Annotated in this window: 59 protein-coding genes, 4 tRNA genes and 3 riboswitches (2 of these 66 only partly in view); of the genes, 48 read left to right on the forward strand and 15 right to left on the reverse strand. The window is 50.8% G+C overall.

What is annotated here, in order from left to right; genetic code table 11:
- From EDM58_RS08340 to EDM58_RS08410, 15 genes are all read left to right on the forward strand, one after another.
- Positions 1–911, forward strand: the 3' portion of a protein-coding gene (locus EDM58_RS08340) for an ABC transporter ATP-binding protein (RefSeq protein ID WP_122912921.1). 73 nt of this gene lie to the left of the window's left edge; only the last 911 of its 984 coding nucleotides appear in the window; its start codon lies beyond the left edge, outside the window; its stop codon occupies positions 909–911.
- An 86-nt stretch (positions 912–997) separates the two neighbouring features.
- Positions 998–2,659, forward strand: coding sequence for a peptide ABC transporter substrate-binding protein (locus tag EDM58_RS08345; protein ID WP_183187454.1), 1,662 nt, complete (start codon positions 998–1,000; stop codon positions 2,657–2,659).
- A gap of 225 nt (positions 2,660–2,884) precedes the next feature.
- Complete coding sequence (locus EDM58_RS08350) at positions 2,885–3,817, forward strand: manganese-dependent inorganic pyrophosphatase (RefSeq protein WP_122912923.1); 933 nt, start codon at positions 2,885–2,887, stop codon at positions 3,815–3,817.
- A gap of 88 nt (positions 3,818–3,905) precedes the next feature.
- Positions 3,906–4,853, forward strand: a complete 948-nt coding sequence (locus tag EDM58_RS08355; RefSeq protein ID WP_122912924.1) for an MBL fold metallo-hydrolase — start codon at positions 3,906–3,908, stop codon at positions 4,851–4,853.
- Between the two features lie 66 nt (positions 4,854–4,919).
- Positions 4,920–5,108: riboswitch (cobalamin riboswitch) on the forward strand.
- Between the two features lie 179 nt (positions 5,109–5,287).
- Positions 5,288–6,283 carry an ABC transporter substrate-binding protein gene (locus tag EDM58_RS08360; RefSeq protein WP_122913049.1) on the forward strand — a complete coding sequence of 332 codons (996 nt, stop codon included), beginning with the start codon at positions 5,288–5,290 and terminating at the stop codon, positions 6,281–6,283.
- A gap of 1 nt (position 6,284) precedes the next feature.
- Complete coding sequence (locus EDM58_RS08365; protein WP_122912925.1) at positions 6,285–7,322, forward strand: FecCD family ABC transporter permease; 1,038 nt, start codon at positions 6,285–6,287, stop codon at positions 7,320–7,322.
- A gap of 4 nt (positions 7,323–7,326) precedes the next feature.
- Positions 7,327–8,106: an ABC transporter ATP-binding protein gene (locus tag EDM58_RS08370; RefSeq protein WP_122912926.1), complete on the forward strand. Its 780-nt coding sequence runs from the start codon at positions 7,327–7,329 to the stop codon at positions 8,104–8,106.
- 26 nt (positions 8,107–8,132) lie between these two features.
- Positions 8,133–8,702: a bifunctional adenosylcobinamide kinase/adenosylcobinamide-phosphate guanylyltransferase gene (gene cobU / locus EDM58_RS08375; RefSeq protein ID WP_122912927.1), complete on the forward strand. Its 570-nt coding sequence runs from the start codon at positions 8,133–8,135 to the stop codon at positions 8,700–8,702.
- Positions 8,703–8,965: 263 nt separating this feature from the next.
- Complete coding sequence (locus EDM58_RS08380; RefSeq protein ID WP_122912928.1) at positions 8,966–9,625, forward strand: YitT family protein; 660 nt, start codon at positions 8,966–8,968, stop codon at positions 9,623–9,625.
- Positions 9,626–9,838: 213 nt separating this feature from the next.
- Positions 9,839–10,420 carry a hypothetical protein gene (locus EDM58_RS08385; protein WP_122912929.1) on the forward strand — a complete coding sequence of 194 codons (582 nt, stop codon included), beginning with the start codon at positions 9,839–9,841 and terminating at the stop codon, positions 10,418–10,420.
- Positions 10,421–10,438: 18 nt separating this feature from the next.
- Positions 10,439–11,242, forward strand: coding sequence for a hydroxyethylthiazole kinase (thiM, locus tag EDM58_RS08390; protein ID WP_122912930.1), 804 nt, complete (start codon positions 10,439–10,441; stop codon positions 11,240–11,242).
- Positions 11,243–11,339: 97 nt separating this feature from the next.
- A tRNA-Ser gene (locus EDM58_RS08395) sits at positions 11,340–11,432 on the forward strand.
- Between the two features lie 8 nt (positions 11,433–11,440).
- A tRNA-Arg gene (locus tag EDM58_RS08400) sits at positions 11,441–11,514 on the forward strand.
- A 39-nt stretch (positions 11,515–11,553) separates the two neighbouring features.
- Positions 11,554–11,629: transfer RNA gene (locus tag EDM58_RS08405), tRNA-His, on the forward strand.
- Positions 11,630–11,648: 19 nt separating this feature from the next.
- Positions 11,649–11,733: transfer RNA gene (locus EDM58_RS08410), tRNA-Leu, on the forward strand.
- Positions 11,734–11,810: 77 nt separating this feature from the next.
- On the opposite strand, the gene EDM58_RS08415 is transcribed toward EDM58_RS08410, so the two are convergent.
- Positions 11,811–12,725 (reverse strand): EamA family transporter, encoded by a 915-nt coding sequence (locus tag EDM58_RS08415; protein ID WP_122912931.1) that lies wholly within the window; start codon positions 12,723–12,725, stop codon positions 11,811–11,813.
- A 236-nt stretch (positions 12,726–12,961) separates the two neighbouring features.
- Between EDM58_RS08415 and rarD the strand changes: the two genes are divergently transcribed.
- The gene (rarD, locus tag EDM58_RS08420) at positions 12,962–13,855 is read left to right on the forward strand and encodes an EamA family transporter RarD (RefSeq protein WP_122912932.1); all 894 of its coding nucleotides are present in this window, start codon (positions 12,962–12,964) and stop codon (positions 13,853–13,855) included.
- Positions 13,856–13,925: 70 nt separating this feature from the next.
- On the opposite strand, the gene pdxK is transcribed toward rarD, so the two are convergent.
- Positions 13,926–14,741, reverse strand: a complete 816-nt coding sequence (pdxK, locus tag EDM58_RS08425; RefSeq protein WP_122912933.1) for a pyridoxine/pyridoxal/pyridoxamine kinase — start codon at positions 14,739–14,741, stop codon at positions 13,926–13,928.
- Positions 14,742–14,898: 157 nt separating this feature from the next.
- Positions 14,899–15,069, reverse strand: coding sequence for a hypothetical protein (locus tag EDM58_RS25650; RefSeq protein WP_171819389.1), 171 nt, complete (start codon positions 15,067–15,069; stop codon positions 14,899–14,901).
- A 229-nt stretch (positions 15,070–15,298) separates the two neighbouring features.
- On the opposite strand from EDM58_RS25650, the gene EDM58_RS08430 reads away from it, so the two are divergent.
- Genes EDM58_RS08430 through EDM58_RS08440 form a run of 3 tightly spaced genes read left to right on the forward strand, consistent with a single transcriptional unit; the run spans position 15,299 to position 19,023 of the window.
- The gene (locus tag EDM58_RS08430; RefSeq protein ID WP_122912934.1) at positions 15,299–16,000 is read left to right on the forward strand and encodes an ABC transporter ATP-binding protein; all 702 of its coding nucleotides are present in this window, start codon (positions 15,299–15,301) and stop codon (positions 15,998–16,000) included.
- 26 nt (positions 16,001–16,026) lie between these two features.
- On the forward strand, positions 16,027–17,484 hold the full coding sequence (locus EDM58_RS08435) for an ABC transporter permease (protein ID WP_023557494.1): 1,458 nt from the start codon (positions 16,027–16,029) through the stop codon (positions 17,482–17,484).
- A 21-nt stretch (positions 17,485–17,505) separates the two neighbouring features.
- The gene (locus tag EDM58_RS08440; protein ID WP_122912935.1) at positions 17,506–19,023 is read left to right on the forward strand and encodes an efflux RND transporter periplasmic adaptor subunit; all 1,518 of its coding nucleotides are present in this window, start codon (positions 17,506–17,508) and stop codon (positions 19,021–19,023) included.
- A gap of 75 nt (positions 19,024–19,098) precedes the next feature.
- On the opposite strand, the gene EDM58_RS08445 is transcribed toward EDM58_RS08440, so the two are convergent.
- The gene (locus tag EDM58_RS08445) at positions 19,099–19,875 is read right to left on the reverse strand and encodes a class I SAM-dependent methyltransferase (RefSeq protein ID WP_122912936.1); all 777 of its coding nucleotides are present in this window, start codon (positions 19,873–19,875) and stop codon (positions 19,099–19,101) included.
- A 199-nt stretch (positions 19,876–20,074) separates the two neighbouring features.
- On the opposite strand from EDM58_RS08445, the gene EDM58_RS08450 reads away from it, so the two are divergent.
- A complete protein-coding gene (locus EDM58_RS08450) occupies positions 20,075–22,099 on the forward strand; it encodes a hypothetical protein (protein WP_122912937.1) in 2,025 nt (674 codons plus the stop codon).
- A 68-nt stretch (positions 22,100–22,167) separates the two neighbouring features.
- On the opposite strand, the gene EDM58_RS08455 is transcribed toward EDM58_RS08450, so the two are convergent.
- Both EDM58_RS08455 and EDM58_RS08460 read right to left on the reverse strand, forming a co-directional pair.
- Positions 22,168–22,728, reverse strand: a complete 561-nt coding sequence (locus tag EDM58_RS08455) for a GNAT family N-acetyltransferase (RefSeq protein ID WP_122912938.1) — start codon at positions 22,726–22,728, stop codon at positions 22,168–22,170.
- 108 nt (positions 22,729–22,836) lie between these two features.
- Positions 22,837–23,715, reverse strand: coding sequence for a LysR family transcriptional regulator (locus EDM58_RS08460; protein WP_122912939.1), 879 nt, complete (start codon positions 23,713–23,715; stop codon positions 22,837–22,839).
- Positions 23,716–23,840: 125 nt separating this feature from the next.
- Between EDM58_RS08460 and EDM58_RS08465 the strand changes: the two genes are divergently transcribed.
- From EDM58_RS08465 to EDM58_RS08490, 6 genes are all read left to right on the forward strand, one after another.
- A complete protein-coding gene (locus EDM58_RS08465; RefSeq protein WP_122912940.1) occupies positions 23,841–24,623 on the forward strand; it encodes a SagB/ThcOx family dehydrogenase in 783 nt (260 codons plus the stop codon).
- A 92-nt stretch (positions 24,624–24,715) separates the two neighbouring features.
- A riboswitch (Lysine riboswitch) is annotated at positions 24,716–24,904 on the forward strand.
- 87 nt (positions 24,905–24,991) lie between these two features.
- Positions 24,992–25,702 carry a 2,3,4,5-tetrahydropyridine-2,6-dicarboxylate N-acetyltransferase gene (dapD, locus tag EDM58_RS08470; RefSeq protein ID WP_023557487.1) on the forward strand — a complete coding sequence of 237 codons (711 nt, stop codon included), beginning with the start codon at positions 24,992–24,994 and terminating at the stop codon, positions 25,700–25,702.
- A gap of 14 nt (positions 25,703–25,716) precedes the next feature.
- Positions 25,717–26,925 (forward strand): aspartate aminotransferase family protein, encoded by a 1,209-nt coding sequence (locus tag EDM58_RS08475; RefSeq protein ID WP_122912941.1) that lies wholly within the window; start codon positions 25,717–25,719, stop codon positions 26,923–26,925.
- Positions 26,926–26,927: 2 nt separating this feature from the next.
- Complete coding sequence (locus EDM58_RS08480) at positions 26,928–28,088, forward strand: N-acetyldiaminopimelate deacetylase (protein WP_122912942.1); 1,161 nt, start codon at positions 26,928–26,930, stop codon at positions 28,086–28,088.
- Positions 28,089–28,307: 219 nt separating this feature from the next.
- Positions 28,308–28,910 carry a hypothetical protein gene (locus tag EDM58_RS08485; protein WP_122912943.1) on the forward strand — a complete coding sequence of 201 codons (603 nt, stop codon included), beginning with the start codon at positions 28,308–28,310 and terminating at the stop codon, positions 28,908–28,910.
- Positions 28,911–29,024: 114 nt separating this feature from the next.
- Positions 29,025–29,387, forward strand: a complete 363-nt coding sequence (locus EDM58_RS08490; protein WP_122912944.1) for a DUF4912 domain-containing protein — start codon at positions 29,025–29,027, stop codon at positions 29,385–29,387.
- Between the two features lie 94 nt (positions 29,388–29,481).
- Here the strand turns inward: EDM58_RS08490 and EDM58_RS08495 are convergent, their stop codons facing one another.
- Both EDM58_RS08495 and EDM58_RS08500 read right to left on the reverse strand, forming a co-directional pair.
- On the reverse strand, positions 29,482–30,120 hold the full coding sequence (locus EDM58_RS08495; RefSeq protein WP_122912945.1) for a glycoside hydrolase family 73 protein: 639 nt from the start codon (positions 30,118–30,120) through the stop codon (positions 29,482–29,484).
- A 128-nt stretch (positions 30,121–30,248) separates the two neighbouring features.
- Complete coding sequence (locus tag EDM58_RS08500) at positions 30,249–30,677, reverse strand: DUF1885 family protein (protein ID WP_122913050.1); 429 nt, start codon at positions 30,675–30,677, stop codon at positions 30,249–30,251.
- Between the two features lie 179 nt (positions 30,678–30,856).
- Between EDM58_RS08500 and EDM58_RS08505 the strand changes: the two genes are divergently transcribed.
- From EDM58_RS08505 to EDM58_RS08525, 5 genes are all read left to right on the forward strand, one after another.
- Positions 30,857–31,381, forward strand: coding sequence for a MarR family winged helix-turn-helix transcriptional regulator (locus tag EDM58_RS08505; RefSeq protein ID WP_122912946.1), 525 nt, complete (start codon positions 30,857–30,859; stop codon positions 31,379–31,381).
- A gap of 115 nt (positions 31,382–31,496) precedes the next feature.
- Complete coding sequence (locus EDM58_RS08510; RefSeq protein ID WP_023557479.1) at positions 31,497–31,796, forward strand: DUF3055 domain-containing protein; 300 nt, start codon at positions 31,497–31,499, stop codon at positions 31,794–31,796.
- 68 nt (positions 31,797–31,864) lie between these two features.
- The gene (locus tag EDM58_RS08515) at positions 31,865–32,662 is read left to right on the forward strand and encodes an alpha/beta hydrolase (RefSeq protein WP_122912947.1); all 798 of its coding nucleotides are present in this window, start codon (positions 31,865–31,867) and stop codon (positions 32,660–32,662) included.
- 144 nt (positions 32,663–32,806) lie between these two features.
- Positions 32,807–32,935, forward strand: a complete 129-nt coding sequence (locus EDM58_RS08520) for a GapA-binding peptide SR1P (RefSeq protein WP_122912948.1) — start codon at positions 32,807–32,809, stop codon at positions 32,933–32,935.
- A 106-nt stretch (positions 32,936–33,041) separates the two neighbouring features.
- Complete coding sequence (locus tag EDM58_RS08525; protein WP_122912949.1) at positions 33,042–35,186, forward strand: DUF5050 domain-containing protein; 2,145 nt, start codon at positions 33,042–33,044, stop codon at positions 35,184–35,186.
- Positions 35,187–35,260: 74 nt separating this feature from the next.
- Here the strand turns inward: EDM58_RS08525 and EDM58_RS08530 are convergent, their stop codons facing one another.
- Positions 35,261–36,733, reverse strand: coding sequence for an aminotransferase class I/II-fold pyridoxal phosphate-dependent enzyme (locus EDM58_RS08530; protein WP_122912950.1), 1,473 nt, complete (start codon positions 36,731–36,733; stop codon positions 35,261–35,263).
- A 102-nt stretch (positions 36,734–36,835) separates the two neighbouring features.
- Between EDM58_RS08530 and EDM58_RS08535 the strand changes: the two genes are divergently transcribed.
- Positions 36,836–37,864, forward strand: coding sequence for an NAD(P)H-dependent flavin oxidoreductase (locus EDM58_RS08535; RefSeq protein ID WP_281275082.1), 1,029 nt, complete (start codon positions 36,836–36,838; stop codon positions 37,862–37,864).
- Between the two features lie 148 nt (positions 37,865–38,012).
- Here the strand turns inward: EDM58_RS08535 and EDM58_RS08540 are convergent, their stop codons facing one another.
- The gene (locus EDM58_RS08540; RefSeq protein ID WP_122912951.1) at positions 38,013–38,666 is read right to left on the reverse strand and encodes a YktB family protein; all 654 of its coding nucleotides are present in this window, start codon (positions 38,664–38,666) and stop codon (positions 38,013–38,015) included.
- 229 nt (positions 38,667–38,895) lie between these two features.
- On the opposite strand from EDM58_RS08540, the gene EDM58_RS08545 reads away from it, so the two are divergent.
- The 4 genes from EDM58_RS08545 to speD all read left to right on the forward strand — a co-directional run bounded on the left by EDM58_RS08545 (position 38,896) and on the right by speD (position 41,839).
- Complete coding sequence (locus EDM58_RS08545) at positions 38,896–39,498, forward strand: hypothetical protein (RefSeq protein ID WP_122912952.1); 603 nt, start codon at positions 38,896–38,898, stop codon at positions 39,496–39,498.
- A 238-nt stretch (positions 39,499–39,736) separates the two neighbouring features.
- Positions 39,737–40,240 carry a DUF4446 family protein gene (locus tag EDM58_RS08555; protein WP_122912954.1) on the forward strand — a complete coding sequence of 168 codons (504 nt, stop codon included), beginning with the start codon at positions 39,737–39,739 and terminating at the stop codon, positions 40,238–40,240.
- Between the two features lie 347 nt (positions 40,241–40,587).
- Complete coding sequence (locus tag EDM58_RS08560) at positions 40,588–41,184, forward strand: hypothetical protein (protein WP_122912955.1); 597 nt, start codon at positions 40,588–40,590, stop codon at positions 41,182–41,184.
- Between the two features lie 250 nt (positions 41,185–41,434).
- On the forward strand, positions 41,435–41,839 hold the full coding sequence (gene speD / locus EDM58_RS08565) for an adenosylmethionine decarboxylase (RefSeq protein WP_023557468.1): 405 nt from the start codon (positions 41,435–41,437) through the stop codon (positions 41,837–41,839).
- Between the two features lie 77 nt (positions 41,840–41,916).
- On the opposite strand, the gene EDM58_RS08570 is transcribed toward speD, so the two are convergent.
- On the reverse strand, positions 41,917–42,531 hold the full coding sequence (locus EDM58_RS08570; RefSeq protein WP_122912956.1) for a YhcN/YlaJ family sporulation lipoprotein: 615 nt from the start codon (positions 42,529–42,531) through the stop codon (positions 41,917–41,919).
- 132 nt (positions 42,532–42,663) lie between these two features.
- Here EDM58_RS08570 and typA point away from each other — a divergent pair, with 132 nt between their 5' ends.
- Positions 42,664–44,505 carry a translational GTPase TypA gene (typA, locus tag EDM58_RS08575; RefSeq protein WP_122912957.1) on the forward strand — a complete coding sequence of 614 codons (1,842 nt, stop codon included), beginning with the start codon at positions 42,664–42,666 and terminating at the stop codon, positions 44,503–44,505.
- Positions 44,506–44,567: 62 nt separating this feature from the next.
- Here the strand turns inward: typA and EDM58_RS08580 are convergent, their stop codons facing one another.
- Positions 44,568–45,038, reverse strand: coding sequence for a glutathione peroxidase (locus EDM58_RS08580; protein ID WP_122912958.1), 471 nt, complete (start codon positions 45,036–45,038; stop codon positions 44,568–44,570).
- A 163-nt stretch (positions 45,039–45,201) separates the two neighbouring features.
- On the opposite strand from EDM58_RS08580, the gene EDM58_RS08585 reads away from it, so the two are divergent.
- The 4 genes from EDM58_RS08585 (at position 45,202) to EDM58_RS08600 (ending at position 48,344) form a co-directional block, all read left to right on the forward strand.
- Entirely contained in the window at positions 45,202–46,062 is an 861-nt protein-coding gene (locus tag EDM58_RS08585) for a deoxyribonuclease IV (protein ID WP_122912959.1), read from the forward strand.
- 4 nt (positions 46,063–46,066) lie between these two features.
- Positions 46,067–46,393, forward strand: coding sequence for a YlaH-like family protein (locus EDM58_RS08590; protein ID WP_122912960.1), 327 nt, complete (start codon positions 46,067–46,069; stop codon positions 46,391–46,393).
- A gap of 11 nt (positions 46,394–46,404) precedes the next feature.
- Complete coding sequence (locus EDM58_RS08595; protein WP_122912961.1) at positions 46,405–46,677, forward strand: hypothetical protein; 273 nt, start codon at positions 46,405–46,407, stop codon at positions 46,675–46,677.
- Positions 46,678–46,883: 206 nt separating this feature from the next.
- Positions 46,884–48,344 (forward strand): hypothetical protein, encoded by a 1,461-nt coding sequence (locus EDM58_RS08600; RefSeq protein WP_246000596.1) that lies wholly within the window; start codon positions 46,884–46,886, stop codon positions 48,342–48,344.
- A gap of 11 nt (positions 48,345–48,355) precedes the next feature.
- On the opposite strand, the gene EDM58_RS08605 is transcribed toward EDM58_RS08600, so the two are convergent.
- Positions 48,356–48,682, reverse strand: a complete 327-nt coding sequence (locus EDM58_RS08605) for a DUF5665 domain-containing protein (protein WP_183187455.1) — start codon at positions 48,680–48,682, stop codon at positions 48,356–48,358.
- 117 nt (positions 48,683–48,799) lie between these two features.
- On the opposite strand from EDM58_RS08605, the gene EDM58_RS08610 reads away from it, so the two are divergent.
- From EDM58_RS08610 to EDM58_RS08620, 3 genes are all read left to right on the forward strand, one after another.
- Complete coding sequence (locus EDM58_RS08610; RefSeq protein ID WP_122912963.1) at positions 48,800–49,264, forward strand: pyridoxamine 5'-phosphate oxidase family protein; 465 nt, start codon at positions 48,800–48,802, stop codon at positions 49,262–49,264.
- Positions 49,265–49,340: 76 nt separating this feature from the next.
- A riboswitch (SAM riboswitch) is annotated at positions 49,341–49,463 on the forward strand.
- 94 nt (positions 49,464–49,557) lie between these two features.
- Complete coding sequence (locus tag EDM58_RS08615; protein WP_122913053.1) at positions 49,558–50,721, forward strand: aminotransferase class I/II-fold pyridoxal phosphate-dependent enzyme; 1,164 nt, start codon at positions 49,558–49,560, stop codon at positions 50,719–50,721.
- Entirely contained in the window at positions 50,718–51,902 is a 1,185-nt protein-coding gene (locus EDM58_RS08620) for a trans-sulfuration enzyme family protein (RefSeq protein WP_122912964.1), read from the forward strand. The genes EDM58_RS08615 and EDM58_RS08620 overlap by 4 nt, the downstream gene beginning before the upstream one ends.
- A 26-nt stretch (positions 51,903–51,928) precedes the next feature.
- Here EDM58_RS08620 and EDM58_RS08625 read toward each other — a convergent pair whose 3' ends face one another.
- Positions 51,929–52,552, reverse strand: coding sequence for a YhcN/YlaJ family sporulation lipoprotein (locus tag EDM58_RS08625; protein ID WP_122912965.1), 624 nt, complete (start codon positions 52,550–52,552; stop codon positions 51,929–51,931).
- A gap of 197 nt (positions 52,553–52,749) precedes the next feature.
- Here EDM58_RS08625 and EDM58_RS08630 point away from each other — a divergent pair, with 197 nt between their 5' ends.
- From EDM58_RS08630 to EDM58_RS08640, 3 genes are all read left to right on the forward strand, one after another.
- Entirely contained in the window at positions 52,750–54,084 is a 1,335-nt protein-coding gene (locus EDM58_RS08630) for a PhoH family protein (protein ID WP_122912966.1), read from the forward strand.
- A 330-nt stretch (positions 54,085–54,414) separates the two neighbouring features.
- Positions 54,415–54,867: a hypothetical protein gene (locus EDM58_RS08635; RefSeq protein WP_122912967.1), complete on the forward strand. Its 453-nt coding sequence runs from the start codon at positions 54,415–54,417 to the stop codon at positions 54,865–54,867.
- Between the two features lie 89 nt (positions 54,868–54,956).
- Positions 54,957–55,493 (forward strand): hypothetical protein, encoded by a 537-nt coding sequence (locus tag EDM58_RS08640; RefSeq protein ID WP_246000597.1) that lies wholly within the window; start codon positions 54,957–54,959, stop codon positions 55,491–55,493.
- Positions 55,494–55,544: 51 nt separating this feature from the next.
- Here the strand turns inward: EDM58_RS08640 and EDM58_RS08645 are convergent, their stop codons facing one another.
- The gene (locus tag EDM58_RS08645; protein ID WP_122913054.1) at positions 55,545–56,051 is read right to left on the reverse strand and encodes a hypothetical protein; all 507 of its coding nucleotides are present in this window, start codon (positions 56,049–56,051) and stop codon (positions 55,545–55,547) included.
- 63 nt (positions 56,052–56,114) lie between these two features.
- Between EDM58_RS08645 and EDM58_RS08650 the strand changes: the two genes are divergently transcribed.
- Positions 56,115–56,541, forward strand: the 5' portion of a protein-coding gene (locus EDM58_RS08650) for an MBL fold metallo-hydrolase (RefSeq protein ID WP_122912969.1). The gene runs 221 nt beyond the window's last position; the window shows 427 of its 648 coding nt (coding positions 1–427); the start codon lies at positions 56,115–56,117; its stop codon lies off the right edge, out of view.

The following is a 56,541-nucleotide window of genomic DNA, read 5'->3' on the forward strand; positions in this document are numbered from 1 at the left end:
TCAGCCGCAGTGACCGCCAGCTCAAGGCGGTGGACGACATCAGCTTTTCAATCAAAAAGGGAGAGACGCTGGGACTCGTCGGAGAATCAGGCTGCGGCAAGACGACAGCCGGACGAACGCTGCTACGGCTGTATGAGCCTACCTCCGGACAGATCCTTTTCCACGGCAAGCCGCTGGAAAAGCTAACGCACAAAGAACTCCTGCCTTACCGCAAGAAAATGCAGATGATTTTTCAAGATCCTTACGCTTCTCTTGATCCGCGCATGACAGTGGGAGAGATCATCGGGGATCCGCTGGATGTGCATCGAATCTGCAAGGGGAAGGATCGCTCCGACCGGATCCGTGAATTAGTCGAACTGGTGGGCTTGAAGCGAGATCACATCAATCGCTACCCGCATGAATTTTCCGGAGGACAACGCCAGCGGATCGGGATCGCCCGCGCCCTCGCTGTAGAGCCCGAATTCATCGTCTGCGACGAGCCGATTTCGGCACTGGACGTCTCGATTCAGGCGCAGGTCGTCAATATGCTGGAGGACCTGCAGGAGAGATTCGGACTTACCTATTTGTTCATCTCCCACGACCTGTCGATGGTGCGGCATATCTCCCACAAAGTAGGGGTGATGTACCTGGGCAGTCTGGTTGAGATCGCGGATGCGCATGAGCTGTATACCAACATGCAGCATCCCTACACCAAAGCGCTGCTCTCCGCCGTACCTATCCCTGACCCGGATCTGGCAGAGAAGAGTGAACGCATTCATCTGCAAGGGGATGTGCCAAGTCCGCTCGACCCGCCGCCGGGCTGCGCTTTTCAGACGCGTTGTGCCTATGCCGTTGCGGCTTGTCGGGAAGTGAAGCCTGAATTAAAAGACATGGGGAATGGACACCAGGTAGCTTGCCACATCGTTTCCTGATCACGTATGGACGCAGGGACATGCCACAGATGAAAGCTGTCTTCCAAGACGGATTTTCATACATTACAGAAAAGAGGGGGAAGAAAATGAAAAAGCTCGTTGGCCTTTTTTTCAAATTATCTTTGGTTGCCACCATTATCGCGGGCTGCAGCTCCAGCAATACGACTGCACCCGGCAACACCAGCACGCCCAACACGAGCAATACGACAGAGAACAAAACCGAATCGCCGCCGAAAGAAAAGAAAGTCGTCTATGCCTTGCCTGCAGAACCGGAGACCCTTGATCCTACCTTGAACGTCTATTCGCGCTCCTCCATCGTCATGCAGAACCTGTTCAGGGGTTTGTACAAGATCAATAAGGATGGTCAGCCTGTTCCTTCATTGGCAAGTGACACCCAAATTGATGAGACAGGAACCAAATACACGTTCAAGATCAATCCGAACGCCAAGTGGAGTGACGGCAAGCCTGTCACCGCCCATGATTTTGAATACTCCTGGAAACGCGTGCTGAACCCGGATGTTGCCTCGGAAGCCGCGTTTGACCTCTTCTATCTGAAAAACGGACAGAACTATAATGAAGGAAAAGCAACGGCCGATGAGGTAGGGGTAAAAGCGGTGGACGACCAAACCCTGGAGGTACAGCTGGAAAATCCAACGACGTACTTCCTGAATCTCCTGTGTGCGACGTCGTACTATCCCGTGCGAAAAGACGTAGTGGATGGCAATGACGGATGGACGAAGACACCAGAAACGTACCTGGTCACAGGTCCGTTCATGCTGACAGAGATTCACCCCAAACAAAAATACGTGCTGAAGAAAAACCCGAACTACCTGGAAGCTGACAAAGTGCAGCTAGACACGTTGGAGATTGTTTTCATTGAAGCTGCGGAGGCAGAATTGGCTGCGTACACCAATGGAGAGATCGACGTTTCGGACAACATGAACAATGAATCGATGCAAAAATACAAAGATTCGCCCGAGTATTTTGCAGCCGACCGTATCGGTACGTACTACTTCGACTATAATACCAGCGTCAAGCCATTCGATGACGCTCGTGTCAGAAAAGCGTTCGCCATCGCCATCAATCGCGAGCAAATCGTGAGAAACGTGCTGCAATCTACGGAAAAACTCGCTTATGGCTTTGTACCGTACGGCATGCCTGATCTCGTCGATCCTTCCAAGGAGTACCGCGATGTCGTAGGAGATCTGTTCAAGGAAGACGTGGCAGAAGCGAAGCGCTTGTTGGCCGAAGCAGGGTATCCGGACGGAAAAGGCTTGCCGGAGATCGAGTTCATGACGATGTCCGGACAGACGGACAGGGATATCGCGCAGGCGCTGCACAGCATGTGGAAAGAAAACCTGGGCGTCGAAGTGACGATTAATATTTTGGAGTCGAAAATTTATTGGGATGAAATGAGAATGGGCAACTTTATGATTGCTCGTGACGGCTGGACCGGAGACTATCTGGACCCGATGACCAACCTGACCCTGTTTGAGACTGTCAATGCTGCAGACGGACCTCGCTGGAGCAACAAGGAGTACGACGCCTTGCTGCAGGAAAACCGCGAAATTCAGGACCAGGCCAAACGTTCCGCAAACTATGCCAAGGCTGAGAAAATCCTGATGGACGAAATGCCGGTCTTCCCGCTCTATTTCTATCAGGATACCTATTTGGCGAAGCCGCATGTGAAAGGCGTCATGAAGAACTATATTGGACACACCTATTTTGAATACGCTTATATTGAGTAGAAATTTGTGAAGCTCGCTGATCTGATTCGGCAAGACCCCTGGCTAATAAGTCGGGGTCTTTTTCTTTCCCTTCCTGCTCTCTTGTACGCTGTTGGTTGAGGGGGAGTGCAGGTCATGCATACGAGGAGCGTCGGGAGTGACGTATGAACGAATATTGATACGTGCGAATACCCTCTAAACTATGGTATAATTTTCTCGCCAAAACAAGTGTAAGGAGCATGTGACGTGGATAAAAAACTGATCTTCGGCCATAAAAATCCGGATACTGATTCGATCTGTTCTGCATTGGTCTATGCAGACCTGAAAAGCAAGCTGGGAGAAAACGTCGAAGCTGTTCGTTTGGGCAGCGTAAATGGCGAGACCCAATTCGTCCTGGATGCTTTCCAGGTAAAGGCTCCCCGCCAGGTGGAAACGGTAGCCAATGAAGTGAAGGAAGTCATCCTGGTCGACCACAATGAGCGCCAGCAAAGCGCGAATGATATTGAGCAGGTGCAAGTCGCAGAAGTGATCGACCATCACCGCGTCGCCAACTTTGAGACCAGCAACCCGCTGTATATGCGCGTTGAACCCGTTGGTTGCACGACGACAATCCTGAAGAAGCTGTACCAGGAGAACGGCGTGGAGATTCCCAAAGAAATCGCTGGCCTGATGCTGTCGGCCATCATTTCGGATACGCTGCTGCTGAAATCGCCTACCTGCACGGAGCAGGACGTAAAAGCTGCCCATGAACTGGCACAGATCGCCGGTGTAGACCTGCAGACATACGGACTGGCGATGCTGAAAGCAGGTGCAGACCTCAGTGAAAAAACAATTGCCGAGTTGATCTCTCTGGATTCCAAGGAATTCCAGATGGGAAGCGCAAAGGTAGAGATCGCCCAGGTAAATGCCGTCGATGTGAACGATATTCTGGCTCGTCAGGAAGAGCTGGAAGCGGCATTGAACGCCATTATCGAGAAAAAAGGACTGGATCTGTTCGTCTTCGTGGTGACGGACATCCTCAACAACGATTCGGTTGCCCTGGCGCTGGGGAAATCCGCGCAGGTCGTAGAGAAGGCGTACAATGTAAAGCTGGACGCAAACAAGGCGGTACTAAAAGGTGTTGTATCCCGCAAAAAACAAATCGTTCCTGTATTGACAGATACGTTCCAAGCACTGTAAAAAGTGGGGCTGCCAAGATGTGGCAGCCTCTTTTTCTTTCATGTGGTACAGTTAAGATACGATCAAGCTTGTGAAGGAGGAATTTTTTGTGAAACCACAATCTATCCTCGATTTGGGAAAGCGTGTCCATCTGATAGACGGCTATGATTGGGGCCTTCCGGAACGCACCGGGACCTACGTCATCGCTGAGGAGCAGTTGACGCTGGTGGAGACTGGGCCAAGCCCATCTGTCCCCTATATACGTGAGGGCTTGTCAGCTCTCGGTTATTCGCCCGATCAAGTGAAATACATCATCCTGACGCATATTCATCTGGACCACGCTGGGGGTGCGGGTCTGCTCTTGCAGGAATGCCCGCAAGCCGCGATCGTGGTCCATCCCAAGGCAGCGCGTCACTTGATCGATCCAAGCCGCTTGATTGCAGGGGCGAAAGCGGTCTATGGGGAGAAGTTCGACGAGCTGTTTGATCCCATTATTCCTGTGCCGCAAGAGCGGGTGCTGATTCGCGCTGATGGGGAAAAGCTGGAGATTGGACCGTCCTGCACGCTGGAATTTCTCGATACACCGGGACATGCGAATCATCACTTCAGCATCTATGATCCCATCAGCAACGGAATGTTTACCGGAGATACAGCGGGCGTCTACTACCGCCCCTTGAAACGGGAGGGTATTGATTTCTTCCTGCCGTCCACCTCCCCCAACCAGTTTGATCCGGATGCGACTCTTCACTCCATAGCTCGTTATCGCGAACGCCAGCTCGACTGCCTGTACTTCGGACATTTCGGCATGACGCAGGAGGTAGAGGAAGCGTATCGGCAGGTGGCAGAGTGGCTGCCTGTCTTTGTTGCGGAAGGAGAGCGGACCTTGGCAGCTGGACTGGGGCATGAAGAGCTTTGCGAGCGGCTCCTCGCCCTCGTGTCTGATTCCCTGTTTTCGCGCGGCATAGAGAGAAACCATGACATTTTTTCGATCATCAGGATTGATTTGAGCGTCTGCGCGATGGGCATCGTAGATTACCTGCAGAAGCGCGGAATGTGATCCAGCTTCTTTTTTGCTGGCAGGAATGCTATGATGGTACATGATGAATGATTGGCCACAGCTACATATGCGTTGCAGCCAACAGGTGCCTCGTCCATTCGGGAGAGGTGAAAAGGGAAGCCGGTGCGATTCCGGCGCGGTCCCGCCACTGTAAATCGGGTTGCATTCTCCATGCCACTGTTTTCGTGTAAAACGGGAAGGGGAGGGTGTCTGATACCCGCAAGCCAGGAGACCTGCCTGTTGGAGATAGCCTAAGGTTCCTTCGCGGAAAGGATCGGCTGTTCAGAAAGCGACGGATGGCGGCGAGATATGTTTGCGCGTCTGTTCATTCCCGTCCGACTACATGAGCCAGCCCTTGTTCTCCTTCGCGGATGCAAGGGTTTTTTGCTGTAACTGCACAGGATGGGCCTGCATGAGAAAGGAAGAAAATCATGATGAAGCATTTTGTAAAGTGGGGAATCCCAGCACTGCTCGCGTTTTCTTTGGTCGGCTGTTCCGGGCAAGGAGAGCCTCAGACACAACAGCCTTCTGCACCAGCTGAACAGACAGAAGCTTCGCAACCAACTGGCAACGATCAGGCCGCGCAGCAGACGGTGTACCCGCTGACGATAACGGATGCCACGGGCAAGACGATTACGATTGAGAAAGCGCCGCAGCGCATTGTCTCCACATCTCCGGCAGAGACGGAAATCCTGTTTGCTCTCGGACTTGGCGAGCAGGTGGTCGGCGTGTCTGATTATGATGACTATCCGGCTGAAGCCAAGGAAAAACCGAAAGTAGGAGGGGTCGTCAAGCCTAATGAAGAAGCCATCCTATCCCAAAGTCCGGACTTGGTCGTCGGCGGCATTTCCATGGATAAACAGGTGGCGGAGAAAATGCAATCGCTTGGCCTCCCCATGTACATTACACATCCCAGCAGCGTCGAAGACATCATGAACAATATTTTGACGATGGGCCAAATCACCAATCGACAGGTGCAGGCGGAAGAGATCGTCGCGGGGATGAAAGCCGATATTGCGCGTGTGACCGAGGCAGTCCAAAACGTCAAGCCGGAAGAAATGAAAAAAGTATATCTGGAATTTGCTCCTGGCTGGACGGTCGGCAAAGGCGAGTTTATGGATGAGTTGATCACCATCGCCAAGGGAGTCAATATTGCTGCGGATACGCAAGGCTGGAATCAGATCAATGAAGAGAAAATTTTGCAGGAAAATCCGGATGTGATCCTGTATGCCAGCGGAATGACGGATGAGAAAACGGGGAAAAAGCTGGAGCAAATCATCCAGTCGCGCAGCGGGTGGAATACGATCACGGCCATTAAAGAAGAAAAACTGTATGGAATGGACGAAAATATGCTGTCTCGTCCCGGGCCCCGCATCACCAAAGGGCTGATTGAAGTAGCGAAGGCGATTTATCCCGATCTGGTGAAGTAGCATGAAGGGACGCCTCCTTTTTTGGAGCGGAGTCGGGGGGCTTCTCCTGCTTCTCTCCATGGTCCTCAGTATTTCGATGGGTGCCGCCAATCTGCCGCCTTCGCAGGTTTGGCTGATTCTGCTGCATCAGGTACCGGTAGTCGGGGACTTCATCACCGTCTCCTGGCCGGAATCCGCTGAGCAGATCGTCATGAAGGTCCGTTTTCCACGGGTAATCCTGGCGGTATTAGTAGGGGCCTGTCTTTCACTTGCCGGGGCTGGCTTTCAAGGAGTTTTGCGCAATCCGCTCGCTGACCCCTACACGATGGGCGTCGCATCCGGCGCGGCCGTGGGCGCAGCATTTCTCATACTATTCGGGCTGCATATCTCATTCCTGGGACAGTGGAGCATCCCCTTGGTCGCCTTTCTGACGGGCTTGCTCAGTCTGTGGATTGTGCTGCGCCTGGCAAATACCCAAGGTAAGCTGCAGACCGAGACATTGCTTTTATCCGGGGTCGTCGTGCAGGCTTTTCTCGGCTCATTGGTGTCGTTCATGGTCTCCCTGTCTGACAAGGTCGTGAACGAGATCGTCTTTTGGCTGCTGGGCAGCCTGTCGTTTCGCGGCTGGGCATACTCCTACGTGCTGGTTCCCTATCTGCTGATCGGACTTGTGGTGCTCGTCAGCTACGCGCGTTCCCTCAATCTGTTTGCATTGGGAGAGAGGCAAGCAGCCCACCTCGGCGTTCATGTCGACCGGACCAAGCTGCTCGTGCTGATCATCTCGACCATGCTGACAGCGGCTGCGGTCTCCATCTCCGGGATCATCGGCTTCGTCGGGCTGGTCGTGCCGCATCTTGTTCGATTGATGATGGGGCCGGACTATCGTTTGCTGCTGCCGATGTCCACGCTTTTCGGCGGTATTTACGTTCTGTGGGCGGATACCTTGGCGAGAATGCTGCTCAGCCCAACCGAGATACCGCTCGGCGTGATTACCGCTTTTCTAGGTGCGCCCTTTTTCGCCTATTTGCTGCGGATGAGAAAACAGCAGGGGAGGGGATAGAGAGATGATACAGGTAAAGGGACTGCGCAAGTCCTACCAGGCAACTCCCGTTCTTCGCGACCTTACGTTTGAAGTAGCGAAGGGGGAGTTTTTCGGAGTCATCGGACCCAATGGCAGCGGGAAATCCACTCTATGCAAGCTGCTTTCGGGAGTAGTCGGTCTGGATGCCGGAGAAATTATTCTGGACGGCAAAGAGGTAGGCGGCTATTCGCGAAAGGAATTGGCCCGCCTTTTGGCGGTGTTGGAGCAGGAGGCTTTGCCGCCAGTCGGGTTTCTTGTCCGCGAAGTCCTGGAGATGGGCCGCTTTCCGTATCAAAACTGGCTCGGAGAGGATACGGAAGATGCCCAACCCTTGATTGATGAGATCGTTCACTTGTTGCGTCTGGAAGATTTGGAGCAGCGGTCGCTGGAGCATTTGAGCGGGGGAGAGAAGCAGCGGGTGGCTCTGGGCAAAGCTCTCGTGCAAAAGCCGAGAATCCTGCTTCTGGATGAACCTACGACGTATCTCGACATCGGCTATCAGATTCAGTTGATGGATATCGTGCGTAGTTGGCAGAAGACCACACAGGTGACAGTTGTCGCCGTACTTCACGATCTCAATTTGGCTTCTCTGTACTGTGACCGCATTTTAATGCTGAACCAGGGAAGGCAGATTGGCGTGGGGACACCGGAGCAGATTTTGCGCAGCGGCTTGATCGAGGAGGTATACGGGGTTCGACCGATTATTCTGGAACACCCTGTCCACCATTTGCCGCAGATCATGCTGCAAAGCGTCAGACCATAAGCGGGAAAAGGCGGGAGGGATTCGACATGGTGGTGATGGTGACAGGCGGAGCCCGCAGCGGCAAAAGCACGTTCGCCGAACGCTATGCCGCTCATCTTGGCAAGCGCGGGGTCTACGTGGCGACTTCTCCTGTGTTTGACGAGGAGTTGTCTGAGCGTGTCGCGATGCATCAAGCGCGCCGGGAGATATCCTCTTTTCCATGGGAGACGATCGAGGAACCGTATGATCTGACAGGGAAGCTGGAGGAATTGGCGCAGCGTCCGGATGTGTTGGCGGGTGAGACGGTGCTGTTGGTAGATTGCCTGATCCTCTGGCTTTCCAATTGGCTGGTTCGCGATGAGCAGCAGCATGATCTAGCGTTTTTGCTGCAAAAGGTATCGGAACTCCGGCAGGTGATTTCCTCCTTTCCGGGCACGCTGCTGCTCGTTACCAACGAGGTAGGCTATGGAATTGTGCCGGAGTATGCGCTGGGACGGATTTTTCGCGACGCGGCAGGCATGATGAATCAACGGGTGGCAGAAGCAAGCGAGCAGGTTTTCTTGGTCACAGCGGGTATTCCGCAGGAGATCAAAAGCAAAGCTTTTCCCTTTGTGTAAAGGGCTGCTTCAATTTTGCCTTTTTTTGTGATATAATAGAAAAAAAAGCAATGGAAGGGATAAGGATACCATGCGTCCCTACAGGACGGTTTGGAAACAATTTGACCTCTCCTATATCTAGCTTCGTAGTAGTCGATCGTCACTTGGGCGGTTAACCTACTACGAAAGCGAGGCCATTTGTATGAGTAGCGACTTACACTTGCGAATATCCTCCGTAGTTGGTTGGCAGCCCTTGCCAAAACCGACAAAAATGCGAGGAATTCATGATGAGGAGAGCGCTGCAGTCGATTCAACACTACGGTATGATTTTGTTTGGAGCTTGTTTGCTTGCTTTTGCTTACTATCACATTAATTATCAGAACCACCTGTCAGAGGGCGGGTTTGTCGGTCTGGGACTTTTGGCGAAATACGCCTTTGATGTGTCTCCAGCACTGATGATGCTTGTATTGGATATTCCTTTGCTCTTGGTGGCTTGGCTTGTAAAAGGGCGCCAGTTTATCTGGAACACGGTCATTGCATCGTTGGTGTTTACAGGCTTTTACGAAGCGTTTGAAATGTTTTCACCCATCGTCATGGACATGAGCTCCATGATGCCGGTCGCTTCCCTTTTGTCTGGTGTGTTGACCGGACTTGGTACGGGGCTGGTCCTGCGATTTGGCGCAGCGACTGGCGGCGATGATATTTTGACCTTGTTGCTCAGCAAATACACAGGTCTTACAGTCGGGACAGTCTTTCTTTTGATGGACGTCATGGTTCTCAGTTTGTCCTTCTGGTACGTACCGATGAAGGAAATGATCTATACGATCCTGGCTGTATTTATCTCCAGCCGCGTGATCAACTGGAGTATGGGAAAGGGTGCTGCTTCTACGGAAGAGGTACAGCCAGCCCATGGACATGGGCGTGTTTCCCTGCATCATCGATAATGAACGTGAAGTGCATAAGTACGTGCATGGCATATAGCAAATCTATCAGCCTTGATAGGCAGCAACACCCTTTCATGAGACAGGCGCCGCCCGCGGAATGGCCAGTCATCATGAGGGGGTGTTTTTGTTTTTTGCGACTTCCGGCGCATATCAGACTCGGCCCTGACATCCGATACCAGAAAAGAGAAGAACAAGGGCAAAGGAGAAAGCACGATGACAACCTACTACTATTTTACCTGCACAAAATGCGGGACCAGAGGAGGTTCTTTGGAGAGTCAGGCATGGGGTTGGGGCAACTTCGACATGATCGAATCGTTTAAATACCTTGCCTACCATATTGAAAAATGCGGAGAAGATTCGATCCGGGTCATTTCCGAAGAAGTGGAGCAGTACGTGGATCTTTTGCACGATGAATACAATCAGTTTTTGGAGGAGACCAAGCATATTTTCCCCCATTCCAAGGACTGGGAATTTCTTGCTCACGCGAAGACTTTGACGGTAGATGAGCTAAAACAGAGATGGGTGGATGAACAGACCATTTCGGTCTCTGATGAGCGTGTGAAAATAATGGGTCAACTGCAGGGAATTGAGATCGTAAAGGAAGGACCTGGATACTTCCATTTTCTAGGGCGTGTCGCTTGCCAGAATGGCCAGTCGTGGAAAGTTCTGGCCCATACAAGGGAATTGCCTCAGATGAACCAATCCTATATGATCATGGGAGTGAGGCTGCAGCATCCAGAGTATGGTGAAGTGCTGGAAGTCCAAAAACTGCTGCAAACGTCCCAGAAAGCGTAAAGTGAGAGGAGAGTCCTCATGCAACTAGAGTTGGTAAAACAGTGTTTGGAAAAGGTACGCCAGGTCAATCCGTTGGTTCATCATATCACGAATGTGGTTGTCACCAATTTTACAGCGAATGGCTTGCTGGCTTTGGGAGCATCCCCTGTCATGGCCTACGCCAAGCAAGAGGTTGCCGAAATGGCGCGGATTGCCGGCGCGCTGGTTCTCAATATCGGAACCTTGAACGAAACGGAAGTGGAAGCCATGCTGATAGCCGGCCGATCTGCGAATGAGCATGGCGTGCCCGTCGTTTTGGATCCGGTAGGGGCAGGTGCGACGCAGTACCGGACACAAACGGCACGAATGATCATGGAGCAGGTCGACATTTCCCTGATCCGCGGCAATGCTGCGGAGATTGCCCACGTATTGGGCGAAAAGTGGGAGATTAAAGGTGTTGATGCCGGTCAAGGAGATCAGGACGTAAGCGTGCTTGCACAAAAAGCGGCGAGACAATGGGGGACGACGGTTGTAATCACAGGAAAAGAGGATGTTATTACTGATGGCGAGCGGATCTTACGGGTCGGCAACGGTCATGCGATGCTGACCAAGGTGACAGGTACAGGCTGCCTGCTCTCATCCGTGATCGGAACCTTTATGGCTGTGGAGTCGGACACCCTCGTGGCGGGAGCGGCCGCGCTGGTTTGTTACGGGGTAGCGGCTGAAAAGGCAGCAGAAAAGGCGGCAGACGAAGGGCCGGGTAGTTTTCAAATTCAGTTTCTCAATGAGCTGTACAAGATTGACGGGACTGACGTATTGCGGATGGGGAAGCTGAAGCGGTAGATACTGGATGACATACGCTCGTGGTCATGAGCTTGAAAAGACAGACGAGTTGTGTTAGATTATTGTCGTTGCCTGCACAAATCAGGTGCAGGTGCATGGATGGATGTCCGAGCGGCCGAAGGAGCACGATTGGAAATCGTGTAGGCGGGGTCAACTCGTCTCGTGGGTTCAAATCCCACTCCATCCGCCAGATTACATGTGCCCTTAGCTCAGCTGGATAGAGCGTTTGACTACGAATCAAAAGGTCGGGAGTTCGAATCTCTCAGGGCACGCTTGTCTTCCTTCGGAGGATAGTGGAAGAATGGAATATGGCGGTCGTGGCGAAGGGGTTAACGCACCGGATTGTGGCTCCGGCACTCGTGGGTTCAAGTCCCATCGATCGCCCCAATTTTGATTTCACACTTTTGCGGTCGTGGTGGAATTGGCAGACACACCATCTTGAGGGGGTGGCGGGGCGACCCGTGCGAGTTCGAGTCTCGCCGACCGCACCATACGGTTTTATAGATAAGATAAAGCCCAGCGTCTGGCCGTCAAGGCCTGATCGCTGGGCTTTTTTTATATCGAATATCTAGTAGGAGCCGCTTTTCTCCCGGAGGCGTCGCGCCGGGAAGATGAGCTTGCGCCACTTGATCTGTGGTACGGCTATGGCCGCCAGAATCATCAGGACACCGCTCCATTGCAAGAGATCGACCTGCTCATGCAGCACGAAGTTGGCCAAAAGGACCACCGCCGGCAGTTCCATGGCGCTTAGAATCGTCACGAGTCCATTGCCGAGACGCGGAACACTGACGGCCAGACAAAAAATCGGAATCACGGAGCCAAAAAGTGCTACCAGCAAGGCATACGGCAACAGCCCGTCCAACAGTCTGCCATTGATGAGGAAGGCTGGAGGATACACCACAGAGAGAAGCAGTGATGCGAGACAGATCGAGATGGCGCTGCGCAGATAAGGATTGAGCGTCGGCAGGATACGTCCGCTCATGAATATGACGACTGCGAAGGAAAAGCCAGAGAGCAGACCGCATACCAGCCCGAACAGATTCACGTTCCCCAGGCCATTGCCGCCAAGACCGCTGGCGAAAATGGTTCCAATCGCAATGATGAGAATAGAGATCCATTTTTCCAAACTGGGCCACTTGCGGTTGGCGATGGCTTCGAGCAAAATTCCAAACCAGGTAAACTGAAAAAATAAGACGATGGCGAGAGAAGCAGAGAGATGGCTAACGGCCTGGTTGTAAAGAAAACTGGCCAAGGCCATCATCAGGCTGACAGGAATCAGTGTCCACACATAGCGGAGGCGAAACCGTTCCTTGGAAAAAACTGCTGAGAGCAGTGCCATAATCAGACCGCCGAATAATAGTTGACCGCCGCTCAGCTCGATCGGTGTGTACCCGGCCGCAAATCCGAGCTTCATGACCATGGAAAGGACGCCGTAACTGCAGGCTCCAAGCAAAACAAGAAAAACAGAACGCCAGTATGTCATGGATGAACTTCCTTTCATATGACTAAACTAGTTCGAATAAAACTATTGTACTATGGAAGGATTATTGGTACAATTAAAAATTTGCATCCTTTATCCTGCTACTGTGCTAACAGGATGACGAGCCAGGAGCAACAGCCTTCCCTGCGAAGTGCAAGTTGCAATAGCGGGAAAACAATCAATCCGCTACACTAGAACATGATGCAGTTATTCGTGGCAAATATTGGGGGCTGAATAAGATGAGACGTGGGGTCCTGTATGCAGTCATCGCGTATTTGGCGTGGGGATTGCTCCCGTTGTACTGGAATGTGTTTGCGGCAATGGGCTCATTGGAGATTCTTGCCCACAGGATCGTCTGGTCGTTTGTTTTTGTAGGTTTGCTGTTGGGTGTCACCAGACGTTGGCGGCAGATGAGAGGGGCGATGGCAGGGACAAAAGGGAAAATCGCCATGATGTTATGTTCGCTTTTCATCTGTGCGAACTGGCTCATCTACATTTGGGCGGTCAATCACGGAAAAGTGATGGAAACGAGCTTGGGCTACTATATGAATCCTTTGCTCAGCGTGCTGTTTGGGGTTGTGTTCCTCAAGGAAAAGCTCAAACTCGGGCAGTGGGTCGCACTGGGGCTTGCCGCAGCAGGGGTACTCTACATCACGTTCCAATACGGGGAGTTTCCGTGGGTGGCGATCTCGCTTGCTCTCTCATTTGCCTTGTACGGTTTGACGAAAAAGCAGCTTCAGGCGGATGCGTTGAGCGGGGTTGCGTGGGAGACGCTGTTGGTCGTACCAATTTCGATTCTCTATCTGAGCATCCTCCAAGGCAACAATACGGCGACAGCATGGGCAATGGAGGGCTGGCAGATTGCTCTGTTGATGCTCGCAGGGGTCGTCACAGCCTTGCCGCTTCTGTGGTTCGCAGAGGCGACGAAATATTTGCCGCTTTCGACTATTGGCTTTATTCAATATCTTTCGCCGACGATCTCTTTGCTGTCTGCCGTCTTCTTGTTCGGCGAGGCGTTTACGACATCGCATTTGATCAGTTTTTCCTTGATCTGGGCAGCGCTGGTGGTGTATACGGCCAGCTCGCTTCGCAAAAAACCGCAGTCGGCACCCTTGCGGACAAATCCTTCATAGCGAATCCAAAAACTCCTGACACTTGGGCAGATTGCCGAAGATGTCAGGAGTTTTTGGATGGTCGTATTTGTTATGCTTTCTCGCGCTGGCGATACGCGCCGTGATGGGTCGGACCCACATATTGATTCAAAGCGAAGGAATGGCGGATTGCTTCGGTAATGAAATCCTTGGCGACGAGAACCGCATCGCGTACGGAGCTGCCTTTTGCCAGCTCGGCGCAAATCGCAGCGGCAAACGTGCAGCCTGCCCCGTGCGTATAGGTCGTGTTAAAACGCTCTGCTTCCAATACTTCAAATGTCTGTCCGTCGTAAAATACGTCAACCGCGTGCTGATGCTCCAGTTTGCCGCCGCCTTTGACGACGACATTGGCTGTCCCCATCGCATGGATGCGCTTCGCGGCTTCTTTCATGTCGTCGACGCTTTTCAAGGCACCCAGTTGACTGAGAATGCCAGCCTCGAACAGGTTCGGGGTAGCGATGGTCGCATGAGGAAGGAGAACCTCGCGCAGGCTAACCGCGATCTCGGGATGGAGTGCTTCATCGGCTCCCTTGCAAATCATCACGGGGTCAACCACAACATTTTTCAGTTGATACTCTTTGATCTTACGTGCAGCTAGATCGACCAGATCGGTAGAGCCCAGCATTCCGGTTTTCACAGCGTCTACGCCGATTCCAGCAAGAACGGTTTCGATTTGTTTTTCCAACACGGCTACGTCAATCGGAAATACCTCGTGGAACCAGCTGTTGCGAGGATCTTGCGCCACAATGACAGTAATGGCAGTCATCCCGAATACGCCGAGCTCCTGGAAGGTTTTGATGTCCGCCTGCAGACCGGCACCTCCGCTGGTGTCAGATCCTGCGATGGTAAGTGCTTTGCGAATAGTCATGTACGATTATCTCCCTTTGTTACCGCATATGAAGGTGCGGATCTAGTCCTTTCTCTTTATTGAAGAGGAAAAAAAGTGGGATGTCAATATCATACCCTGGATACGAGTAAAAGCCTCCTCCATGATGGAGCAGGCTAGTTGATTGGTATTCTGAAATCTACATGGATACTGCGTGATGGAAGGAGAAGTGGATCGGCGTGGACATGCTTTTGGAACGTTGCTGTGCCAGCTTTTTTGCCGCTTTGGCAGCTTCAAACATGCTTGGTGCTTTGACGATTTCTACCCATTGGCGTGTGGCGGTCTCAAATAAAAAACGGTACATTCTCATCGATTATCGCCCTCTCGTCTATTCTTCACATCTATATTGTATCAAGGAATTGGCAGCGATTGTTAAAGCTGATGTTACATAATCATGAAAAGTTTCTTGCATTATTATGAATTTTTAAAAATGGTATAAACATGCGTTACATTTTTCCATTATCATACGTCTTAGTATTGTACAGCAATTTTTTTCCTGGGAATTTCGCAATTTACACAAATGGGGTGCAAACAAACAGATGGCAAACGCTACGGGAGAACTGACTGTGAAGGAAGTGAATCACAGCTATGGGACAGGCAAGATCAAGGTTCCGGTGCTGTTCGATATCAATCTTCATATCAATCAGGGTGAATTCGTCGCGCTCTGCGGCTCCTCCGGCTCGGGGAAATCGACGCTTTTGAATCTGCTGGCTGGCTTGACCAAACCAGAGCAGGGAAAAATCTTTGTCAGCGGAGAAGAGATCTCGCGTTTCAACGAGAACGAGCTGTGCTTGTTTCGGCGCAGGTGCATGGGGTTTATCTTTCAATCCTACAACCTCCTGCCTAATTTGACCGCTTTGGAGAATGTAGAGCTGCCCTTGATCTTTTCCGGGGTCAGCGGGAAAAAAAGGCGGCAGAAAGCAACCGAAATCCTGAATCGCGTGGGACTGGAAGGACGGATTGACCACAGACCGAACGAATTGAGCGGCGGGCAACAGCAGCGTGTCAGTATCGCGCGCGCGTTGGTCAATCAGCCGAGCATTATCCTCGCTGACGAGCCGACCGGTAACCTGGACAGCAAGACCGAGTTGGAAATTTTGGCCTTGATGAGAGAGATGAACCGGGAAAACGGGACGACCTTCATCATTGTTACGCATGAACAAGAAGTGGCGGAGCGATCCGACCGGGTCATTTACATGCAGGATGGAAGAATTGTAGAAAAAAGAACAAGGCCTGCGTAGAGGTGTGGGTATGAGGTGAACACGAAGTGAAATGGACTGATTCTTTTCGAATTGTATGGCGAAATCTTTGGCGCATGAAGCTGCGTACGGCTCTGACATCCGTCGGGGTCATGATTGGGACGGCGGCCATTGTCGCGATGATTGCCTTGAGTCTGGGACTGAAGGATAACGCGGTAAAAAGCCTGGAAAACTTCGGAAATTTAACCGAATTGCCGGTGGAACCGATGTATTGGAATGAGGAACGAAACGAACCAATCCCGGATGACGAACGGAAAAAGCTGAACATGGCAGCCGTTCAAGAGCTGAAGGCCGTTCCCGGGATCGCTGCGGTCATGCCGATGAAGCGGCTGTACGAACAAGCCAAGCTGAAAGTAGGCAGGCGCGAAGGCTACGTCGAATTGATCGGTGTAGATGTGCGGGAATCTGCGGATTACCGGAAGAACGATATCGAAAAAGGAACTTATCTGAGCGGCTCCCCGCAGGAAATCGTGATCGCCTATGGCGTAGCGCGGGAATTGCGTGATTTGGAGAAGGAAAAAAGGGAAGAAAGACGTCGCAATGCAAGCGGCGGGCGGCAAAGCGGAGGCGGAGGTGTGGAATATTGGGGACCTCCACCGGATATGGGAGAAAACCAGCCAACCCTCAACCTCGTCGACAAGGCGGCAACGCTCATCGTGACGCGAGAGTACCGCGTTGATGACGAACCGAAATATGAGAAAAAAGAAGTGCGGGTGCGCATTGTCGGTCAGCTCATACAGGCAGAGGGGAATCGGTACCAGGATATGCGCTCGGTATATGCCCCGTTCGAGATGATCAAGGAATTGAATGATTGGGTCATGCGCAGCAGAGGCGATGAGGGATCTGTCTCGCCTCGCTCCCGAGAGCAGGCCAATCAGCAGAATGAGCTGGTATTCGACCAGATCACAGTCAAGGTCGAATCCCGTGAACAGGTGGAGAGTGTCGTCAAAGCCCTGAAAGAAAAGGGCTATGAAGTCTGGTCGCCCGCCCGTGAACTGGAGACGATCAACAACTTCTTCTTCGTCATCCAGCTCGTGCTAGGCGGAATCGCAGCGATCTCCTTGCTCGTCGCGACGATCGGAATCGTCAATACGATGATCATGTCGATTCTTGAGCGGACGAAGGAGATCGGGATCATGAAGGTAATTGGAGCGACCGTGTTCAACATTCGCTGGCTGTTCCTGATGGAGTCCGGCTTTATCGGACTGATCGGCGGTCTGGCGGGATTGGGAATTGCATGGGGGGCTGTGGAGCTCGTCAATTTCCTGGGATCCTCCAGTGATGTGATGCAAACCATGGGCATGGGCTTTGGTTCAAGCGAAGAAAGTTCACGCTTGGCCTACATTCCAAGCTGGCTGGCGCTCTTTGCCATCGGTTTTTCATTTATTATCGGCTTGCTGGCGGGAATTTTCCCGGCAATTCGGGCATCCCGACTCAGTGCGTTGCAAGCCATTCGATCTGAATAAAGAAATGTGGGGAACAATGCGATGAATAAGAAAAAGTGGATCATTACTGCGGCAATTGTGGTATTGCTGGGGGGAGGAGGCTACTTCGGATACTCTTACCTGAATGCTACCCCGTCAGCAGGGGAGGAACCAGAGATGGAACCACCTTCCTTCCCGACCGTGACAGTAGAACGGGGAGAAGTGAAAAAGACGATTTTTGCAGGCGGCACTGTCGCTGCCAAGGATCGTGAAGAAGTGAAGCCGGAAGCTGCTGGCAAGATCGAGAAATTACTGGTCAGCGAAGGGCAAACGGTGAAAAAAGGGGACACTCTATTCACGATTGACAGCACAGATGATTTGCTGAGTGTGCAAAAACAGGAGCTTGCGATTACGCGGGCCCAGAAAGAATTGAGTGAGATAAAGGATAAAAAGGACCGCATTAACGCTGACAAACCGGGGAAAGTGACCCAAGTGTTGGTAAAAGACGGGGAAACGGTGACGGAGGACACAATTGTTGCAAAGGTGCTCGATACCGACAGTCTGAAAATTGTCGGCAAATTTACCGCCTATGAAGTCGAGCAGTTCCATGTCGGCCAAAATGTAAAAGTGTTTATGACAGCCTCCCTCGTGTATTTGGATGGAACGATCACTAAAATTGATATGACAGGTTCCAAAGGCAAGTTGAGCGACGGGGCGCATGATGTGGAAGTAGTCGTAAAGAAACAAGGAGCCTTGTACCCCGGCGATAAGGGCGTAGTGCAGTATACCAATGAAAAGGGAGTGCTGTTTGCCAGCCAATCCGCTTCGGAATTTACACTTCCCGAAGAAGAGGAAATCAAAGCAGGCACAAATGGTACTGTCGATGAAGTGCTCATTGAAAAAGACGATGTGGTGAAAAAAGGACAAATGATTGTCAAGATGGACGTCACCGCAGCAGAACTCGACCTGAAAGATAAAGAGCTGTCGCTTAAGGAATCCTTGCTAGCCTTGGAGCAAAAGAAACGTGAAATCGCCAAGAAACGTGTGGAAGCGCCAATCAGCGGGGTCATCACCAAGCTGAATGTCAAGGAAGGGGAAACGATAAGCGGTGGTGAAGCAGTAGCCATCATCATGGATACCTCTTCGGTCTATTTCATGGCAGCTGTAGACGAAATCGACATTCCCGCGATTCAAGTCGGGCAGGCGGTTGAAGTCTATGTGACGGCATTCGGAAACCGTCCTTTCCAGGGGAAAGTGGTGGAAGTGCCGAAGGAAGGAACCAAAGAGGATAAGGCAGTTCGCTTCGAGGTAAAAGTGGAATTAAGCGAATCGTCCGAGATGAAGCACGGCATGACAGGCGACTGCGATATCTTTATCGAGCAGAAGGATAATGTCCTTAGACTGCCGCTCAATGCAGTCGAAGTCATGGAAGAAGGCAAAGGCAACGTCATGGTCAAAAATCCGGAAAACGGCGAGCCAATGCCAAAAGAAGTAGAGATTGGTGTAGAAGGAGCAGACTTCATCGAGATTACAGGAGGATTGCAGGAAGGCGATGAAGTCCTGATGATGGGCGGCATGTAAGGGTAGCAACATAGACAAGTATCCCCGGCCTCGCGTCCATGGAAGCGAGCCGGGGGTATTTTTTGTTTTCCTCTTTCAACTGTTCTGCTCCGGTTTGCGTGCGATGATGCGAAGACGTTTGTAGTCGACGACCCAGCCCTTGTCTGAATACAGCGAAGGGCGAACCAATTCCGTGACATGCTCGCAGATCTCTTCCTTTTCAGATGCGTCCATCCCGGCAAAGAAAGGATCGGCAAAGGAGTCGAGCCAGTGGCGAAGTCCCGAGTCGCCGTCCGGCATTTCTGTAGGACGATCGAAGTGGGAGGCAAGAGTCACACGAAAACCCTTTTGTTCCAATAGGCTGGCGTACTCCCCCAGCGAGGGAAAATACCAAGGTGACCGTTCTGCGGCGTCAATCCCTTTTTGGGCTAATACAGTATGCAAGGCGTCGACAACGAGACGGCAATTGTCTTTTCCGCCCATTTCGGCAACGAACCTGCCGCCCGGAAGCAAAGCGTGCCAGATGCTATGTACGACTTCTTCCGGCCGTTTCATCCAATGAAGCGCGGCATTGGAAAAGACTGCGTGGTACGGTTGGTCAGTGCGATACGTGTGGCCGTCTGCTACCTGAAACGATAAATGCGGGTACTTTTTTTGGGCAGATGCAATCATCTCCGGTGAAAAATCAATTCCGGTCACAATCGCACCGCTACTCGCCAGTTGCTCTGTAAGATCTCCCGTACCGCAGCCGAAATCCAGGATGCGTTCTCCCGTCAGCGGCTCTAGCCATTCAATCAATCCTCTGCCATAATGAGAGACAAAGTTCATTTTTTCATCGTAAAATGCCGCGTTCCACTGTTGGGGTTGACTCATGGCGACTCCTCCTTTTCTTATTGTTGTATCAGGCTGCGTGCATATTAGTCAAATCTATAAAGATTATAAAGTGTATAGCTTTAACCTATACAAAGATGAAATGTCAGGGATTTCCTCTTCGCGAACGCAAGGAAATAATGGGAAATTGTCGAATATACAAGAAACATAATGCTGGGATACAGAAAGTGAGAGGAAGACTGTGAGAAAATGGCTTGCATCCGTGCTTCTGGTATGCCTCGCAACAGGCAGTTATTTTTCAGAAGCCACCGTCTCCCCTGTATTGGGTGCGACAAAAGCCGTGAACTCGGATCGCTCGGCGACCAAGTCGATTCAGATGCCGGTACACGAACAAATTGTATTTAACGACTATCAGGTAGTAGGCTTGAGTACCGAGGGCTGGAATTGGGTGAGGAACGATGAATTCATTTTGCCGCCGCAAACGCCATTGGACATTGATGTGATTCAAACTACATACGGCAGTGGCAAGACTCAAAATAAGATAGACGTACTTCTCGATGGTGCGGCATTGCCGGAGTTTTCGTCGGAAATGTCCGATGATGCATCCACCCTGCGCTGGGAGGTTCCCCGTTTTACGATACCTTATGAAAAGCTTCCAGCAGGTAACCATACATTAACCTTTATAGGATCTGATGGGTTGGGGGAGAAGAGTACGGTCCATATTCGCTTTCGTGTGGAGGCGCTCCATTACCCGCTGATTTATCAAGGCAGCAATCCGGTAGGGCAAACGATTCAGAGCGGTTCCCATGAAGCTATTTTTGGTAACTACGGCGCGAAGGTGTACAACTCCAATGAAACTGGTTCTTGGAAGCTGACGAACACCAAGAACAGCAGTATGATCAAAGCTGAGACAGGCAACGTCTTCTCTACGGGGGTACTCATCGCAGGCGACTACGAGCTGTCTTTTATTCCTGATGACCTTAACCAAACGCCGTGGCAAGTAGAATTGCGGGTGGGTCCTCCCATTCTATATCTCGGGACGGATGAAAATGGTCAACAGCTTGGCAACAATCAAAAAATCACAGCGGAAAAGGCACCGGGAACAGTTCAGCTATTTTCACCTGCCCCTGGACGCTGGTGGGTGGATGGCACGGGACAGACATTGGTGAGCGCTCAGCATTTCGAAGTCGTGATCCCGGAGAAGCTGGAGGGGATGACGATGTCCGTCAACTTTGAGCCGGACCAATCACTGGGGACGGAGAGATCATCCAACAGCATGATCTCGGTTCAAATACAGGTTCCAGGGTCTCCGGCCGGATGTGATGCCAGCTCCGTACGAGCCACTTTGGATGTCATGGTGCAAAACAACGAAGGTTCGTCTTTGCTAGCAGAGCGGGAAAATTTGTACCCTTCCGATATCACAGTCAAGGTATATCAGAACCCGATCCATAAAATCTGGGTAACGACAGCAGCAGACTATCTGAAGCATGGGGATGGCGCCAGTGAGGAAGGACCAGGGGTCTGGGCTGTGGACAATGTAGTCGTGGATAGCGCTTATCTCAATGGGGATCATACAGCGCTGGAATTGTCCCGCTTCAAAGAAGGCCGTCATAAAATCAACTACTACAGCAAGGCCAATCCTGAAGTAACCTGGTGCGGGTATATCCAGATCATCGAGGATTCGCCGCCCACTGCTTCTACCCCTACCTGTGATATTGGAGAAAATGGAACGGTTCCTCCTTCGACAAAGATGAAGCTCAAAGCCGAATCGGGAAAAGAGTTCGTCGATGGTGACAAAATCACAGTAGAATCCAGCGAGGATCTGGAAGCCCTGCAGTTACTGGCAGTTCATGTGGAGAATAAGGGGATGAAGAGGGTCAAACGCGAAAAAAATAAAAATGACCGTCGCTTTCTGTACGTCTCCGATTTGCAATGGGAATATGGCGTAATTCCGTTTGGTGCCAACTACGAATACGGAGCTGGTCCGATATCGTCGAATAACAAGGTCATCATTAAATATGACGATGAGATCATCAAGACGATCAAACCGAAAAGCTCGGAAGACAATGAACCGGGCGGAAGGGAAATACTCGACCTCCCTTCGATCATCGCCAAAGACGGGCGCAGCGGCGAGTACAAGGTAGAGGTATACAATACCTTGACCTACAGGACGTGCGATATTGTCTCCCGATACAACTCCTATAAAAAATATCTGGAAGACGTCGATCAAGAACAAAAACTGGTGCTGACTGTCGAGGTAAAATAACAGGGTACAGCAGGGGCTGACCGAAGAGTAGAGGAAACTACTTGAGGGTCAGCCCTTTTCCATTTCACTCATAAAGGAGGCAGTTCATCCTCGCGTGTGAGGGCGAAGATCAGATGGTCCTCCCATACTCCGTTAATCTGCAAATAACGCTTGGAAAGCCCCTCATGGCGAAAACCGTTTTTCTCCAAAACACGGATAGAAGCCAGGTTGCGCGGCATTACCCCTGCTTGTACACGATGCAGGTTTATACGAGAAGAAAAAGCATATCGGACGACCAAGCCGACGGCGGTCGAGGTATAGCCCATGCCATTATGCTTTTGGTCGAGAAAGTAACCGAGTGTCGCGTTCTGCCAAGCACCGCGTACGATGTTGGACAATGCAATGCGGCCGATCATCGTGTCGCCCTTTTGAAGAAAGATTCCGAACGCGTAGCCCCTGTCTTCCTCTGCATCCCGCTCCGCTTGCTTTAACTGCTGGATTTGTCCTTTCAAGGTAAGATGGGATGCGGGGCGAATCGGTTCAAAAGGCTGCAAAAAATCGTGGTTTCGGAGCCGTATCGAAAGCATTTCCGAAGCGTCATGCACACCAAGCGGACGCAGATACAGCCCTTTGTGTCGAAGGGATTGCATCGACGATCTCCTTTCATTCTCAGACTTGGAACGAAAGTGTACCACATCTTCCCATTCTATGTAAGTGGGAATCTGCAGTGAAAAGCTCTTCTGTCGGGATCATCAAAATCATTGATTTACTCCTATAAAGCGATCCTTCGTGTAGCTTTGACCATGCAAAATAAACTCCGCAGCCATCGGGGATACGCATTGACTGTTGCGGATGGCAATCACAAGCTCCCGGGTAATTTTCGGTCGCAGGGGAATGGAGACCACCTTTGGCAAAACCTCTGGAATATACAGCTGTGGCAATATTGTCACCCCAACCCACTCTTGGACCATGGCCAAAATCGTCGAGGCATCCCGGACTTCAAAGGTAACATTCGACTGCAGGCCGTTTTCCTGCAGCAGCTTCTTGATGCAGTCATCCTTCGGCATGATAAAGCAGTTGTTTTTGATGTGGGAAAAGCTGAGGAAAGGCTCATCCTTAAGCGGGTGCTCCTCGGGAACGAAGACCATCATCTCGTCGCTGGTCAGCGGGAAGGTGGTCATGTCTTTTTCCGGAGAGGTGGTAAAGCTCACATCGACCACGGAGCTCGTGATCCAACTATTGACCTCTTCATACTCTCCTTCAAATAGCACGATTTCCACCTGGGGAAACCGTTTGCGAAACGAACCGATCAATCCGGGCAAAATTTTGTTGGACACGCTGTGAATGGAACCGATGCGCAAGGTGCCCGTCTCTACCCCTCGGGCAGCGGAAGCTTCCTCCTTCATGCATGAAGTGAGACGCAAAATCTCGCGGGCATGCCGGAGCATCCGTTCACCAATGCTGGTCGGCGCAACCCCGTTTCGGCTTCGGTGGAAAAGGGGAACACCGAGGTCGTCCTCCAGGCTGCGAATCATTTGCGAGACGGCCGATTGGGTGAATCCCAGCGCTTCTGCCGCCCGTGTGATGTGCCGGGTTTCGGCAACGGCGATGAAGACCTGCAACTGTCCCAATGTCATAAGCTCCCCTCCAATCATTAGTGTATTCTAATGAATGTTATTATAAGGGATAATTTTACTAATAGTAATCCTTGGATTTATACTTGCCTTGATCGAGGAAAAAGATAGATCAGGAGGATGAATCGATGCACCCGGAATGGCAAAAAATCAGCAACGATTTTATTAAAGCGACATCTTACGCAATTGGCGATCTGGAGGAAGGGTGGGCTGCCAAGTACGACTTTGCCAATAGACCGCCGACGTATTTGCGATATGAGGAGGCGCTCGTTCGCATTCCTTTGGGAAAACCGGACTTTTCAGCAAGTCCTCCGCTTTGGGAGCTTCTGCAGCAACGACGTTCCCGAAGGAATTTTCTCAAAACCCCAATGACGCTGAACGAGCTGAACGTCTTGCTGTGGGCAACACAAGGGATTACGGCCGATATGGGCGACTACCAGATTCGCACCGTCTCATCAGCAGGAGCACTCTATCCGATTGAGACGTTCATGCTGATCAACAATGTGGAGGGACTGGCAAGCGGTCTCTACCACCTCGATGTGGAGCAATGGTGCCTGGAGGGTCTGAAGCTGGAGGACGTTACCGAAATCGCCTATCGGTTTACGGAGAATCAGGAAATGACACGCAGAAGCGCAGTCAACTTCGTCTGGACGGCGGTTGTGGAACGCACCCGCTCCAAATACAAGGAGCGAGCTTACCGGTATATCTGGTGGGATGTGGGACATGTTGCCCAGAACCTGCACATTGCGGCCAATGCGCTCGGCCTTGGCGTGTGCACCATCGGTCATTGGTTTGACAAAGAAATGAACGAGTATCTTGGCATCGACGGCACTGAGCACCTGTCAGTGCTGATGGCGTCTGTAGGAAAAGTGGAGGGGAAAGACTGGCTGCATGACCGCCGTCCAAGTTAATGAGTAAAAAAGAGGAACAGTGTGACAAGCAATGAGAAAGCAGTTGCCACCAGCAGACGAATTTGGTAGAGTTAAATGAAATTCAATAATCGAATCTAAATAGAGGTGCGCTGAAGATGAGTAGATCTTTTCGAAAACTGCCAGGGGGCGGGAAAAGAAGGAAAGGCTGATGCGCCGAAGCTTTTGCCACACCCCTTTAGCGGCAGAGGCTGGGATTGACGTGAATAACCAAAATCCTGTCATCTAAGGCCTTGTGCCTTTTGTGGAGTGCTATTTACGATTTGCTTGCGAGAAATCAAAGGCAATGAGATAGCGCATGCACTCATTGCTTTTTTTACATGCTTTCTAACTAAAGGAGGATTTACCTAATGAACATGATGAATGCCCATGAAATTATCGCGTTTATTCAGAAAAGCGAAAAGAAAACACCTGTGAAGCTCTACATAAAGGGTGATCTCGCAGGAATCGACTTCGGCTCCAACTCCAAGTCTTTTATTACCGGCAATACCGGAGTCGTGTTTGGCGAATGGAAAGACATCGAGCCTGTATTGACACAGCATGCGGATAAAATCGAGGATTACGTGGTAGAAAACGACCGTCGCAACTCCGCTATTCCCTTGTTGGACATGAAAGGAATCCAAGCCCGCATCGAACCGGGCGCGATCATCCGCGATCAAGTAACCATCGGAAACAACGCCGTCATCATGATGGGCGCTTCGATCAATATTGGAGCAGTGATTGGGGAAGGAACGATGATCGACATGAACGCGGTGGTAGGCGGCCGCGGTACGATTGGCAAGAATTGCCACGTAGGAGCGGGTGCAGTCATCGCGGGGGTTGTGGAACCGCCATCGGCAACTCCAGTGATTGTAGAAGATGACGTACTAATCGGTGCCAATGCGGTCATCCTGGAAGGGGTTCGCGTAGGAAAAGGCTCCGTAGTAGCTGCAGGCGCCATCGTGATTGACGATGTGCCACCGAATACTGTAGTGGCGGGAACTCCGGCGCGCGTAATCAAGCAGATCGACGACAAGACCCGTTCCAAAACCGAAATCATGCAAGAGCTGCGTCAGCTCTAAGGGAGAGACGACACATGGACTGGCGTTCGCTCGATGAACAGTACATCATCTCGACCTACAAACGCTTACCGATTGCTATAGCCAAAGGATCAGGAAATTACCTGTACGACACGGAAGGAAAAAGCTACCTGGATCTCTTTACGGGTCTTGCAGTCAATGTCCTCGGACATTCTCATCCAAAGATCGTCCAGGCCTTGCGTGAACAAGGCGAACAATTTCTGCACATCTCCAACGTCTTTCTCAATCAGCCGGCGATTCGATTGGCCCAAAGACTCGTAGAGAGAACGATACCCGGAAAGGTCTTCTTTTCCAATTCCGGTGCAGAGGCGACTGAGGCGGCGATCAAGCTGATCCATAAGTGGACGAAGGCGCAAGGAGCCGGCCGTGAAGGAATTGTCGTCCTGCGCAACAGCTTTCACGGGCGTACGCTCGGGGCGGTCCGCCTGACCCGCCAACCGAATGTCTACCAGGACTTTCCGCAGCCGACCTTTCCTGTCTTTGAATTGGAGGTGGAGGATGCAGCAGGTCTGCGTGCCCTCTGCCAAGAAGCCAAGCCTGCTGCGGTGTTGATGGAGCCAGTCCTTGGTTCAGGTGGGGTCATTCCGCTCTCTGACGATTTCTTGCGAGAGGTGGAGGCGATTTGCCGCGAGGAAGGCATGCTGCTCTGCATGGATGAAATTCAGACCGGAATGGGCAGGACGGGCAAGCTGTTTGCTTACCAGCACGCGGGGGTGACGCCTGATCTGATCTTGTTCGCCAAAGGGGTCGGGGGCGGTCTGCCGTTGGGCGGATTGATTGCAGGGACCCAACTGATGGATCTGTTCAAACCTGGCGATCACGGGTCCACGTTTGCTCCATCTCCTCTGTCGGCAGCATTGGGCAATGCTGTCATGGACGAATTGCTCAACCCGTCGTTCGACGCCCAGCTCCAAGAGGTGATTCAATACCTCTGGAATGGACTGGAAAGCTTGCGCGAGCGTTTGCCGCAGCAGCTTCAGGCTTTGCGGGGAAAAGGGATGATGGTGGGGATTCCGCTCACGGCAACTCCGGAAGAAGCAAGCCGCTTGCAGCAAAATCTTCTGGATGAAGGCATCCTGGTCGACGTTACACAGAAGACCGTTGTGCGCCTCCTGCCGCCGCTGACCTTGACCACGAAGGATGTAGACTTCTTCCTTGCCGTATTCAGCCGCCAGCTGAAGGCACTTTCCAGCGAGGAGGAGTAAGCATGAGCAAAACTGCATTTGTCCAGATACGCCGGGATCTTCACCAGATCCCGGAACCCGGCTTCGGGGAAGTGAAGACACAGCGTTATCTGCTTGACTATCTGGAACGTCTCCCGCAGGAACGCATCCAGATCAAAACCTGGCGCACCGGGATTCTCGTCCGTTTGAGCGGGACGAATCCCAAGCGGACGATTGCCTGGCGTACGGATATGGACGGCTTGCCGATGGTCGAGGAGACGACCTATCCGTTTCGTTCGGTGCACGAAGGCTTTATGCACGCATGCGGCCACGACATGCATATGGCGATTGCTCTCGGCCTGTTGACCCATTTTGTGCAGGAACCGATCGCGGATGATCTGTTGTTTGTCTTCCAGCCCGCAGAAGAAGGACCTGGCGGAGCACTGCCGATGATGCAAAGCGAGGAGTTCGACGCCTGGAGGCCGGATTGCATTTTCGCCCTCCATATCGCACCAGAATATCCGGTTGGGCAAATCGCGACGAAGCCAGGCATTTTGTTTGCCAATACGTCCGAATTGTTTATCGATCTGTATGGCACAGGAGGTCATGCTGCCTATCCGCACAAGACCAACGACATGGTGGTAGCAGCCAGTCATCTGGTGACGCAACTGCAATCCATCGTAGCTCGCAATATCGATCCATTGGATTCTGCAGTCATCACAGTCGGCAAAATTGTCGGAGGCACGAAGCAAAATATCATTGCAGAAAAAGCGCGACTGGAAGGAACGATCCGCACCTTTTCGATGGAATCCATGCAGCGCGTAAAAAGCCGGATCGAAGCACAAGTGAGAGGGATCGAGGCAGGATTTGAATGCCGTGCCGAGATTGATTACGGCTGCGGGTATTGCCAGGTTTTCAATGAGGAAAATCTGACTGCTGCCTTCATGGAATGGGTTCGAGAGGCATGTCCAGACGTGGAGCTGATTCAATGCCAGGAAGCGATGACGGGTGAGGACTTCGGCTATTTTCTATCCGAGATACCGGGATTCCTGTTCTGGCTGGGCGTCAACACCCCATATGGCCTGCACCATGCCAAAATTGAGCCGGATGAAGGGGCGATCGAAGTCGCGATCAGTCTGGTGTCACGCTATTTCACCTGGCTTTCGACCCAACCGGTTGAAAGCGATCAAGGAGCTACTCGTTAAGGGTAGCTCTTTTCGTTTTGTCAAGGGTATGTAGACTTATTCACAAATTTCTGTGAATAAGTCTTTCGTTCTGCTTTCCAAATGTTGTGGATACTGTGGATATTGTTGAAAAAAATTGCGAACCTGGCACAACTATTTGCCTGGTTGAGCGTCTAACTTTTTGGGAAACAAATTCGGAATAATCCGCGCAGTTGCGCACACATATTGGAGGATTGTGGAATGAAAAAAAGATGGTTATCAGCCCTGGTGGTATTGGCGGTAGCAGGCGTTGGCAGCGTTGGCAGCACCGCTTTGGGAGAAGGGGATATGCGCGTTTTCCTGGGTGGTGAGCGAGTCGCTACTAACTTGCCGGCATCATCTGCGGAACCGTTGGAAGAGGTTATCAACAGCATGGGCGGTTTCGTTGATTATGACGAGCATACCGGAAAAATGGAAATTATCAAGCCAAACGTGAATATACTGGTACTCGAAGGAATCCAGCAGACGCGCAATAAAACGATCGTGTTCAGCAATCCGGTGAAAGGCTACAGCGACAAGGACGTTCCGCGCACCTTCAACGTCTTTGTAGAAGTGGACGAAGCGCCGGTAGCGAAGGATCTGCGCATGCGTGTCGAGTTGATTGCCCCGGACGGAAAGACAGTTGATCGCGGCAAAGAGTGGAAGTACTCGACTCAAAACGCGAACAGCTTCTATTTCTCGGAGCCTTTCGTTTCGACCAAGCTGGATAAATACGGAACCTACAAGGTGCAAGTGCTCATGAAGTACGACCATGCCAAGGACTATATCGTGGTAGGCGAAAACACGTTTACAGTCGGAAGATAAAGAATATTGCCTGGATGCGTTTTCACAAAACTTGTTTTCATGGTATAATAGCTGGTAAAAGCTAAATATTCGTCCAAAAAGCAAGTACATGATAGAAAGGAACGATGGGAGCAGATGGAGACAAATCCCGCGCGGTCATCCACAGATATAGACGGCCCGAGTATTCGCATTGCCTGGAAAGATGAGCATTCGATTCAGGCAATATGGAGCATGACGAAGGAGTTCGAGGAGGATATAGCTCGAAAATTCGCGATTCCTTTTGCCGAACTGCCATTCGTCTTACGCCTGTTCGATCTGACTGACCGCCAAGAGATACGTGAGGACGGCAGTGACCTTTACACTGATTTTGATATCAACCACCAATCTTCGGAATGGATTCTCTACGGCGTCACGCAAGGCTTATCCTATTGTGTCGACTTAGGGATCCGCATGGTGGACGGAAGGTTCTACTCGCTGTCGAGATCTCAAATGATTTGATCAACGTGCTCAAACCAAAACAAGGCTCCGCTGTCTTTTGCGGAGCCTTCGTTGCACCTTCCTGATAAGAGGCCCTCTTTTGCTGGGTCTCTTTTTATTTCTTTTCGTTGTTTCTCAATAGATCCAGCATTCGCAACGTAACGGCAAATACAGCCCACACCGGCATCGGCTCATCCAGTTTGCTCAGCCATTCCGGGGATGTGATCAAACCTTCTGACAGGGCACGTTTGCCCAGATCCATTTTCCATGGCGGGTAAGGAATGGTTTCCTCGGGAGCGAACTGGTCATACCGTTTCAGGTCGTAGGTCTTGATCAGGTTCGTCAATTTTTCGGCGTATTGGGGATCGGTGGCATAACCGGCTTTCTCCAGCTCGATAGCGGCCTGTTCGGGGGTTTTGGCGGTCAGGACCTGCGCGTACTTGGGTTGCAATAAAAATTGGGCGTGATCATCGAAGGACTGCTGGAAGTTGTAGTACGCTTTGAAAGCGGAGGTTCGATCCACCGTTTTCCCATTTTCCACCTCTTTGCTCACGATCGTCACGGAGCCTGCGGGGCCGACCCCTTTGATTCCGAACAAATTATAGGAGGGACGCCCTGACTGAGGATCGACCGGGATCTTTTTTCCCCAGCCGGTTTCGAGGATAGCCTGGGCAATCGTTATAGACGGGAACAAGTGAGTCGTTAGATAGGACAGGCGTGCGGGACCAGACACCTGATCAATGAAGGACTGCATGCAACCACCTCTTTCTGAAATGGGTACGGTCTTGCTTTACTATCCTATGAGGAAAGAAAAGGGGGCGGAATGGAGGTACAAGCGGAAAAAAGAAAACAACCGCTGCATGGCGGTTGCTTGGGAAAACATCAAGGTTTTCGTGGCTGAAAATACTGAACGCGACGATTAAAGAGGTGAAGCTCTCCTTTATAATCACGAGCCAGGTAGCGGCAGAATTCATTCGCTTTGCCTTTGTCGCCGTGGGTTGCAGACTCAGGCAGGGATACCTGAACGTACTGCCGTTCTTTCCCGTTCTCTACTTTCGAGCCGACGCCGACGACGATCGCTTTATACATATTGGGATCTTTCCCTTTCAACAAAAACCAAGAGCCTTTGCCTTCAGGTCGCTCTTCCAGTTCATAGGGAAACGCAGAGTCGGCATAGGACCAACCGAGCTGCTCGCCGGTTTTTTTGGTCATTTCGATGTATCGTTTAAATTTTGCTTTAACATCCTCAAGATCAGCATGAGTGGCTGTCGAGCCCTCTACGAAATAAATGTAAGCGGATTGCAGGTTCACGATTGCCATCACTCCTCGAACGTGGGAATACTTTGTTTAGTGTAGCATTGCTTCCACTCTTTGGCAATCTACCAAATGTGAGTTAAAACAATTGCGCGTCTTTTCTGAAAAGTGTAAAATATAACTATTATTTATATCCGTATACATTAGCAAGATATTGGATCATGGAGGAATAAGCCATGCAGGAGGTCTCAATCCGTAATGTTTTTGAAGCGTTGAACACGATGCGCGCCATCGATGTGGTCAACAAGGAAGACTGGGAGAAAGCTGCCAAGGAAGCGGAACTCGACTCCTCCGTGCAGTTGAACATTCTCTGGATCATCTATTGTTATGAGGGCGTCCGTGTCACCCAGATCGCCGAGTGGACCTTTTGGCATCCGTCATCGATCGTCATCCATATTAAGAAATTGATGGACAAAGGAATGGTGTTGATCGAAAAGTCGGAGCTGGATGGTCGGGTGGTTCATGTCTATCCTACCGAAAAGGGAAAAGAAGTGATTGAAGCTAGCCGCCGGAGTGTTCCTTCTATTTTTCGCCTGACGTATGCCCTGGAGAAAATGGAGGAACGATACAGTACAGCGGTAGTAGAACTGTTCTTCGAGTGTTTGTCATTTCTTGCCCAATCCTTGCACGGTTCGGAGAAAGTCCGTTGGATCCAGGAAGGGGAAGATCGCATTCCCAATCAACGCCACTTGATCAGTTAGGAATTAGGGGGTGGAAAAAAAGGGTAATTGCATTATACTTATAAATACATCAAATGGGATTGCAGGAAACAGTTCCCCGCTTTGATGGAAAACTTCAGACGAGGAGGGATTGCTAATGGAGCATTTCGACCACTTGTATGACGAATCAGAAAATGCGAAGGTACGTTTTCTCGGATTCGCCTCAGAGGGAAGTCGGCATGACTTCGGGATTGTCTACACTCACAAGTTTTACGGGAAGCCACTGGTCATCTGTATGCAAACCGGGCAATCGACACTCCTTTGTTCGGAGGATGCGGTGAATCCAGGTTATCTGCAAAAGATTTTTCGCCTCGATTCTGCGAGCGAAGCCGAAGCCCTCGCTCAGTTTTTCCAAGAATATTTACCTACGATTTCCTTTGAAGACAACCAGTATTAGGTAGCGAGCAGAAGTTTTTCTTCTGCTCGTTTGTTTTATTTGCTGACCCAGGGGAGAGGAAAAATGATATGTACAAACATAAATGGCCTGCAGCAAATCCAGTAGCGGCAGTCGTCCTGGTGCACGGTACCGGAGAACATCACGGGAGGTATGCGCATGTTGCCCGCTACTTGAATGAACGTGGTTGGGATGTGTACACGGGCGATTTGCCGGGATACGGGCAATCGCCGGGGAAAAGGGGACATATCGACTCGTTCTCCCAGTACATCGAAACGGTACATCAATGGACAAAGGAAGCGGTAGAACAGTCGGATGGCCGGCCGGTCTATCTTATGGGGCATAGCCTGGGAGGATTGATCGTCACAAGATATGTCCAAACACAAGCAACCGCCTCAAAACTTAGTGGAATCATTCTGACTTCACCGTGCTTGGAGCTTGTGCTGAAAGTACCCGAGTGGAAAAAAAGATTAGCCAAGGTGTTGGACCGGATCTGGCCGTCACTTGCCTTGTCTAATGGCATATCGCCGGACATGGTCTCACGAGATGCGGAGGTGCAGGATCTATACAAGCGGGACCCCCTCAACTGTCACAAGGTAAGTGTCCGGTGGTTTGAGGAACTGCATCGAGCCATGGGACAGGCTTGGGAGGAGGCAAACAAGCTTGATTTTCCCATCCTGATCCTGCAGGCGGGAGACGATCTTTTGGTGGATGCTCGGGCTGTCGAGCGATTTGCAGACCGTATCCAAGCTGAAAAAGAGTTCCATCTCTTCCCGCATCTTCGTCATGAAGTGCTGAATGAACCCGAAAAAGAGCAAGTGTTGGAGAGAATCGTTCAATGGATGGAGAAAAACGGATCAGATGCGTGAATGTGACATACTAATTACTTAAAAATGTGTGAATTTCCCGTATTGACTCTAATTAGAGTGACATATTATTATAGATATAACATCTTAATTGGAGAGATAAGAATTCACACTGCCAACGGCAAGGTGATGACGGAGGGGACCAGAATGGGGACAATCGTTTGTCAAACTTGCGGTTCGATCATTGAGCATTTTGAAAGCAATCAAGTGAAAACGCTTTATGCCATTTGCGATTGCGAAGGTTGCCTGAAACAAAATCAAGAGGAGATTTCCTGATACAAAATGACAGGGCTCAAGTGAGTCCTGTTTTTTTTTGACAAGCTTTTGTCGATGGGACATAATAAAGAAGAGAGATAATTGCTGTAAAAGGAGGAATATTTTCATGAAGCGAAAACCCATCCAGGGTTTGTTGGCAGCAGTGATGCTGGTCGGCACCCTGTGGGGCGGGACGCCAGCACTTGCCAGCAGCGTTGGAACCGAAGTGAAGATTAACTCGGGACAACCGGCAGTTTCCAAGACGGGATTCGACATTTCGAATAATTATGCAGTATGGATCGCTGAAGGTGAAAAGGCAGTCACCCTTTATGATTTGAAGAAGGGGACAGAGACGAAAATCGGCGACAAGAAGTCTGACAAAAAGAATCCGAAGGTAGATGGAAATTACGTCGTATGGACTGATTCTCGCAACGGCGATTCGGACGTGTTTCTTTACGATATTTCCAAAGACAAGGAAAAGCGGATCACCACAAAGTCCACTGCTGGCTCCGATGTGGAGATCTCCGGTAAATATATCGTCTGGACGGATAGCCGGCATAACGGAACAGATATCTATCTGTACGATATCAATACCGATGAAGAGACCCGCGTATCAACCAGCGGCAAAGCAAGCAAGCCAAGCGTGAGCCCCGATTATGTAGCGTGGGAAGACAGACGCAACGGCAACTCCGATATTTTCTACTACGACATCGCGGAAGAGACAGAATACGAAGCGGATGTGAGCAGCGGACAGCAGGTCAATCCTGTTATTGACAGCGATGTTATCTTGTATGAGAGCCCACGAGGCGAACAGCTGTACAAGTTTTCTATCGATTCTGGAAGAGCCAAAAAAGTGACCTCTGATTCAAGTTCAAAAACAACTCCACACCTGTATGAAGATACATACATTTTCGCGAGCAACAACAGTCTCATGCTTGGGGATATAGACAAGAGCTCCACAGAGCGAATTGCTACCCGCATTTATTCCAAGCTGCAACCGCGAATTTACGGTGATTTGGTTCTTTTTGCTCGTACGGACAGCGAGGGTAAAGTGCGATTGAGCCTGTATGACCTCGATGACGAAGAAGAGGTAGAGATCGGCGGCATCGCAGGGGAGCCTTCCTCGCCGGATGGTTCCGATCGCTATGTCGTATACCTTTCCACTTCTAAAAGGACTTCTACTGTGGTCCTGTACGATGTAGAGAAGGGTTCGAGCACTGCGATTACTGATGAAGATGCGGATCCGATCAGACCGCTGGTAAGCGATCGTTATGCAGTCTGGTATGACAAGACCTCGAAGGCTCTGATGGCATATGATATCCGCAAGGGCAAAGTGAAGAAAGTAACGGACAAATCCGTAAAACCGTCCAGAGAATATTATGAACTGGATGGCAACAACCTGCTCTGGGTAAACGAAGACCGCAGAAATGAACTGATGCTGACAAATCTTTCTACGGACGAAGAAGAGGATATTACTCGTTTGGGCAAAGACCCATTGAGCCTGGATATTTACGGTGATTATATCACGTGGGTATTGGAGGACAGCCGAGACAAGGCGTCTGTGTACCTGTATGATCGCGATATCAATCGGGAAACCAAAATCGTTTCGGGCGTACAGGTAGAAAAGGCATCGATCGGCGACAATTTTGTCGTATGGAGCGAATACACGACCGGCAGAGACGCTTCATGGGATTTGTTCTATTACGATATAAAGCGTGGCAAAATAAATCCGGTGACCAGATGGAACAATGGGGACCAACTAGATCCGCAAGCTTCCCGCAGCATGGTGCTTTATTATGACAACCGTTTGTCGCCGAAGCCAAAAGATTTCTACTACGAGCTGTATGACATCGATAAGGATTCTTTCAGCAAGCATTACTGGAAGGACGACGCGAAGATGGATATGCCCCGCATAGGCGGAAACCGCGTGGTATGGATCGACGAGCGCGATGGTGATCCGTACGTCTATACGATGGCATTCGCGAGTGCCCGTGAAGACGAAGATGACGATGATGATGACGGGGACGATGACAATGGCGGCATCGATCACGGCGATTATGTGGAATATCCATTCTTGGCCGCACTGGAAGGGGATGTGTTCTTTGACATCCTGGACCAATTCGATTACGACCAAATCGCTTTCGTGGTGTTCCCTGGAACCAAAAAGGAAAAGTCGGTTTCCTTCCTGGAGGCACTGGATGATGCAGATCTCTTATTCGACTTGCTGGATGAGGCAGATATGAGCGATATCTACGTTCGCGCCTACAAATAAGAGACAAACTGAATTGAAAAAAGAGCAGGGTGCGGGACCGAATTCGATCCCCAACCTGCTCTTTTTCTTTCCCGTCATCCAGAGATCGCCGTTTGTCTCTTGACCACCTTGATCGTCTTCAAGGTCTCATCCTCCGGTCCTTGGACAGGAAGGCCGACGCGGATGTTCTCCTGGATGTAGGCAATGTTTTCTTCCGTTATCACTTCTCCCGGCAGGAAGATAGGAATCCCGGGCGGATACACCATGATAAATTCAGTGATGACCCGGCCTGCCGCTTCGGCCAAAGGAATTGTCTCTGTGGGCGAATAGAAGGCATCCCGTGGCGTTGACGACAATACCGGAATTTCGGGAAGAGAAATGGTCGGTTGTTCCTCCGCCTGCACGTGAGCAAATTCGACTGAGAGATCACGCAGGGCATTGACGAGGGTCTGTATCGTCTCTTCGGAGTCTCCAGCCGTAATAAAGCAAAGGATGTTGTAGAGGTCGCTCATTTCGACTTCGATGTGGTATTTGTCCCGCAGCCAATTCTCTACCTCCCAGCCGGTAATCCCCAAGTCCCGTACATGGATCAAAAGCTTGGTCGGGTCCATTGCATAGGTAGCGGGCTTGCCGAGGATTTCACGCCCCACACAATAAATCCGCGGAATCTCGTTAATCATCTCTCTGGCTTTTTCTGCGAGCTGCATCGCTCGCTCCGTCATTTGACGACCGTTCAGGCTCAAGTGCTGGCGAGCCATATCCAGTGAGGCAAGCAAAATATAAGAAGTGGAAGTGGTGGTCAGCATGCTTAGAACGGTTTTTACACGGTCCACATCGACCAGACCTTCCCGTACATTGAGAATCGATGTCTGCGTCAGCGAGCCCCCCAGCTTATGGACGCTTGTCGCTGCCATATCTGCGCCTGCTTGCATGGCGGAAATCGGAAGATCCTCATGGAAAGCAATATGCACACCGTGTGCTTCATCCACCAACACCGGGATTTCATAGTTGTGCGCTGTCCGGACAATCTCCCGCAGGTTGCCGGCAATTCCGAAGTAGGTCGGGTTGATCACCAGTAGGGCTGCAGCATCGGGATGCGCCTCCAGCGCTTTTTGTACGGATTTAACTGTAATGCCGTGTGAAATCCCGAGCTTTTCGTCCATCACAGGGTGAATGAAGATTGGATAGGCGCCTGCAAAAATAATCGCTGACATGATCGATTTATGCACGTTGCGCGGTACGATAATTTTGTCTCCCGGGCTGCAGGTCGCCATGATCATCGCCATGATCGCACCGCTTGTCCCTTGAACGGAAAAAAATGTATGGTCAGCGCCGAAAGCTTCGGCGGCCAATTCTTGTGCTTCTTTGATCATCGCCTTCGGATGATGGAGGTCATCGAGTGGCGCGATATTGATCAGGTCAATCGAGAGAGCGTTCTCGCCGATAAATTCGCGAAAAACGGGATTCATGCCCATGCCCTTCTTGTGGCCCGGAATATGAAATTGAATCGGGTTCCGGTTGGCATGCTCCAACAACCCGCTGAACAAAGGTGTTTTCATTTGTCTCACTACGATCGCCTCGCTTTACAAATCAAGAATAGAAGGGGGTAAAAACAAACAAATTGAGTATAGCAAAAAAGGGGGGGAAAGCAAGCGAATTTTTATTCATTAATCCCATGGCGGCAGGAGTTCGCAACATCTGCCGAGAAGTTTACTCCAAATGGGGTGATAGGCATGAAAACAAGAGTCACTGAGCTTTTGAACATCAAATATCCGGTCGTCCAGGGCGGTCTTGCCTACCTGGCCTATGCGGATCTGGCCGCAGCTGTATCGAATGCGGGTGGACTGGGCCAAATTACAGCCATGTCTTTGCCGTCGGAAGCTGCGCTGCGAGAGGAAATCCGCAAAGTCAAATCGCTGACCGATCAGCCATTCGGCGTCAATTTTGCGATCGGGCAGTACAACCGTTCCTATGAAGGGATGGTGGATGTCGCACTTGAAGAAGGGGTCAAAGTCGTATCGGTAACAGGCGGCAATCCCGAGCCCCTGATTCGCAGACTGGATGGACACGATGTGAAAAAACTGGTTCTTGTCGCTTCTGTCCGGCAAGCGCAAAAAGCGGAAGCCATCGGTGCTGACGCCGTCATGGCAGTGGGGCAGGAGGGCGGTGGGCACCTGGGCCGCGATGACATCGGCACCATTGTTTTGATTCCCCGTGTCGTGGATTCAGTCAAGATTCCGGTTCTGGCCAGCGGCGGGATCGGGGATGGAAGGGGTATTCTTGCTGCTTTGGCACTGGGCGCTGAAGGTGTCGAAATGGGCACCCGATTTATTGCTACGAAGGAGTGTATTCACGCCCATTCAGCCTACAAAGAGGCGATACTGCAAGCCACCGAGCAGGACACCGCTGTGATCAAGCGAACGCTGGGGGCGCCCGCACGCGTCATCCGGACAGAAGGAGCTGATCATATCCTGCAGATGGAAAAGGAAGGCGCAGGATACGAGCAATTGAAACCATTTATCAGTGGTGAAAACAACCGCACCTTTATTTATGAAGGAAATGCACAAAAAGGCTTCGGCTGGGCAGGTCAGGTGATTGGCCTGATCGAGGATGTCCCGCATGTCCAGGAATTGTTCGACCGTATGTTTCAGGAAGTGGAGAAAACGTATGCTCGCTTGCATGATTATCGCAGCAAGTAATGGCAAGGAATCTCGTTCGCCCGCGCCTTAAAGGTGATGTGACCCTTATTGTGCGCAGAACCTCGACATCTGAGACGAAACGAAACAAAAAAAGAACAGGCACATGCTTTTTGAAAGAAAGCGGACCTGTTCTTTTGCATATATTTTTTCATACGGGGAGGGATGCTTCGGTCGTTGGCTGGGCGATGCGGTACAGCTTGGTCAATATCGCAAACGTCTCATCCAAGCGGGCCAGCAATGCTGATCCGTCAGCCAGAATGGGGTCGTGTCGATCTATATTGATTCCACAAAGGATTTCCGCTTTTTTTACCGTTGCCAGCCTGTCCACGAGTTTTAGGATGCCTTCTTTGCCTAACTCGGCCGAAGAGGTGCTCGCCGGCTGCATGTGGTCCGGGGACCAGCGGAAATCATCGGGTACGAAAGACAAAATTTCCTCCAGATGGGTTCGCATGGCTTCACTTACCTGGACTTTTGCTGGAGATTCGTAGATCACTGCATACCAGACGAAAAGATGTGTTCCCCACAAACCGACTTGAAAATGCGGGTGTTTTTTGTATCCGCGCTTGTCAGCCGCCCAGGCGACCCAGGTATCGTCAGGCGGGTTCACTGTCCGGCGTGCATGCTTGGCTACATGGGTGAACATCTCATTGCCTGTCGCCATGGAGAGGGAAGGAGCGTAATGCTGGCCGAGTGCTTCCAGCTTTGGTCGTATGATGCTCTTGATGCCCTCCATTCGAGCATCCAGACCCTCTATGGAGAAAACGTCAAAATCTTCTTGCGTAAATCCGGAAATAACGGACATGTTTCACACCTCTATTCAGACAAATCTTGCGCGGCCTGTTCCGAGAAGAAAAGGGCGCGCTTCCCTGTCAAGGGAGCTTGGAATCCTCCATATGATATCATACCAAACAGCAAAAAAATACATGCCGGGAAATGAATAGCAATGCAGTCATCGGAATAATATGATATACCACTCACTCCCTTACCAGGGCCCTTTTTATCTGAGTATTCTGCGATCGGGAGGGGCCTGAATGCACCTGGACCACGAACTGGAGTATTTTAATCTGGTTGTTTGGCTGAATCGAAAAATGCTGCATGCCATGTTGCAGGCCCTGGTGGAAGTCGGGGTGGGCGTCTCTTGGAGGGAATCTCCCGAGAAGTTTCACCTCCTGGTGAACACCGCTGACGGCAGATCCGAATGGATCATGGAAAGGCTGAACGGTTCCTACAGACTTCATTTGGCTGGTGTCCCTGTGCAGGATACACGGGTCGCGATGGTCCTGTACCGTTTTGTCGAACAGGTGAAAGGGCATGCTGTCGTCAAAGTTTGCGTCGATGACGACAAGGTATTGATGAAGTACATTCGGTATGGTGAAGCCGTCAGAATAGTGGAAATCAAAGGAGCTGAGAAAAAAGTGATCTACGAAAAATCGTGCAATGTGACCATGGATCAGGTGATTGCCGCCTTGAAGAGAAAAGACTCGGAAGAACGAATTCCGGTATTGCGTCTCGAGCTGGATTATGAACTGGCGACCTTGTACGAAGCGATGACCCACGAGGATCAATCGCAGATGAAACGTTCGACAGAGCGCTTGAAACAGCTTCGCAGAGAAATGTTGTTGCTTGAATTATAGGCGGAACTGGAGGATGTCATAAGGACGATGAGCTTGACACAAATGTATATGGAATAAAAAAAGCGACATCTCATGATGAGGGTGTCGCTTTTTTTGGTTCCTGAAACGGGACCATTTTCCGGTATGGCAGTCCGTCTTCCCGCACATGATATTTGAACCAAAGACTTGGTGCATGTACAATAGAGGAAGCATTTCAACAAGCTTGTCTGAAGCAAGGAAGAAAGGAAGAGTACGTTTCATGGAATACCTCCTATCGCAGGCACCCCTGCCGCTGTTGTTGTTGGGTGTCCTGGTCCTGTTTGTGATTTTACTCTTTTTCATGATTATGCAATCAGTGCGGATCAGCAGGCTGCGCAGGTCGATGAACCGGCTTCTTGCAGGAACGAATGGAAGCAATCTGGAAGAAGGCCTGCATCGGATGCTGAATTCGCTTGACGAAGTAAAAAAATTGCAAAGCGACCAGCAATTCACCATCAACCGTCTATCACAGCGTATTGCTTCCCAATGCAGCAATGTAGCTATCGTTCGCTACAACGCCTTCCAAGAGACGGGAAGCGATCTGAGCTTTTCGATCGCCATTATCGATGACGCAAAAAATGGCGTCGTCATCACCAGTATTTTTGGACGTGAAGAATCCCGGGTGTACGCCAAGCCATTGAGAGGCGGAGAATCGGAGTATGCTCTATCTGAAGAAGAAGAAGCCGCGATTCGGAAGGCGTTGAACTCGCAAATAGGAGCATGATTCCCAGCAATTCCAATGAAACGATTAGAATACAGGAGCATGAGAGAGTTCTTTTCCTCTCCCTCCGGTTAAATCCGGATATTCCGTCTTTTTGCGAAAATTCATGGAGTATTTGCTCAAGACTTTTTATTCGTCATGATGTATAATGGATTTGTCAAGGATGGCTGTTTCGTAAATACAAAAAGTAGGTGATCCGCCTTCAATACCCAAATCGATTCTCGATTACCGGGGCAAGCGCAAGGCCAGGTTCTACAACGTTCCTTCGTTGACACTTAGCGTCTCTCCTCATGTTTGGAAGCTGATGCGGTCATTTGGACCACGCAAACCAAAAGAATTGAGGAGATATTATGGCACAGCGTTTAGCAACCAATTACGCCAAGGCCTATTTTACGATGAGTGAGGAAGAGTTGGCACAATTTGTCTCACTCTTCGCCAATGAACATGTTTCAGTCGATGTCAAAGTATGCGACAACGGTGATCGCGACGTTATTCTGACTGACAAAAGCGGAGAGATTCAGTTGAATTTCCTTCGCGCAGGCAATCGCTACTCCTGCGACAGCTCGTATCTCATTCGAGATCGCCAGCTTGCGGAAGCGATGCGCAAAGCCATGAAGACGTTCCGCGGCCAAGGGATCGTTCACCGCATCTATGATGGCTTTACGATGGTGTACCACTACGATCAAGGATCGGTGGTCAGCATTCGGGAGCTTACCGGTGACGAGGAATTGTCCGTCTTTGAAAATACTGCGAGCTATGTATCCCAAGAGCTGGAGCAGCTTTTCCGGCAGATGGGCAGCGAGCAGGAGATAGAGTCGATTCGTCAAGAGACCGACCGTTGGCTGGATCTGCGAAATTGGGCGAGAAGATCTGCCCCGGAGAAGCTGACTGCAATTGATGAGCGACTATCCGCATTGTCGAAACGATTATTTGAATTAGAAGTGTAACGATAAAAAATGGGCGCGCCTGGTGCAGCGTCCATTTTTCCTGTTTTGGCTTGTTTCCATCTACATTCTAAAAAATAGGGTATTGTCAAATAGGCATAAGCATGTTATGTTTGTTTTCGTTGGAAACAGGATTAGGAACCAGGATTCACTTTAAAGGGTGGATAACAAGAGAGAAACCGCCCCCGTTAGTGAATGACGCAGGTCCTAGCGATGTTTAACATTACACTTGCTAGGAAGGGGGAACCGAAAGATGGAATACTCGACTTTCGGAAGACACGTTGCTGTTGACACATGGGGAGTTCAGTTTGACTTGTTGAACGACGCAGAATTTTTGAAAAAGGAAATGATTGAGGCTGCTGAAGCGTCAGGCGCTACGGTGCTGAGCGTACAATCCAAGCAGTTTTCTCCTCAAGGTGCTACCGTTCTGGTTCTTCTCTCGGAAAGCCACCTGTCCATTCATACCTATCCAGAGCGCGGCTTTGCTGCTTTGGATTGCTACACTTGTGGGGAGACTGTAGACCCACAGGTTGCCATTGACTATCTCGTATCGGTATTGAAACCGGAAAAAACCTACGCGAAGAAACTCGTTCGCGGCACAGGTGAACTGCAAGTAGTCGAGCCTGAAATGAAAGTGGCTGAAATGGCAAGCAAGTAACCCATTGAGTAAGTATTCAAGAGGTGCGGAACTTTGTCCGCACCTCTTTTACGTCAAAACCTGCTGTTGCGAGGAGTTTACTCTCGGCTCATCTTCGGACCTGTACCAAGATCGTTGAGCATGACGGAAAAATTGTGTACGAGCGAGCTCTGACCGGCAAGAGGATGTACGGGAGCGTTGTTCGCCCGATGCGTAGCTTCCCGATAGATGGCTGCTTTCATCGCGCGCAGGCGGGCAAACATTTCAGGATCGGCTGTTACATGGATACGCAGGCCGGGTGTGGTAGCCCTTGCTGCAGAATGCACCTGCTGCTCGATGACTCTGATCTGCGGCTGGGCGAGGTTGTCACGCGTGACAATCCCGACAATGGCATCGGTGCCGTGGACAACGGCACTTGTGCGGATAACGCCGGGAACATCATTGGCCGCCCTGGACAAAAGCTCTGCCTGGTTTTGATTGAAGCCATTGGATGTAAAGCCTCTGCGGTAGTTCTTTTCGTTTGTATCTCGGACTGTGGATTGATAATCGTGGGCAATGCTGCCAAAACGATTGGCTGTATACGGATCCTGCACGTTTTGCGTCTTGGCTCCGTTTTGCGATCCCTGTCCGGTTTGTCCGCCAGGCGTACTGCAACCGAATAGGGATGAAGCCAGGAGAAAACTGCTTATGGCTATGGGCCAGTTCTTGTTCAAAGGGGATCACCTCAAGCTTAGTATGGCAAGAAGAAGCCCCTTTACTCGGCGGGTCAAGCCGTTAAAACTACCCATTGTGCCAAGTTTCACGAACTGTTAATATGAAAGGTATGCAAAATAGAGGAGGTACACATGAAGCGTCTTGACAAACGCAACATTGCCATTATTGCCCACGTTGACCACGGGAAAACCACACTGGTCGACAAGCTCTTGATTCAATCAGGTACGTTCCGCAGCAACCAGCACGTAGAAGAGAGAATGATGGACTCGAATGACTTGGAACGGGAACGCGGGATCACCATTTTGGCGAAGACCACTTCCGTTAAATATAAAGACTTCACCATCAACATTCTGGACACACCGGGTCACGCAGACTTCGGCGGTGAAGTAGAGCGGATCATGAGCATGGTGGATGGCGTTCTGTTGATCGTCGATGCCTTTGAAGGCTGTATGCCGCAAACCCGTTTTGTGCTGAAAAAGGCATTGGAAGCCAAAGTGACTCCAATCGTGGTAGTAAACAAGGTGGACCGTGACAACGCGCGTCCGCAAGAAGTGATCAATGAAGTGTACGACCTGTTCATCGACTTGGATGCGACAGAGGAACAACTGGAGTTCCCGATTGTCTACGCATCCGGTCTGCAAGGTATTGCAGGTCTGGAGCCGGATAAGCTGGAAGGCGACCTGCGTCCGCTGTTTGACGCGATCATTGAGCATATGCCAGCCCCTGATGCCGACGAATCGGCTCCGCTGCAAATGCAGGTAACGATGCTGGACTATAACGACTTTTTGGGTCGCATCGGGATCGGTCGCATCTATCGTGGGACCATGAACGTAAATGAAATGGTTTCCGTTACCAAGCGCGACGGATCTGTAAGTAAAGTGCGGATTCAAAAGCTGTTCGGCTTCTCCGGACTGCAGCGCGTTGAGCAAAAGACAGCCAAAGCTGGTGACATCGTCGCCATTGCAGGTATCGATGACATCAACGTGGGCGAAACCGTCTGCCATATCGACCATCCGGACGCTTTGCCATTGCTGAAAATTGATGAGCCGACCCTGCAAATGACGTTTTTGGTCAACAACAGCCCATTTGCCGGGCGGGAAGGGAAGCACGTTACTTCTCGCAAGCTGCGCGATCGTCTGATGGCGGAGCTGGAGACGGATGTATCTCTTCGTGTGGAGGAAACAGATTCACCAGATGCGTTCATCGTATCTGGACGCGGCGAATTGCATCTGTCTATTCTGGTGGAGAATATGCGCCGTGAGGGCTTTGAGCTGGCCGTATCCAAGCCAGAGGTCATCATCCGAATGATTGACGGTCAAAAAATGGAGCCTGCCGAGATGCTGGTAATCGACGTTCCAGAAGAGTACACAGGTGCTGTGATGGAGACTTTGGGTTATCGCAAGGCCGAGATGGTCAACATGGTCAACAATGGATTTGGCCAGGTGCGTCTCGAATTCATCATTCCATCTCGCGGCCTGATCGGGTACAGCACAGAGTTCTTGACGATTACCCGCGGTTACGGGATCATGAACCATTCGTTCGACAGCTATCGCCCATTGGTGCAAGGAGCAGTCGGCGGTCGTCACGCAGGTGTATTGATCTCCCATGAGACCGGAACAGCGACTACGTATGGCCTGATGTCCGTGGAGGATCGCGGGATCATGTTCATTCATCCAGGTACAGAGGTTTATGAAGGTATGATCGTTGGCGAGCACAACCGCGACAACGATCTGACCGTAAACGTATGTAAGGAAAAGCATGCGACCAACGTTCGTTCTGCGACCAAGGATGAGACAGTGAAGATGAAGACACCACGCATCTTGACGCTCGAGGAAGCATTGGAATACTTGAATGATGACGAGCTGTGCGAAGTAACACCGCAATCCGTTCGCCTTCGTAAAAAATACCTGAACAAATCCGATCGCGAGCGTTACGAAAAGCAAAAACGCTGGGAAGCGCAGCCACAAGCGTAGGATGATAAACCAAGGGGCAGTCCCGAAAGTCAGAAATGACTTGGGGACTGCCCCTTTTCTTATTACAGCAATGCTTCAATATCCGCTGTCAATTCTTCCGGCTGCGTCCGAGCACCAATCCGTTTGACGATTTTCCCGTCACGATCGATCAGGAATTTGGCAAAATTCCATTCAATCTCCTGTTCTTCACCTGGTGCATGGGCTTTCAAATATTGATAGAGGGGATGCGCGTTCTCGCCATTCACGTCAATTTTGGCGAAAAGCGGGAACGTAACTCCGTAGTTGGCCTCGCAGAAATGAGCAATCTCCTCTTCACTGCCCGGTTCTTGTCCGGCGAATTGGTTGCAAGGAAAGCCTAGTACGACAAAGCCTTGCTCCCGATAGCGGTCATACAGGGCCTGCAAGCCTTTGTACTGTGGCGTCAGCCCGCATTTGCTCGCAGTATTGACGATGAGCAGTACTGTTCCTTTGTACTCTTCCAACGTGGTTTCTTGTCCCGCGATGGTCTTGACGGCGAATTCGTAAAGACTCATTCGATTCCCACCTTTTTCTTGTGATAGAGACATCATAGCACGCGGGTGGAAGCACTCGCCAGCATGGAGAAAAGAGTATCGCCCATTGCAGCGGGAGTTTTGACAGGGCTTTCGGCACCTGATAAAGTGAAAAGGATAGAAGACATGTAGGAGTGAACCCAGATTGAAGATCGGATGCCATATTAGTGTCGGAAAAGGCTTGGAAAAAGCAGTTCTGAACGCGATCGAATTGGGAGCCGAGTCCTTGCAGGTGTTTACCAAAAACCCGAGAGGATTGCGCCCGAAAAAAGTAGATTACAAGGATGCCGCCAAAGGCGTCGAGCTTTTGCAAAAGCATGGCCTCACCCTGGTCTGCCATACCCCTTATATCACCAATCTCTCCACACCCAAGGAAGACCTGCAGGAAGTGACGATTCGCTCCATTCTGGAAGATCTGCACATTGCGGAAAGCTACGGGGCTGTAGGGGCCGTCGTTCACTGCGGCAAGCACGTGGGAGAAGGCGAGGAATACGGGACCAAGCGCATGGTTGAGACACTGGACATGATTTTGTCCCAATACGAAGGTCCGGTAAAGCTGCTGTTGGAAAATACGGCTGGACAAGGCTCCGAGCTTGGTTTGACCATTCCGGAGCTGATGGAGATTCGCGGCGCCACCCGCTACCCTGAAAAAATCGGCTTCTGCTTTGATACCTGCCACTCCTTTGCCGCTGGACAGTGGAAATTGGAGACGTTTGATCAATTAACGGAGCAGATGAAAGAGACAGGCTACCTCGACCACCTTGTGGCGATTCACTTCAATGACAGCAAAGCCCCGTTTGCCAGTCAAAAAGACCGTCATGAGAAGATCGGCAAGGGAGAGATCGGCAGTGAGGCGCTGGCGAAGTTTTTGGTCTCTCCTCTGTTTGACCATCTGCCGGTCGTATTGGAAACGCCTGTGGAAGATGAAAAGGAATATGCTGAAGAAATGGTCTACCTGCATGGCTTGCGCGAAATTGGCTTGTCCCAGGTGAAACAGGAGGGATAAGACAATGGATTGGCTCGTACTCGCATCTACCTATTACCCCGCAAATCCGGAGCAGCTGACTGCTTATGAAAGCTTTCGGGTGATGGTAGACAACAACCGGACATGGATTATTTTTGTAGAACTGATTCTGGTGTATTATATGGGGTTTGCCACACGGATTCGCATGCCGATTTTAAAGACGATCTTGCTGCTCATCTTCTTGTTTGTCGGCTCGTTGATTTTTGCTATTTTGGATACGGGACTCCCGGTAAAAAGTTCATTGATGGTCGCCATCGCGATTCTCGTCATTGTGAAGGTGCGGATTAAACCAAACACCAACCAGAGAGGGTAGGGGGAGTGTAGATGAAGCGGGAAGACGCCCTGTTCAATTGGCTGCAAATTCAAGTCGTAGCCGATGCCAGGCTAAATGACAAGTCTGCCTTGGATACCGCCGCTTTTTTTCGCGAGGTTCTGCGTGAGGATCATGGGATTGAAGACCTGTCCTATCGACGGGAAGGGGACTGGTACGTCCTGACCGGTACGACGAAGACCGAAGCTTCAGAATCCAGATACCCTGCGGAAACCGTAGATGCACTGTTGGTTGCCATTGAAAATGAACCCCGTTATCAGGCTTGATATACGGATGGCGATAAACTCCTTCCAGCTACCTGTTCACAGGGATGCCGGGAGGAGTTTTTTTATCCTTCAGGAAGTTTTTTCGGGTCTTGTCAATACGCCAAGTTTTTCTATAGTTCCTGCAACCTTTCTGCCATGCGTCCCGTCAGTAACTGTGCCCAGGGTGAGGTTAGATAAAGGGATAGAGACATGAAGGAGGAACATCTATGAAAAAAGTGTTGACCAGACCCGTTGTGGCCGTCATGACGACAGCCGTATTGATTGGCGGGGTGACGCCCCTATTGGCGAATGCCAATGTAGAGGCGACGTCAGGAAACGTCAAAATCTCAGTGGGTACGATCACAGCCACTCCGCTCGAGAACAAGGAAGTAGCAGCCGCTGCTGTCAAGACATCCAATCAGTCGGCACAGGTGACAGCCAGTGCCTCTCGGGAAATGACTCCTTCGGCGACCAAAGTAGTCATGAATGACGAAGGCAAGAAAATTACCCGCTACAATCTGCGCGAATTGGCCATGCATGATCCTGATACCCTGGATATTTTGCTGAAGCAACAGGCTGAACATCTGTACATTATCGTGGAAGAGCTGGACCTGGATACTCATCTGCAAACGTTTATGCAAGACCATCCAGAAGAATGGCTGCGCATTTATCAGGAGCACTATCGCGATATTTGGCTGGAAGTTCGTTTCCTGGAAGATCAGGAAATCGTCAGCGTAGATGCCGAGACAAGGGACAACAAGGTTTACATAAAAGGGGTTGTAACACCTGATGTAACCAAAGTGATCATCACCAAGCCAAATGGGGACACAATCTCTGTCGTGCCTTCGAGTAAGCATACGTTTGCAGTGAGCTTCACTTGGGACGCGAGCATGAAGGACAAGTACGCTGCGGTGAAAGCATATGCAGACAGCAAACTGGTAGACAGCAAGAACGTCAAACTGAATGCACAAGAAGCGGAGAACCTTCTCATGCATGTGCAATCCGTCCTGGATGCCAAAAAGTCCGAATTGAAATTGCGCGGCATCGTCATGCTTCCTGCCGATAAAGTCACGGTTACCTACAACGGCGAGAAGAAATCAGTGAAGGTGCAGAAGCTCTGGGATGGCGTAGGCAGCTTCAATGCTACTCTGAAAGATGTGGAAGCAGCAGGCAAAGAAAAGGCATTGGTAGAAGTCTACGATGGGGACAAAAAGCTTGAGTCCACCTACGTAGATGTCCAGGTAGTCAACGAAAAGGACAAACCGGAAACCGGGAAATACACTCTCACTGGCACAGCCTCCCTGTTTGCAAATGATAAGAACATCAAAGTAAACGGGACTATCTCTGGCTGGGACAAAAAGCATAAGAATGTGAGCCTGGTCATTGTGGCACCGAATGGTGAAAAGAAAGTCGTCCATCCGAATGCACACGGCCAATTTACCTTTACCATCTCGCATAAAGGAAACAAGTATGCCTTTGACGGTAAACCCGTTCAACTGCAGCTCTATGTAGACGGCAAACTTGTTCTGGAGAAAGAGCTTGAGTATGCCAAGGAAGCTTGGAATGACAAGCAGAAGCAGCCACAGGGGAATGCTTACGGGTATTGGAAAAACAAGGACAAAAAAGCAAAGAAAAAAGATGATAAAGACGAAGATGAAGACGACGATGACGAAGAGGATGAGGATTAAGACTGTCAGACTTACCGATAGGATTCGATGTAATCGATAATCTGTCTGATGTAATCCCCGATGATTGGAATCGAAAGAAATTGGGAGAGCAGCGAACCGAATAAAGCCAATACAATCGCCGTTCCGATCGTCAATCCAAGGCCCCGGGCAAGACCTGCTAGGAAATTCGTCCAAAGCAGCTTGCGCGGGGCTGTGTAATTTTGGATCACATCGGCGAGGCGGACATCTTCGAGAAACATGGCGATTTTGTCCATTCTTTCGTTCAGTTTGCGAACCTCCGCAATCTCCTGCAAAAGCTCGTCGATTTGGTCCAGCAAACGTTCGGTAGGGGTCATCATCTAGCCTCCTTTTCCTTTTGATCGTACTTGTTGCAGGGCACCTGCTGGTTACAGTTGCTAGCCGCCTTGCAGGGGGAGTACAATGAATGGAGATATCTTTTTCGGGAGGATACAGGCATGGCTGAAACTGTTTCCCAAACATTGTCCGAAGACTTGTTTGCGCTGTTGCAACAGGAGCGATTTGTGACACTGGCTACGATTGACCATGAGACGGGTGCGCCCTCTCTTCATTCCCTGTCCTGGATCTACGCCGTTTCGGCACAAAAGATCCTGCTGGCTATTGACAGCCGTTCTCGCATTTTGGCGAATATCGCGAAGCATCCCGAAGTGGTTATCCAGCTGATCGGGGGCGGTTCTTCTTATGCCCTGAACGGTGTGGCGCATGTCAAGGCACAGCGAATCGAAGAAGTACCGATCAAGCTTGCCCTCGTGGAAATGCAAATTTATGCCGTCCGAGATATTATGTTTTATGGTTCCCGAATTTCGGCAGATCCACAATACGAAAAAACATATGACAAAAAGGCGGCTACAAAGCTGGATCAGCAAGTCATGGCGGCTTTGAGAAAAGCGGATTTGAATTGAAAAAAATGGATTGACAAAAGGGCGACTATTCCGGTAGTATTAGCATCATTAACACCTACAATTACATCGTTTATTCTTCTTATCCAGAGAGGCGGAGGGACTGGCCCGATGATGCCCGGCAACCAATCACCTGTATAGCAATATACAGGGAGATACTGGTGCTAATTCCTGCAGAGTGTTGAACTCTGACAGATAAGAAGGATTTGCTTACGGTGACGTAATCAAAGCCTTCTTTCTGAGGAAAGGGGGCTTTTTTCATGCCCTCGCAAACGATTGAGGGGAGCGGGATCAAGATGCATTTGGAGACAAAGCTGGTTCAGTCAGGAGTAGGCAAGGACGAAACAACAGGAGCGATCAATTTTCCCGTCTATTACGCGACGGCTTACCGCCATCCGGGGATTGGGGAAAGTACAGGATTCGACTATACGCGGACGGGCAATCCGACGCGTGCCGTTCTCGAAGAAGCAATCGCTGCGGCAGAATCCGGGGACAGCGGGTTTGCGTGTGCTTCCGGGATGGCAGCCATCCATACCACGATGGGCTTGTTCTCACAGCGGGACCACATCATCGTATCACTGGATTTATATGGCGGAACCTACCGTTTATTCGAGCAGGTTCTTACACGCTACGGGCTTTGGTTCACGTATGCAGACCTGCGGGACCTGGATTCGGTAAAGGCAGCAATCCGTCCGGAGACAAAAGCGATTTTTGTAGAAACCCCTACGAATCCGCTGATGCAGATCACGGATCTGCGCGAAGTGTCCCAATTGGCAAAAGAGCATGGCTTGCTTACCATCGTGGACAACACGTTCATGACTCCGTATTTCCAGCGTCCGCTGGAGCTTGGCGCAGATATTGTTCTCCACAGCGGCACCAAGTACCTTGGCGGCCACAACGATGTTCTGGCCGGCTTGATCGTGACCAAAGGCGCAGAGCTGTCGGAAAAGGTGAAATTTTTACATAACACGATTGGAGCCGTGCTTGGACCTCAAGACAGCTGGCTGCTCTTGCGGGGGCTCAAAACACTGGCGCTGCGCATGGAGCGGCATCAATCCAATGCCTATGCCGTAGCGACGAAGCTTCTTGGGCACCCGGCTGTTTCAGAAGTTTTTTATCCCGGCCTGAGCGAGCATCCCGGCCATCTGACACACGCCTCCCAAGCGAGCGGCTTCAGCGGCATGGTCTCTTTTCGCGTGAGGTCCGCCGAACAGGTTCCTGTGGTGCTGCAAAATCTACAGCTTATATCCTTTGCGGAAAGCCTCGGCGGTGTTGAATCGCTGTGTACCTACCCGGCAACCCAAACCCACGCAGATATCCCGCAAGAGATACGCGAATATGTAGGGGTATGTGATCGGTTGCTGCGGTTGTCGGTCGGCATCGAGCATCCCGACGATCTGGCTGCAGATTTGACACAGGCTTTGGATGCCAGTCTCGTCGCAGGGGGGCAGCTGCGATGAACTTTGCTACGAAAGCCTTGCACGGCGTCTCATGTTTTGATCCTGTCACGGGAGCTTCTTCGGTGCCGATCTATCAAGCATCGACCTTCCATCAGGCCGATCTGGATGCTCCCGGTCTCTATGATTACGCCCGTTCAGGCAATCCGACCAGGCATGCCCTTGAGGAAGCAATTGCTGTACTGGAAGGCGGCACCAGAGGTTTTGCCTTCGCTTCCGGCATGGCGGCGATCTCCAGTGTCTTCATGCTGTTCTCGGCAGGAGAGCACATCATTGTCGCCGAGGATGTGTACGGCGGGACGTTTCGCTTCTTGACCCAAGTGCTGTCGCGGATGGGGATCGAAGTGACCTTTGTGGATACCACCTGCATTCATGCGGTGGAGAACGCCATAAAGCCCGAGACGAAAGGAATTTACTTGGAGTCACCCTCCAACCCTACCCTCAAGGTGACGGATCTTGCAGCGGTTTGCCGGATCGCCAAAAGACATGATCTATTGGTCATGGTGGACAACACGTTCATGACGCCGTATTATCAAAAACCTCTTGAACTTGGGGCAGATGTGGTGATTCATAGCGCGACCAAATTTATCGGAGGCCATAGCGACGTAGTAGCCGGTCTGGCTGTCACGAAAGATGAAGTACTGGGGAAACAGCTGTATTTCATTCAAAACGGAATGGGAGCCATCCTCGGTGCTCAGGACAGCTGGCTGGTGATGAGAGGGCTGAAGACACTCAAAGCCCGCCTGGATGTCAGCTCGAGATCAGCGGAGCGCATTGCCCATTGGCTTTCCCAGCATCCGGCGGTGAGCCGCGTTTATTATACGGGCCTGTGCACGCATGCAGGACACCATGTACAAGCGAGTCAAGCAAGCGGACACGGTGCTGTCCTTTCGTTTGATGTTGGGAGCCGTGAGCGGGCCAAAGCTGTGTTTGATCGGGTCAAACTGCCGATTGTGGCGGTCAGCCTCGGTGCTGTAGAAACGATCCTCTCCTATCCTGCTGCGATGTCCCATGCTGCGATGCCGCCAGAGGAAAGAAGCAAGCGGGGAATTACAGATGGGTTGATCAGGCTGTCTGCCGGATTGGAGGACACAGAAGATTTGCTGCAGGATTTGGCGCAGGCGCTCGACGCTTTGCATGAACTTCGCATCTCTGACGATAAAAAGACATTCTCCCGGGTATAACCCTGGAGAATGTCTTTTTTGTCTTGTCACGGATTTGGCTTGCGGTTGACATTGATTTTGTCATTGCCTTGTGGCTTTGACCTGCCGTTGTTGTTGATGCGCTGTTCGTTCTCCCTGGAAGGCTTTTGTTCACGCTTTTGTACCCGTGCGGGGGTCTGCGGGATGATCCGGCCGACGATATCTGCCATCTCCTCCGCAAAACCGCTGACAGGGCGTCCGTTCCGGATGTCAGCTCCCATTTCGCGCAGTCGCTGAACGATGTCAGGGTCTGCTGTCACCAGGGCCGTAGCTCCTTGAGGATCTTCCTTCAAGGCCTCGGCGACGGAGTATTTGATCACGCCTACTTGAGGGCGGTCCAGATGAGCATTGACATCAATTCCGACGACGGCATACTTGCCCACTACGACGGCGGTAGCTCCATTTACCTTAGGTACGCGCTTCGCCAGCTCGACCAGGCGATCAGCAGTAGCTTGCGCTGATTGGTTTTTTACCGGCCCCGGGTTTGTCTGCTGGACACGCTGCGTTTTGGGGGCATTTTGATTCTGTTTGGGTGCCGCCTGATTGGCTGGCGGTTTATTGCTTGTAGTTGTGCATGCAGTTAGCAAGAGACAGATACTGAGAGTACCGATCGCGATCCGTTTCACATACATTCTCCTTTACTGGTATACCTTCCAAAGGAGGGCAGGGTTTAGGTGTATTGTGTTCGCTAGCGACGGTTTTCATTCTGTATGGTCCAAGACTATCTGCGAAAAGACGCACATAGACTGTAATACATCAGGCCTCTACAGCAGCGCATCCCTCCAAAAATTGCATAGGGTATATAAGATGGGTAATAGGAGGCGAGATTTTGAAGAAAATCTACGTACTGGACACCAACGTACTCCTGCAAGATCCTCGGGCGATGTTTTCCTTCGCTGACAACGAAATCATCATACCCGCTGTAGTGTTGGAAGAGATTGATTCCAAGAAGCGTTATATGGATGAAATTGGGAGAAATGCCCGCTATGTCTCGCGTCTTCTGGACAGCTTTCGTGAGCATGGTCATCTGCACACCGGTATTACCCTCGAGACGGGTGGATTGTTTCGTGTAGAACTGAACCATTCATCCCTTCACAAGCTGCAAAAGCAATTTACGGAAATGACCAATGACAATCGGATTTTAGCTGTAGCACTTAATTTGCAGGAGGAGGAAAATCTCTCTCCCCAACCGCGGCCGGTCATTCTCGTCAGCAAGGATGCCCTGATGCGCGTGAAAGCCGATGCCCTGAATCTGACGGCGGAGGATTTTTTGTCCGACCGGGTAGTAGGCGAATTTTCAAGCCTGTACACGGGTTATCAAAAAATGCTGGTCTCGTCGGAAGTCATTAAATCCTACTACGCGACCCGCAAGCTGCATTTACCCATCTGTTTTCCGCGTCATCGCTTCCATCCGCATCAATTTCTGATCTTGAAAGACGAACTGAACCCGTCCATCTCCGCGATCGGGAAGGTGGACACCGAAGGAAAGACGCTGGAAATGCTGGTTTCAGACGAAGACCCGATCTGGGGAATTCGGGCGCGGAACGTCCAGCAGCGCATGGCGACCGAATTGCTGCTGAGAGACGATATTCCGTTAGTAACCATGACAGGAAAGGCAGGTACTGGAAAAACATTGCTGGCTCTGGCGGCAGGATTGCTGCAAATTGAGGACCAGCAGAAATATAAAAAATTGTTGGTGGCAAGACCCATTGTCCCTTTAGGAAAAGATATCGGCTATCTGCCAGGCGAAAAGGAAGAGAAGCTGAGGCCGTGGATGCAGCCGATTTATGATAATCTGGAGTATTTGTTCAATACAAAACGCCCGGGAGATCTGGATAAAATCCTCGCCGGGATGGGCAGTTTGCAAGTGGAGGCCTTGACCTATATCCGCGGCCGTTCGATTCCCGAGCAGTTTATCATTATCGACGAGGCGCAAAACCTGACCAAGCATGAGGTCAAAACGATTCTGACCCGGGTAGGGGACGGTTCGAAAATTGTCCTGATGGGCGATCCCGAGCAGATTGACCACCCCTATCTCGATGAAAGCAACAACGGGTTGACGTATGTAGTGGAGGTGTTCAAGGATCAGAAGCTGGCTGGCCACATCCGGCTGGAAAAAGGGGAGCGAAGCGTGCTCGCACAGCTCGCCGCGGATTTATTGTAACAGACGCGCATAATGACAAACGAACGGAACATACTAGTTATTGTCGAGCCCGATGATTCATGATTAAACCGGTGCAAACCTTTTAGGAGGCGAAGAGCCGTGGATAACCATGATGAAGCAGACGACGAAAGTCGGATTGGCGGAAACCGAATTCTTTAGGTAACTTTGCTCTAACATGGAGGTTGAAGTGCCAAAGAGAATAACCGGAATACCCCATAAAAGCATATCGGGCTCGACAAGGACCGCTCCCAATTTGGGAGCGGTTTGTTCTTTCTTGCGATTCTGTTTTTGGTCCCGCGCCCATAGACTTGTACCAGGGAGGGGACAGCTATGGTTACCTTGGACTCATCCATTGCTTTTCTCATTTATATTACCGCCGTATCCAGTGCTGCAGCAGGGGTGACAGAGGCGTGCAAGTCGGTCATCCCGTTTCTTACAACGGATTATGAGCCGAAGGACGATTGCTGGGAAGATCACAACGAGGCGGCACGCTTTATGAACTACAAACGCTTTTTCAATCTGCTGATCTCCGTCGTTGCTGCCGGGTTCATTTTTGGCGCGATAGGACTTGACCCTGCCAAAATTCTGCTGGGAGACGAGATTGCCTATGTCGAAAATCCCTGGAAAGTAGGGACCTGGATGTGGGGGATCGTCGCTGTGTTCGGCTCCCCATTCTTTGCCTCCATCTTGAAAATTCTGGAGGGCTTGAAGAAGCAGGTGGAGACGGATCGCCCGCCAAATCGTCCAAGAAGAAAGGTGACGGGACCCCGGGATGAAAAATAGTGACTCTTGCCCCATATGTGCGTGTGGGGTAAGATAGCCTTGTACAGACGGACAGGAGAAGGGGCGCGACAAAGGAAAGGTGTGCGGCGATGAAGGACTGGAGACATTGGCCTTGTGTCATGCTCGTCTTGATTGCAGGGGTCATGCTTGCGGCTTGCTCTTCGGACGGAGGGCTTTCTCCCTCTTTTGATCCGGAAAATCAAAAAGAATATGGCTTGAACGGAATGTACGTAGGACAAAACATTAAAGAAGCGATAGACATCCTGCAGCCGGACAAGGCCGATTTTATGGATATGCAGACGCGTGAGTCCTATACCGTCGATCGGATGGCGGCCGGGGAAGGCAATATGGTCATGGGCATGATGCTGGTGGGCCGTACGCAAGTGATGGTCATGGTGGAACGCGGCGTGCTCCAATCGATCATGCTGGCTGGGGTTCCGGAGGAAGAAGCCGAGAAATTCAAGACCAATCGAGGCTTGGTGATCTACTCCAGCGAACAAAGACTAAAAGAACTATATGGCGAAGCGGCAGGAGACAAAGAGATCATCTACAAGGGAAGCAAGCAAGAAGCCAGCTTCGGGATTGTGAATGATCAGGTGGTCTGGTTCCGGTTTGATCGTCTGTAAGGAAAAAGTGCGTTCTTTGGTCGGAACGCACTTTTTTCTATGCCCAAATGCCTAATTTTCTCCCCGATGCAGCCAGTGCAAGGATACGCCGTATCTTTTTGCGATTCCTTCGGCGAGATCGGTCAGACTCCGGTCCAGGATATAGGATGCCAAAGAGTCACTGCTTGCCGGAATACTGCCTAGCAGATGCTCGGTCAACTGCTGCAGGGCCGCCCAGCGATCCTGTTCCTTTTCCGCCTGGTCAGCAAAACGGAAGAGCGCCACTCGATCCGCATAGAGATAACGCTGCTCACTCGCACTGACAAAACCCACATCCTCGAAATGGGTCAACGAAGCATCGGCCGGGAGATACAGCAGCGGGAAAAACTCGCCCAGCATATCTGCTTTCTCAAGGATGGCGGTCAGCTTTTCGCATTCCTCCTCGTTTGCTACAATAAACAGCAGTTCTTCGCGGTCGAAGACGTTGACATGGTCGCCGATTTTATGTATGACTTGAGCATAGAAGCCCGGAAGTTTGCCTGAAGGTACTTGCATTTCTATACCGTACATGGTTTGCATCACTCAATGCACCGCCTTTTGTCCAATCTCTTCTTATCGTATCAAAAAATCAAGGAGGTTCCTATGAGCAAACAAGCGCTACAAATTGAAAGCTACGCCTTGGGAATGTTTCAAACCAATGCGTATGTCCTGACAAACCCTGATACAGGGGAAAGCATCGTGATCGATCCCGGAATGGAGCCGGAGGTTTTGCTGGATGCCTTGACCCAGAAAAAAGTGGTCGCCATTTTGCTGACCCATGCACACTTGGACCATATCGGCGGTCTGAATCAGGTGCGTGCCATGACCAAAGCACCGGTCTACATCCACCCGATCGAACAAGAGTGGCTGACCAATCCGGATTTGAACGGTTCAAGCCGTTGGAATTTGCCGCAGCCAATCGTCTGCGAGCGCGCCGAGCAAGAGCTGGAAGACGGTCAAGTATTGGAGCTGGCTGGCCTTACGATTGACGTTCTGCACACGCCGGGCCACTCCCCGGGCAGTTGTTCCT

Origin of the sequence: Brevibacillus panacihumi (genome assembly GCF_003710985.1) — a bacterium.
Taxonomy (GTDB): domain Bacteria; phylum Bacillota; class Bacilli; order Brevibacillales; family Brevibacillaceae; genus Brevibacillus; species Brevibacillus panacihumi.

Coding starts and splice junctions, on each gene's coding strand:
- EDM58_RS08345 (WP_183187454.1), top strand. CDS start 998: ATGAAAAAGCTCGTTGGCCTTTTTTTCAAATTATCTTTGGTTGCCACC.
- EDM58_RS08360 (WP_122913049.1), top strand. CDS start 5,288: ATGAAGCATTTTGTAAAGTGGGGAATCCCAGCACTGCTCGCGTTTTCT.
- EDM58_RS08365 (WP_122912925.1), top strand. CDS start 6,285: ATGAAGGGACGCCTCCTTTTTTGGAGCGGAGTCGGGGGGCTTCTCCTG.
- EDM58_RS08370 (WP_122912926.1), top strand. CDS start 7,327: ATGATACAGGTAAAGGGACTGCGCAAGTCCTACCAGGCAACTCCCGTT.
- cobU (WP_122912927.1), top strand. CDS start 8,133: ATGGTGGTGATGGTGACAGGCGGAGCCCGCAGCGGCAAAAGCACGTTC.
- EDM58_RS08380 (WP_122912928.1), top strand. CDS start 8,966: ATGATGAGGAGAGCGCTGCAGTCGATTCAACACTACGGTATGATTTTG.
- EDM58_RS08385 (WP_122912929.1), top strand. CDS start 9,839: ATGACAACCTACTACTATTTTACCTGCACAAAATGCGGGACCAGAGGA.
- thiM (WP_122912930.1), top strand. CDS start 10,439: ATGCAACTAGAGTTGGTAAAACAGTGTTTGGAAAAGGTACGCCAGGTC.
- EDM58_RS08415 (WP_122912931.1), bottom strand. CDS start 12,725: ATGACATACTGGCGTTCTGTTTTTCTTGTTTTGCTTGGAGCCTGCAGT.
- rarD (WP_122912932.1), top strand. CDS start 12,962: ATGAGACGTGGGGTCCTGTATGCAGTCATCGCGTATTTGGCGTGGGGA.
- pdxK (WP_122912933.1), bottom strand. CDS start 14,741: ATGACTATTCGCAAAGCACTTACCATCGCAGGATCTGACACCAGCGGA.
- EDM58_RS25650 (WP_171819389.1), bottom strand. CDS start 15,069: ATGAGAATGTACCGTTTTTTATTTGAGACCGCCACACGCCAATGGGTA.
- EDM58_RS08430 (WP_122912934.1), top strand. CDS start 15,299: ATGGCAAACGCTACGGGAGAACTGACTGTGAAGGAAGTGAATCACAGC.
- EDM58_RS08440 (WP_122912935.1), top strand. CDS start 17,506: ATGAATAAGAAAAAGTGGATCATTACTGCGGCAATTGTGGTATTGCTG.
- EDM58_RS08445 (WP_122912936.1), bottom strand. CDS start 19,875: ATGAGTCAACCCCAACAGTGGAACGCGGCATTTTACGATGAAAAAATG.
- EDM58_RS08455 (WP_122912938.1), bottom strand. CDS start 22,728: ATGCAATCCCTTCGACACAAAGGGCTGTATCTGCGTCCGCTTGGTGTG.
- EDM58_RS08460 (WP_122912939.1), bottom strand. CDS start 23,715: ATGACATTGGGACAGTTGCAGGTCTTCATCGCCGTTGCCGAAACCCGG.
- EDM58_RS08465 (WP_122912940.1), top strand. CDS start 23,841: ATGCACCCGGAATGGCAAAAAATCAGCAACGATTTTATTAAAGCGACA.
- dapD (WP_023557487.1), top strand. CDS start 24,992: ATGAACATGATGAATGCCCATGAAATTATCGCGTTTATTCAGAAAAGC.
- EDM58_RS08475 (WP_122912941.1), top strand. CDS start 25,717: ATGGACTGGCGTTCGCTCGATGAACAGTACATCATCTCGACCTACAAA.
- EDM58_RS08480 (WP_122912942.1), top strand. CDS start 26,928: ATGAGCAAAACTGCATTTGTCCAGATACGCCGGGATCTTCACCAGATC.
- EDM58_RS08485 (WP_122912943.1), top strand. CDS start 28,308: ATGAAAAAAAGATGGTTATCAGCCCTGGTGGTATTGGCGGTAGCAGGC.
- EDM58_RS08490 (WP_122912944.1), top strand. CDS start 29,025: ATGGAGACAAATCCCGCGCGGTCATCCACAGATATAGACGGCCCGAGT.
- EDM58_RS08495 (WP_122912945.1), bottom strand. CDS start 30,120: ATGCAGTCCTTCATTGATCAGGTGTCTGGTCCCGCACGCCTGTCCTAT.
- EDM58_RS08505 (WP_122912946.1), top strand. CDS start 30,857: ATGCAGGAGGTCTCAATCCGTAATGTTTTTGAAGCGTTGAACACGATG.
- EDM58_RS08510 (WP_023557479.1), top strand. CDS start 31,497: ATGGAGCATTTCGACCACTTGTATGACGAATCAGAAAATGCGAAGGTA.
- EDM58_RS08515 (WP_122912947.1), top strand. CDS start 31,865: ATGTACAAACATAAATGGCCTGCAGCAAATCCAGTAGCGGCAGTCGTC.
- EDM58_RS08520 (WP_122912948.1), top strand. CDS start 32,807: ATGGGGACAATCGTTTGTCAAACTTGCGGTTCGATCATTGAGCATTTT.
- EDM58_RS08525 (WP_122912949.1), top strand. CDS start 33,042: ATGAAGCGAAAACCCATCCAGGGTTTGTTGGCAGCAGTGATGCTGGTC.
- EDM58_RS08540 (WP_122912951.1), bottom strand. CDS start 38,666: ATGTCCGTTATTTCCGGATTTACGCAAGAAGATTTTGACGTTTTCTCC.
- EDM58_RS08545 (WP_122912952.1), top strand. CDS start 38,896: ATGCACCTGGACCACGAACTGGAGTATTTTAATCTGGTTGTTTGGCTG.
- EDM58_RS08555 (WP_122912954.1), top strand. CDS start 39,737: ATGGAATACCTCCTATCGCAGGCACCCCTGCCGCTGTTGTTGTTGGGT.
- EDM58_RS08560 (WP_122912955.1), top strand. CDS start 40,588: ATGGCACAGCGTTTAGCAACCAATTACGCCAAGGCCTATTTTACGATG.
- speD (WP_023557468.1), top strand. CDS start 41,435: ATGGAATACTCGACTTTCGGAAGACACGTTGCTGTTGACACATGGGGA.
- typA (WP_122912957.1), top strand. CDS start 42,664: ATGAAGCGTCTTGACAAACGCAACATTGCCATTATTGCCCACGTTGAC.
- EDM58_RS08580 (WP_122912958.1), bottom strand. CDS start 45,038: ATGAGTCTTTACGAATTCGCCGTCAAGACCATCGCGGGACAAGAAACC.
- EDM58_RS08590 (WP_122912960.1), top strand. CDS start 46,067: ATGGATTGGCTCGTACTCGCATCTACCTATTACCCCGCAAATCCGGAG.
- EDM58_RS08595 (WP_122912961.1), top strand. CDS start 46,405: ATGAAGCGGGAAGACGCCCTGTTCAATTGGCTGCAAATTCAAGTCGTA.
- EDM58_RS08600 (WP_246000596.1), top strand. CDS start 46,884: ATGAAAAAAGTGTTGACCAGACCCGTTGTGGCCGTCATGACGACAGCC.
- EDM58_RS08605 (WP_183187455.1), bottom strand. CDS start 48,682: ATGATGACCCCTACCGAACGTTTGCTGGACCAAATCGACGAGCTTTTG.
- EDM58_RS08610 (WP_122912963.1), top strand. CDS start 48,800: ATGGCTGAAACTGTTTCCCAAACATTGTCCGAAGACTTGTTTGCGCTG.
- EDM58_RS08615 (WP_122913053.1), top strand. CDS start 49,558: ATGCATTTGGAGACAAAGCTGGTTCAGTCAGGAGTAGGCAAGGACGAA.
- EDM58_RS08620 (WP_122912964.1), top strand. CDS start 50,718: ATGAACTTTGCTACGAAAGCCTTGCACGGCGTCTCATGTTTTGATCCT.
- EDM58_RS08625 (WP_122912965.1), bottom strand. CDS start 52,552: ATGTATGTGAAACGGATCGCGATCGGTACTCTCAGTATCTGTCTCTTG.
- EDM58_RS08635 (WP_122912967.1), top strand. CDS start 54,415: ATGGTTACCTTGGACTCATCCATTGCTTTTCTCATTTATATTACCGCC.
- EDM58_RS08640 (WP_246000597.1), top strand. CDS start 54,957: ATGAAGGACTGGAGACATTGGCCTTGTGTCATGCTCGTCTTGATTGCA.
- EDM58_RS08645 (WP_122913054.1), bottom strand. CDS start 56,051: ATGCAAACCATGTACGGTATAGAAATGCAAGTACCTTCAGGCAAACTT.